Annotated in this window: 51 protein-coding genes, 1 rRNA gene and 1 pseudogene (1 of these 53 running past the window's edge); 37 read left to right on the top strand and 16 right to left on the bottom strand. The window is 54.2% G+C overall.

Annotation, left to right across the window (positions count from 1 at the left end; all coding sequences use genetic code 11):
- The 6 genes from hrpB to fhuB form a co-directional block, all read left to right on the top strand.
- Positions 1–55, top strand: partial view of an ATP-dependent helicase HrpB gene (gene hrpB / locus OGX80_RS01000; protein WP_181899090.1) — the 3' portion only. Its footprint begins 2,375 nt before the window's first position; the window shows 55 of its 2,430 coding nt (coding positions 2,376–2,430); the start codon falls outside the window, past its left edge; it ends in the stop codon at positions 53–55.
- 170 nt (positions 56–225) lie between these two features.
- Positions 226–2,766 (top strand): bifunctional glycosyl transferase/transpeptidase, encoded by a 2,541-nt coding sequence (gene mrcB, locus OGX80_RS00995; RefSeq protein ID WP_012134009.1) that lies wholly within the window; start codon positions 226–228, stop codon positions 2,764–2,766.
- A 288-nt stretch (positions 2,767–3,054) separates the two neighbouring features.
- Entirely contained in the window at positions 3,055–5,229 is a 2,175-nt protein-coding gene (gene fhuA / locus OGX80_RS00990) for a ferrichrome porin FhuA (RefSeq protein WP_286471076.1), read from the top strand.
- A 48-nt stretch (positions 5,230–5,277) separates the two neighbouring features.
- The gene (gene fhuC, locus OGX80_RS00985) at positions 5,278–6,075 is read left to right on the top strand and encodes a Fe3+-hydroxamate ABC transporter ATP-binding protein FhuC (RefSeq protein ID WP_115181977.1); all 798 of its coding nucleotides are present in this window, start codon (positions 5,278–5,280) and stop codon (positions 6,073–6,075) included.
- Positions 6,075–6,965, top strand: a complete 891-nt coding sequence (gene fhuD / locus OGX80_RS00980; protein ID WP_233644204.1) for a Fe(3+)-hydroxamate ABC transporter substrate-binding protein FhuD — start codon at positions 6,075–6,077, stop codon at positions 6,963–6,965. The genes fhuC and fhuD overlap by 1 nt, the downstream gene beginning before the upstream one ends.
- Positions 6,962–8,944: a Fe(3+)-hydroxamate ABC transporter permease FhuB gene (gene fhuB / locus OGX80_RS00975; protein ID WP_012134005.1), complete on the top strand. Its 1,983-nt coding sequence runs from the start codon at positions 6,962–6,964 to the stop codon at positions 8,942–8,944. Before fhuD ends, fhuB begins: the two co-directional genes overlap by 4 nt.
- A 70-nt stretch (positions 8,945–9,014) precedes the next feature.
- On the opposite strand, the gene hemL is transcribed toward fhuB, so the two are convergent.
- Positions 9,015–10,295, bottom strand: coding sequence for a glutamate-1-semialdehyde 2,1-aminomutase (hemL, locus tag OGX80_RS00970; RefSeq protein WP_049011622.1), 1,281 nt, complete (start codon positions 10,293–10,295; stop codon positions 9,015–9,017).
- Positions 10,296–10,465: 170 nt separating this feature from the next.
- Between hemL and clcA the strand changes: the two genes are divergently transcribed.
- The 3 genes and pseudogenes from clcA (at position 10,466) to erpA (ending at position 12,312) form a co-directional block, all read left to right on the top strand.
- Entirely contained in the window at positions 10,466–11,887 is a 1,422-nt protein-coding gene (gene clcA, locus OGX80_RS00965) for a H(+)/Cl(-) exchange transporter ClcA (protein ID WP_115181976.1), read from the top strand.
- A gap of 28 nt (positions 11,888–11,915) precedes the next feature.
- Positions 11,916–11,975 (top strand): annotated as a pseudogene (gene yadW, locus OGX80_RS00960) (small protein YadW).
- On the top strand, positions 11,968–12,312 hold the full coding sequence (gene erpA / locus OGX80_RS00955) for an iron-sulfur cluster insertion protein ErpA (RefSeq protein ID WP_012134001.1): 345 nt from the start codon (positions 11,968–11,970) through the stop codon (positions 12,310–12,312). Before yadW ends, erpA begins: the two are co-directional and overlap by 8 nt.
- Before the next feature lie 105 nt (positions 12,313–12,417).
- Here the strand turns inward: erpA and OGX80_RS00950 are convergent, their stop codons facing one another.
- The 3 genes from OGX80_RS00950 to mtnN are packed head-to-tail and all read right to left on the bottom strand — an operon-like array spanning position 12,418 to position 14,569.
- Positions 12,418–13,041 (bottom strand): TRIC cation channel family protein, encoded by a 624-nt coding sequence (locus tag OGX80_RS00950; protein ID WP_012134000.1) that lies wholly within the window; start codon positions 13,039–13,041, stop codon positions 12,418–12,420.
- Positions 13,042–13,077: 36 nt separating this feature from the next.
- Positions 13,078–13,878, bottom strand: coding sequence for a vitamin B12 ABC transporter substrate-binding protein BtuF (gene btuF / locus OGX80_RS00945; RefSeq protein WP_115181975.1), 801 nt, complete (start codon positions 13,876–13,878; stop codon positions 13,078–13,080).
- Positions 13,871–14,569: a 5'-methylthioadenosine/S-adenosylhomocysteine nucleosidase gene (gene mtnN, locus OGX80_RS00940; protein WP_012133998.1), complete on the bottom strand. Its 699-nt coding sequence runs from the start codon at positions 14,567–14,569 to the stop codon at positions 13,871–13,873. The genes btuF and mtnN overlap by 8 nt, the downstream gene beginning before the upstream one ends.
- Before the next feature lie 83 nt (positions 14,570–14,652).
- Here mtnN and dgt point away from each other — a divergent pair, with 83 nt between their 5' ends.
- The 3 genes from dgt (at position 14,653) to cdaR (ending at position 19,037) form a co-directional block, all read left to right on the top strand.
- On the top strand, positions 14,653–16,167 hold the full coding sequence (dgt, locus tag OGX80_RS00935) for a dGTPase (protein ID WP_012133997.1): 1,515 nt from the start codon (positions 14,653–14,655) through the stop codon (positions 16,165–16,167).
- 132 nt (positions 16,168–16,299) lie between these two features.
- On the top strand, positions 16,300–17,721 hold the full coding sequence (gene degP / locus OGX80_RS00930) for a serine endoprotease DegP (RefSeq protein ID WP_012133996.1): 1,422 nt from the start codon (positions 16,300–16,302) through the stop codon (positions 17,719–17,721).
- Positions 17,722–17,879: 158 nt separating this feature from the next.
- A complete protein-coding gene (cdaR, locus tag OGX80_RS00925; RefSeq protein ID WP_049011619.1) occupies positions 17,880–19,037 on the top strand; it encodes a DNA-binding transcriptional regulator CdaR in 1,158 nt (385 codons plus the stop codon).
- A gap of 90 nt (positions 19,038–19,127) precedes the next feature.
- Here cdaR and OGX80_RS00920 read toward each other — a convergent pair whose 3' ends face one another.
- The 4 genes from OGX80_RS00920 to map all read right to left on the bottom strand — a co-directional run bounded on the left by OGX80_RS00920 (position 19,128) and on the right by map (position 24,052).
- Complete coding sequence (locus tag OGX80_RS00920; RefSeq protein WP_024130689.1) at positions 19,128–19,514, bottom strand: DUF3461 family protein; 387 nt, start codon at positions 19,512–19,514, stop codon at positions 19,128–19,130.
- A gap of 109 nt (positions 19,515–19,623) precedes the next feature.
- On the bottom strand, positions 19,624–20,448 hold the full coding sequence (gene dapD, locus OGX80_RS00915; protein WP_012133993.1) for a 2,3,4,5-tetrahydropyridine-2,6-dicarboxylate N-succinyltransferase: 825 nt from the start codon (positions 20,446–20,448) through the stop codon (positions 19,624–19,626).
- 30 nt (positions 20,449–20,478) lie between these two features.
- Positions 20,479–23,151 carry a bifunctional uridylyltransferase/uridylyl-removing protein GlnD gene (gene glnD / locus OGX80_RS00910; RefSeq protein WP_047458818.1) on the bottom strand — a complete coding sequence of 891 codons (2,673 nt, stop codon included), beginning with the start codon at positions 23,149–23,151 and terminating at the stop codon, positions 20,479–20,481.
- A gap of 106 nt (positions 23,152–23,257) precedes the next feature.
- Positions 23,258–24,052, bottom strand: a complete 795-nt coding sequence (gene map, locus OGX80_RS00905; protein WP_012133991.1) for a type I methionyl aminopeptidase — start codon at positions 24,050–24,052, stop codon at positions 23,258–23,260.
- A gap of 324 nt (positions 24,053–24,376) precedes the next feature.
- Between map and rpsB the strand changes: the two genes are divergently transcribed.
- From rpsB to tilS, 20 genes are all read left to right on the top strand, one after another.
- Positions 24,377–25,102, top strand: coding sequence for a 30S ribosomal protein S2 (rpsB, locus tag OGX80_RS00900; protein ID WP_012133990.1), 726 nt, complete (start codon positions 24,377–24,379; stop codon positions 25,100–25,102).
- Between the two features lie 134 nt (positions 25,103–25,236).
- Complete coding sequence (gene tsf / locus OGX80_RS00895) at positions 25,237–26,088, top strand: translation elongation factor Ts (RefSeq protein WP_024130688.1); 852 nt, start codon at positions 25,237–25,239, stop codon at positions 26,086–26,088.
- A gap of 147 nt (positions 26,089–26,235) precedes the next feature.
- Positions 26,236–26,961 (top strand): UMP kinase, encoded by a 726-nt coding sequence (gene pyrH, locus OGX80_RS00890; RefSeq protein ID WP_012133987.1) that lies wholly within the window; start codon positions 26,236–26,238, stop codon positions 26,959–26,961.
- Positions 26,962–27,233: 272 nt separating this feature from the next.
- Positions 27,234–27,791, top strand: coding sequence for a ribosome recycling factor (gene frr, locus OGX80_RS00885; protein ID WP_024130687.1), 558 nt, complete (start codon positions 27,234–27,236; stop codon positions 27,789–27,791).
- A 95-nt stretch (positions 27,792–27,886) separates the two neighbouring features.
- On the top strand, positions 27,887–29,083 hold the full coding sequence (gene ispC / locus OGX80_RS00880; RefSeq protein WP_199976530.1) for a 1-deoxy-D-xylulose-5-phosphate reductoisomerase: 1,197 nt from the start codon (positions 27,887–27,889) through the stop codon (positions 29,081–29,083).
- Positions 29,084–29,338: 255 nt separating this feature from the next.
- On the top strand, positions 29,339–30,097 hold the full coding sequence (gene ispU / locus OGX80_RS00875) for a (2E,6E)-farnesyl-diphosphate-specific ditrans,polycis-undecaprenyl-diphosphate synthase (RefSeq protein WP_049007937.1): 759 nt from the start codon (positions 29,339–29,341) through the stop codon (positions 30,095–30,097).
- A 12-nt stretch (positions 30,098–30,109) separates the two neighbouring features.
- A complete protein-coding gene (gene cdsA, locus OGX80_RS00870; RefSeq protein ID WP_012133982.1) occupies positions 30,110–30,967 on the top strand; it encodes a phosphatidate cytidylyltransferase in 858 nt (285 codons plus the stop codon).
- Between the two features lie 11 nt (positions 30,968–30,978).
- A complete protein-coding gene (rseP, locus tag OGX80_RS00865) occupies positions 30,979–32,331 on the top strand; it encodes a sigma E protease regulator RseP (protein ID WP_012133981.1) in 1,353 nt (450 codons plus the stop codon).
- Positions 32,332–32,362: 31 nt separating this feature from the next.
- Positions 32,363–34,792 carry an outer membrane protein assembly factor BamA gene (gene bamA / locus OGX80_RS00860; RefSeq protein WP_071257613.1) on the top strand — a complete coding sequence of 810 codons (2,430 nt, stop codon included), beginning with the start codon at positions 32,363–32,365 and terminating at the stop codon, positions 34,790–34,792.
- Between the two features lie 122 nt (positions 34,793–34,914).
- Complete coding sequence (skp, locus tag OGX80_RS00855) at positions 34,915–35,400, top strand: molecular chaperone Skp (RefSeq protein ID WP_024130685.1); 486 nt, start codon at positions 34,915–34,917, stop codon at positions 35,398–35,400.
- Between the two features lie 3 nt (positions 35,401–35,403).
- On the top strand, positions 35,404–36,429 hold the full coding sequence (lpxD, locus tag OGX80_RS00850) for a UDP-3-O-(3-hydroxymyristoyl)glucosamine N-acyltransferase (protein WP_115181973.1): 1,026 nt from the start codon (positions 35,404–35,406) through the stop codon (positions 36,427–36,429).
- Positions 36,430–36,532: 103 nt separating this feature from the next.
- Complete coding sequence (gene fabZ / locus OGX80_RS00845; RefSeq protein WP_003018528.1) at positions 36,533–36,988, top strand: 3-hydroxyacyl-ACP dehydratase FabZ; 456 nt, start codon at positions 36,533–36,535, stop codon at positions 36,986–36,988.
- A gap of 3 nt (positions 36,989–36,991) precedes the next feature.
- The gene (gene lpxA, locus OGX80_RS00840; RefSeq protein WP_286471074.1) at positions 36,992–37,780 is read left to right on the top strand and encodes an acyl-ACP--UDP-N-acetylglucosamine O-acyltransferase; all 789 of its coding nucleotides are present in this window, start codon (positions 36,992–36,994) and stop codon (positions 37,778–37,780) included.
- The gene (lpxB, locus tag OGX80_RS00835) at positions 37,780–38,928 is read left to right on the top strand and encodes a lipid-A-disaccharide synthase (RefSeq protein ID WP_115181972.1); all 1,149 of its coding nucleotides are present in this window, start codon (positions 37,780–37,782) and stop codon (positions 38,926–38,928) included. Before lpxA ends, lpxB begins: the two co-directional genes overlap by 1 nt.
- Complete coding sequence (gene rnhB / locus OGX80_RS00830) at positions 38,925–39,521, top strand: ribonuclease HII (RefSeq protein ID WP_058668593.1); 597 nt, start codon at positions 38,925–38,927, stop codon at positions 39,519–39,521. The genes lpxB and rnhB overlap by 4 nt, the downstream gene beginning before the upstream one ends.
- A gap of 36 nt (positions 39,522–39,557) precedes the next feature.
- Positions 39,558–43,040: a DNA polymerase III subunit alpha gene (gene dnaE, locus OGX80_RS00825; RefSeq protein WP_024130683.1), complete on the top strand. Its 3,483-nt coding sequence runs from the start codon at positions 39,558–39,560 to the stop codon at positions 43,038–43,040.
- Positions 43,041–43,052: 12 nt separating this feature from the next.
- Positions 43,053–44,012, top strand: coding sequence for an acetyl-CoA carboxylase carboxyl transferase subunit alpha (gene accA / locus OGX80_RS00820; protein ID WP_012133972.1), 960 nt, complete (start codon positions 43,053–43,055; stop codon positions 44,010–44,012).
- 129 nt (positions 44,013–44,141) lie between these two features.
- On the top strand, positions 44,142–46,280 hold the full coding sequence (gene ldcC / locus OGX80_RS00815) for a lysine decarboxylase LdcC (RefSeq protein WP_012133971.1): 2,139 nt from the start codon (positions 44,142–44,144) through the stop codon (positions 46,278–46,280).
- A 59-nt stretch (positions 46,281–46,339) separates the two neighbouring features.
- On the top strand, positions 46,340–46,729 hold the full coding sequence (locus tag OGX80_RS00810) for a VOC family protein (RefSeq protein WP_115181971.1): 390 nt from the start codon (positions 46,340–46,342) through the stop codon (positions 46,727–46,729).
- 62 nt (positions 46,730–46,791) lie between these two features.
- Positions 46,792–48,108, top strand: coding sequence for a tRNA lysidine(34) synthetase TilS (tilS, locus tag OGX80_RS00805; protein ID WP_049007928.1), 1,317 nt, complete (start codon positions 46,792–46,794; stop codon positions 48,106–48,108).
- 83 nt (positions 48,109–48,191) lie between these two features.
- On the opposite strand, the gene rof is transcribed toward tilS, so the two are convergent.
- Positions 48,192–48,452, bottom strand: a complete 261-nt coding sequence (gene rof, locus OGX80_RS00800; RefSeq protein ID WP_024130681.1) for a Rho-binding antiterminator — start codon at positions 48,450–48,452, stop codon at positions 48,192–48,194.
- Complete coding sequence (locus tag OGX80_RS00795) at positions 48,439–48,639, bottom strand: YaeP family protein (RefSeq protein ID WP_012133967.1); 201 nt, start codon at positions 48,637–48,639, stop codon at positions 48,439–48,441. The genes rof and OGX80_RS00795 overlap by 14 nt, the downstream gene beginning before the upstream one ends.
- A gap of 199 nt (positions 48,640–48,838) precedes the next feature.
- Here OGX80_RS00795 and OGX80_RS00790 point away from each other — a divergent pair, with 199 nt between their 5' ends.
- From OGX80_RS00790 to nlpE, 3 genes are read left to right on the top strand one after another with little or no spacing between them, the layout of a single operon-like run.
- Positions 48,839–49,384 carry a YaeQ family protein gene (locus OGX80_RS00790; RefSeq protein ID WP_012133966.1) on the top strand — a complete coding sequence of 182 codons (546 nt, stop codon included), beginning with the start codon at positions 48,839–48,841 and terminating at the stop codon, positions 49,382–49,384.
- Positions 49,381–49,803, top strand: a complete 423-nt coding sequence (arfB, locus tag OGX80_RS00785; protein ID WP_012133965.1) for an alternative ribosome rescue aminoacyl-tRNA hydrolase ArfB — start codon at positions 49,381–49,383, stop codon at positions 49,801–49,803. Before OGX80_RS00790 ends, arfB begins: the two co-directional genes overlap by 4 nt.
- A gap of 30 nt (positions 49,804–49,833) precedes the next feature.
- Positions 49,834–50,538, top strand: a complete 705-nt coding sequence (nlpE, locus tag OGX80_RS00780; protein WP_115181970.1) for an envelope stress response activation lipoprotein NlpE — start codon at positions 49,834–49,836, stop codon at positions 50,536–50,538.
- Between the two features lie 59 nt (positions 50,539–50,597).
- Here the strand turns inward: nlpE and proS are convergent, their stop codons facing one another.
- From proS to metN, 6 genes are all read right to left on the bottom strand, one after another.
- Positions 50,598–52,316 carry a proline--tRNA ligase gene (gene proS / locus OGX80_RS00775; protein WP_012133963.1) on the bottom strand — a complete coding sequence of 573 codons (1,719 nt, stop codon included), beginning with the start codon at positions 52,314–52,316 and terminating at the stop codon, positions 50,598–50,600.
- Positions 52,317–52,426: 110 nt separating this feature from the next.
- Positions 52,427–53,134 (bottom strand): tRNA (N6-threonylcarbamoyladenosine(37)-N6)-methyltransferase TrmO, encoded by a 708-nt coding sequence (gene tsaA, locus OGX80_RS00770; RefSeq protein WP_024130680.1) that lies wholly within the window; start codon positions 53,132–53,134, stop codon positions 52,427–52,429.
- The gene (rcsF, locus tag OGX80_RS00765; protein WP_012133960.1) at positions 53,131–53,535 is read right to left on the bottom strand and encodes an envelope stress sensor lipoprotein RcsF; all 405 of its coding nucleotides are present in this window, start codon (positions 53,533–53,535) and stop codon (positions 53,131–53,133) included. Before rcsF ends, tsaA begins: the two co-directional genes overlap by 4 nt.
- A gap of 118 nt (positions 53,536–53,653) precedes the next feature.
- Positions 53,654–54,469: a methionine ABC transporter substrate-binding lipoprotein MetQ gene (gene metQ / locus OGX80_RS00760; protein WP_012133959.1), complete on the bottom strand. Its 816-nt coding sequence runs from the start codon at positions 54,467–54,469 to the stop codon at positions 53,654–53,656.
- A 39-nt stretch (positions 54,470–54,508) separates the two neighbouring features.
- Positions 54,509–55,162, bottom strand: coding sequence for a methionine ABC transporter permease MetI (locus OGX80_RS00755; RefSeq protein ID WP_012133958.1), 654 nt, complete (start codon positions 55,160–55,162; stop codon positions 54,509–54,511).
- The gene (gene metN, locus OGX80_RS00750) at positions 55,155–56,186 is read right to left on the bottom strand and encodes a methionine ABC transporter ATP-binding protein MetN (RefSeq protein ID WP_012133957.1); all 1,032 of its coding nucleotides are present in this window, start codon (positions 56,184–56,186) and stop codon (positions 55,155–55,157) included. The genes OGX80_RS00755 and metN overlap by 8 nt, the downstream gene beginning before the upstream one ends.
- Positions 56,187–56,375: 189 nt before the next feature.
- Between metN and gmhB the strand changes: the two genes are divergently transcribed.
- On the top strand, positions 56,376–56,942 hold the full coding sequence (gmhB, locus tag OGX80_RS00745) for a D-glycero-beta-D-manno-heptose 1,7-bisphosphate 7-phosphatase (RefSeq protein ID WP_047458784.1): 567 nt from the start codon (positions 56,376–56,378) through the stop codon (positions 56,940–56,942).
- A 366-nt stretch (positions 56,943–57,308) separates the two neighbouring features.
- Positions 57,309–57,671, top strand: a 16S ribosomal RNA gene (locus tag OGX80_RS00740); the annotation flags it as partial.

The raw sequence follows: 57,671 nt of genomic DNA, 5'->3' as shown, positions 1-57,671 counted from the left end.
GCCGGACGATCCGGCGAATACCGCGCCAACGCGGCGCACGAAGAAGTATTCATGACTGCCGGATGGCGCTGTGCTTATCAGGCCTGCTCGCTCAAATGTAGGCCGGATAAGGCGAAGCCGCCATCCGGCATAAACATGGCAGAAAATTGAGAGATTTCTTCTTCTGTCGACTGACGGAAGAACAGAGAATCGGGCCTTTGCGCCTGTATGTTGCGGAGAAAAAGCATGGCCGGGAATGACCGCGAGCCAATTGGACGCAAAGGGAAACCACCGCGTCCGGTGAAACAAAAGGTAAGCCGTCGTCGACTCAGAGATGAAGAGTACGACGACGATTATGATGATGACTATGAGGATGAAGAACCGATGCCGCGTAACGGTAAGGGCAAAGGGCGTAAGCCTCGTGGCAAGCGTGGCTGGCTCTGGCTACTGCTAAAACTGTCGATTGTTTTTGTCGTGCTGATTGCGATCTACGGCGTCTATCTGGATCAAAAAATCCGTAGCCGTATTGATGGCAAAGTCTGGCAGCTTCCTGCGGCGGTATATGGCCGGATGGTTAACCTTGAGCCGGAAATGCCCGTCAGCAAGAATGAAATGGTGAAATTGCTGGAGGCCACCCAGTACCGTCAGGTGACGAAAATGACGCGTCCCGGCGAGTTTACCGTGCAGGCGAACAGCATCGAGATGATCCGCCGTCCGTTTGACTTCCCGGACAGCAAAGAAGGGCAGGTGCGTGCGCGTCTGACCTTTGACGGCGGCCATCTGGATACGATCGTGAATATGGATAACAACCGCCAGTTTGGTTTCTTCCGTCTCGATCCGCGCTTGATTACCATGCTCTCTTCGCCGAACGGCGAACAGCGCCTGTTCGTGCCGCGCAGCGGTTTCCCGGATCTGCTGGTGGATACGCTGCTGGCGACGGAAGACCGTCATTTCTATGAGCACGATGGCGTTAGCCTGTATTCCATCGGTCGTGCGGTGCTGGCGAACCTTACCGCCGGGCGCACGGTTCAGGGGGCGAGTACGCTGACGCAACAGCTGGTGAAAAACCTGTTCCTCACCAGCGAACGCTCCTACTGGCGTAAAGCGAACGAAGCTTACATGGCGCTGCTGATGGATGCGCGCTACAGCAAGGACAGGATCCTTGAGCTGTACATGAACGAAGTCTATCTCGGCCAGAGCGGCGATAACGAGATTCGCGGCTTCCCGCTGGCGAGCCTGTACTACTTTGGCCGCCCGGTTGAAGAGTTGAGTCTCGATCAGCAAGCGCTGCTGGTGGGGATGGTGAAAGGGGCGTCAATCTACAACCCGTGGCGTAACCCGAAACTGGCGCTGGAGCGTCGTAATCTGGTACTGCGTCTGCTGCAACAACAGCAGGTGATCGACCAGGAGCTGTACGACATGCTGAGTGCGCGTCCGCTGGGCGTGCAGCCGCGCGGCGGGGTGATCTCGCCACAGCCAGCCTTTATGCAGATGGTGCGTCAGGAGTTGCAGGCGAAGCTCGGCGACAAAGTGAAAGACCTTTCTGGCGTGAAGATCTTCACCACTTTTGATTCCGTGGCGCAGGATGCGGCTGAAAAAGCGGCCGTTGAGGGCATTCCGGCGCTGAAGAAACAGCGCAATCTGAGCGATCTGGAAACCGCGATTGTGGTGGTAGACCGCTTCAGCGGCGAGGTGCGTGCGATGGTCGGCGGGGCGGAGCCGCAGTTCGCCGGGTACAACCGTGCGATGCAGGCGCGCCGTTCTATCGGCTCTCTGGCAAAACCGGCGACCTATCTGACGGCGTTAAGCCAGCCGAAGCTGTATCGCCTGAACACCTGGATTGCCGACGCGCCGATCGCGCTTCGTCAGCCGAACGGGCAGGTCTGGTCTCCGCAGAACGATGACCGTCGTTACAGCGAAAGTGGCAAAGTGATGCTGGTGGACGCGCTGACGCGCTCCATGAACGTGCCGACGGTGAATCTGGGGATGGCGCTGGGGCTTCCTGCCGTCACCGATACCTGGATGAAGCTGGGCGTGCCGAAAGATCAGCTGCATCCGGTTCCGGCCATGCTGCTGGGGGCGCTGAACCTGACGCCAATCGAAGTGGCGCAAGCGTTCCAGACCATCGCCAGCGGCGGCAACCGGGCGCCGTTGTCAGCATTGCGTTCGGTGATTGCGGAAGACGGTACGGTGCTGTATCAGAGCTTCCCGCAGGCTGAGCGCGCGGTTCCGGCGCAGGCGGCGTATATGACGTTGTGGACGATGCAGCAGGTTGTGCAGCGCGGCACCGGGCGTCAGCTGGGCGCGAAGTATCCGGGCCTGCATCTGGCGGGTAAAACCGGGACCACCAACAACAATGTCGATACCTGGTTTGCAGGGATTGATGGCAGCCAGGTGACGATTACCTGGGTGGGTCGCGATAATAACCAGCCGACGAAACTGTACGGCGCCAGCGGCGCGATGTCGATTTATCAGCGTTATCTGGCGAACCAAACGCCAACGCCGCTGACGCTGACGCCGCCGGAAGATGTGGTGGATATGGGCGTTGATTACGACGGTAATTTCGTCTGTAGCGGTGGAATGCGTGCGCTGCCGGTCTGGACGACCGACCCGGACGCGCTGTGCCAGCAGGGCGAAATGATGCAACAGCAGCAGCCGACCGGGAATCCGTTCGATCAGTCTTCTTCGCAGCAACAGCAGCCTCAACAGCAGCAACCGGCGCAGCAGGAGAAGAAAGACAGCGACGGCGTGGCGGGGTGGATCAAGGATATGTTTGGTAGTAACTAACCGTTGTGCCTGATGGCGCTGCGCTTATCAGGCCTACGGGACCAATAAACGCATTGGATCTTGTAGGCCGGATAAGGCGCGCCAGCGCCGCCATCCGGCAAATTTCCGCAGAATAACATTCCAGCCTAAATCATTAACCCTTCCTTTTCATCTGGTTATTTCTTAACCCCTTAGTTTTGATAGGGGCGCGTATTGCTTGCTATCGCGCCAACGTTTCGAATATTATGCTGCGGTCATAAGAATAATTCTCGTTTACGTTATCATTCACTTTTCATTAGAGATATACCAATGGCGCGTCTTAAAACTGCTCAGCCAAACTCTTCGCTGCGTAAAATCGCAGTCGTAGTAGCCACAGCGGTTAGCGGCATGTCTGTCTATGCACAGGCGGCGGTTGAACCGAAAGAAGAAACTATCACCGTAACCGCTGCACCTGCCCAGCAGGAAAGTGCCTGGGGGCCATCACCAACGATTGCGGCCAAACGATCCGCAACCACCACCAAGACCGATACCCCGATTGAGAAAACACCACAGTCTGTTTCGGTGGTGACTCGTGAAGAGATGGATATTCATCAGCCAGGCTCAGTAAAAGAGGCTTTGGCATATACTCCAGGGGCTGCCGCTTCAACACGCGGCGCTTCTACCACCTATGATTTTGTTATTATTCGTGGTTTTTACACGCCAGGCCCAACCCCGAACAATTACCTGGATGGCATCAAATTACAGGGTGACTACTACAGTTCTGCTGTTGTTGATCCCTATATGCTTGAACGTGTGGAATTGATGCGTGGACCGACGTCCGTTCTTTATGGAAAAAGTAATCCGGGCGGCTTGATCTCTATGGTAAGCAAAAGCCCGACGTCAGAGCCTTTAAAAGAAATTCAATTTAAAATGGGAACAGACAATCTGTTCCAGACTGGTTTTGATTTCAGCGATTCTCTGGATGATGATGGCGTCTATTCTTATCGCTTAACAGGGCTTGCTCGCTCAAACGATGAGCAACAGGATTTTGCGAAGCAGAAGCGTTATGCCATTGCTCCCGTGTTTAGCTGGAAACCGGATGAGAAAACAAACCTGACACTGCGTGCAAATATCCAGAATGAACCTTCAACGGGTTTTTATGGCTGGTTGCCGAAAGAGGGGACGGTAGAACCCTTACCTGACGGTTCTCGTATTCCAGTAAGTTTTACCGATGCTGCTCCTAACAATACCTATTCTCGCTACCAAAGAATGGTCGGGTATAGCTTTGAGCACAGTTTCGATGACACATTTACCGTGCGCCAAAATTTACGTTATAGCCAAATTAAGACATCTCAGCAAACAGTGTACGGTTTTGGTGCTGTTGGCAACCAACTGACCCGACAGAGTATTGTCGCGAATGAAAACTATAATGATTTTGGTGTAGATACACAGTTGGAAAGCAAGTTTGCTACAGGTGATGTGGCGCATACTCTGCTGACGGGTGTTGACTATTCTCGTCTGCGTAACGATATCGACAACGCTTATGGTACAGCGCCTCCGTTAGATATGAATAATCCTGTATATGAGGATGTCGTGTTCCCGGATGCGAAACCTTTCCAGTTAAATACTCAACATCAGACTGGCCTGTATGTTCAGGATCAACTGGAATGGGATAAATGGGTTGCAACTCTGGGAGGGCGTTATGATTGGTCTGAGCAGGCAACAACAATTCGTTCCAGCAACCAGAAAGTTGAACGTAACGATGAGCAATTTACCTGGCGTGCCGGGATAAATTATCTCTTCGATAATGGCATTACGCCATATTTCAGTTACAGCGAGTCTTTCGAACCGAACCCGTCTAAAGCCTGGGCTGCTACACCTGCGGACAACGTTGCTTATGCTCCCTCTAAAGGTAAGCAATATGAAGCTGGTGTGAAATATGTGCCGAAAGATCTGCCTGTTGTAGTCACTGCTGCTGTCTATGAACTGACCAAAACGAACAATCTGACTTCTGATCCAAGTAATCCGTTTGCTCAGGTTCCGGCAGGTGAAGTGCGTTCACGTGGCGTTGAGTTAGAAGCGAAAGCGGCAGTTAATGCGAACATTAATATGACAGCGTCTTATACGTATACGGATGCTGAATATACGGAAGACACAACGCTGAAAGGCAAAACCCCTGTTCAGGTGCCGAAACATATGGCTTCGCTTTGGGGCGACTATACCTTTTACGAAGGTTACCTTTCTGGCTTAACGCTGGGGACTGGTGGCCGTTTAGTTGGCTCCAGCTATGGCGATCCGGAGAACTCCTTTAAGGCCGGTAGTTCAACTGTGATGGATGCAGTTGTGAAATACGATCTGGCTCGTTTGGGGATGGCGGGTTCCAGTGTTGCAGTAAATGTAACAAACTTGCTTGATCGTGAATATGTCTCCAGCTGTTTTGCTACCTATGGCTGCTTCTGGGGCGCGGAGCGTCAGGTCGTTGCAACCGCAACCTTCCGTTTCTAATTTCTCTTTGGGCACGGTTCGCCGTGCCCGCTTTACAAGTTGGCCGCTATGCAGGAAAACATAACCCGTCCCGACACGACTTTCGCCCTACGTAATGTCTCCTTTCGTGTGCCTGGCCGCACGCTTCTGCATCCTCTTTCGCTGACCTTTCCGGTGGGTAAAGTTACCGGGCTTATTGGTCACAACGGCTCAGGTAAATCAACCTTACTGAAAATGCTGGGGCGGCATCAATCGCCGTCGGAAGGCGACGTGTTGCTCGACGATCAGCCATTGAACAGCTGGAACAGTAAAGCGTTTGCCCGCAAGGTCGCCTATCTGCCGCAGCAGCTTCCGCAGGCGGAAGGGATGACGGTGCGCGAGCTGGTGGCGATTGGGCGTTATCCGTGGCACGGCGCGCTGGGTCGTTTTGGCGTAACCGACAGAGAAAAAGTGGAAGAGGCGATTACGCTGGTGGGACTAAAACCACTGGCGCACCGTCTGGTGGACAGCCTCTCCGGCGGGGAACGTCAGCGGGCGTGGATCGCCATGCTGGTGGCCCAGGATAGCCGCTGTTTGCTACTCGACGAACCCACCTCCGCGCTGGATATCGCGCATCAGGTTGATGTGCTGGCGCTGGTGCACCGCTTAAGCCAGCAGCGTGGGCTGACGGTGATTGCCGTTTTGCACGATATCAACATGGCGGCCCGCTACTGTGATTATCTGGTGGCGCTGCGCGGTGGCGAAATGATTGCCCAGGGAACGCCAGCAGAGTTGATGCGTGGTGAAACGCTGGAGCTGATTTATGGCATCCCGATGGGAATTTTGCCGCATCCGGCTGGTGCCGCACCCGTGAGTTTTGTCTATTAATGAGCGGTTTACATTCTATTACCCGACGTCGATTGTTAACGGCGATGGCGCTTTCTCCTCTGCTCTGGCAAATGGGGCAAGCCCGGGCCGCAACCGTCGATCCTCATCGTATTGTCGCCCTGGAGTGGTTGCCGGTAGAGCTGCTGTTAGCGCTCGGCATCATGCCTTACGGCGTGGCGGATATTCCCAATTATCGCCTGTGGGTTAACGAGCCGGCATTGCCGGAGTCGGTCATTGACGTTGGGCTGCGTACCGAACCTAATCTGGAACTGCTGACCGAAATGAAGCCCTCATTTATGGTCTGGTCGGCAGGCTATGGCTCTTCGCCTGAAAAGCTGGCGCGTATCGCGCCGGGGCGCGGCTTTAGCTTCAGCGACGGCAAAAAGCCGTTAGCGGTAGCGCGTCAGTCGTTAATTGAAATGGCGCAACTGCTTAATCTTGAGTCTGCGGCCAGCCGCCATCTGGCGGAATACGATAGCTTTATCGACAGCCAGAAACCGCGCTTTGCCCGGCGTGGCGACCGGCCTCTGCTGCTGATGACGTTGCTCGATCCGCGCCATATGCTGGTTTTCGGCCCGAACTGCTTATTCCAGGAGACGCTGGACGCGTTCGGCATTCGCAATGCCTGGCAGGGGGAAACCAATTTCTGGGGCAGCACTGCGGTTGGTATCGACCGGCTGGCGGCCTATAAAGACGCTGACGTCCTCTGTTTTGATCACGGCAATAACCCGGATATGGCTGCGCTGATGGCGACGCCGCTGTGGCAGGCGATGCCGTTTGTGCGCGCCGGACGTTTTCAGCGCGTGCCTGCCGTCTGGTTTTATGGCGCGACGCTGTCGAGCATGCGTTTCGTGCGCATTCTGGATAATGCGCTGGGAGGTAAAGCGTGAGCCGACGTATTGCGCTATTTCCGGCGTTGCTGCTGGCGGTGTTATTTATCGCCGCTGCCTGGCTGACCTGGTTTAACTTCTCCATCGCATTGCCGCGCAGCCAGTGGCAGCAAGCGTTCTGGTCGCCGGATATCGACAGCATTGAGCAAATGATTTTCCACTATAGCCTGCTACCACGCCTGGCGATCGCCTTGCTGGTCGGGGCCGGACTTGGGCTGGTGGGCGTATTGTTCCAGCAGGTGCTGCGTAACCCGCTGGCGGAACCAACGACGCTCGGCGTGGCGACAGGGGCGCAGCTCGGGATTACTGTAACGACGCTATGGGCGATTCCCGGCGCGATGGCCACGCAATTTGCGGCGCTGGCAGGCGCGTGCGTGGTGGGGGCGCTGGTGTTTGGCGTCGCCTGGGGAAAACGCCTGTCACCGGTTACGCTGATTCTCGCCGGTCTGGTGGTGAGCCTGTATTGCGGGGCGATTAACCAGCTGATGGTGATTTTCCACCACGACCAGTTGCAAAGCATGTTCCTGTGGAGCACCGGAACGCTGACGCAAACCGACTGGAGCGGGGTGCAGAGGCTGTGGCCGCAGCTGCTGGGCGGTGTGATGCTCACTTTGCTATTGCTGCGTCCGATGACCCTGATGGGGCTGGATGACGGCGTGGCGCGCAATCTGGGGCTGGCCTTGTCGCTGGCGCGTCTGGCGGCTTTATCGCTGGCGATCGTGCTCAGCGCGATGCTGGTTAACGCCGTTGGGATTATCGGCTTTATCGGCCTGTTCGCCCCACTGCTGGCGAAAATGCTTGGCGCGCGTCGCTTACTGGCGCGCCTGATGCTGGCGCCGTTGATTGGCGCGCTGATCCTCTGGCTTTCCGATCAGACCATTTTGTGGCTGACCCGCGTCTGGATGGAGGTCTCCACGGGTTCCGTGACAGCGCTGATTGGCGCGCCGCTGTTGCTGTGGCTGCTGCCGCGTCTGCGCAGCATGAGCGCGCCGGCAATGAACGCCAATGACCGCGTAGCGGCGGAACGCCAGCATGTGCTGAGTTTTGCGCTGGCAGGCGGTGTCGTGCTGCTGTTAGCGGTGTTCGTGGCGCTCTCTTTTGGCCGTGACGCGCACGGCTGGAACTGGGCGAGCGGCGCGCTGCTGGATGAACTGATGCCCTGGCGCTGGCCGCGTATTCTGGCGGCATTGATTGCGGGCGTGATGCTGGCGGTGGCGGGGTGCATTATTCAACGCCTGACCGGAAACCCGATGGCCAGCCCGGAAGTGCTGGGGATCAGCTCCGGCGCGGCGTTCGGCGTGGTGCTGATGCTGTTCCTGGTGCCGGGTAACGCCTTTGGCTGGCTGCTGCCTGCCGGGAGCATCGGCGCGGCGGCGACGTTGCTGATCATCATGGTCGCGGCAGGACGCGGAGGCTTTTCTCCGCACCGTATGCTGCTGGCGGGGATGGCGCTCAGTACGGCGTTTACGATGCTGTTGATGATGTTACAGGCGAGCGGCGATCCGCGCATGGCGGGAGTGCTGACCTGGATTTCCGGTTCGACCTACAACGCGTCGGAAGAACAGGTGGTACGCACCGGCATTGTGATGGTGATTCTGTTGGCGATTACGCCGCTGTGTCGTCGCTGGTTAACCATTTTACCGCTGGGCGGTGAGACGGCGCGGGCGGTGGGTATCGCGTTGACGCCATCGCGTGTTGGGCTGTTGTTGCTGGCGGCCTGTCTGACGGCGACCGCGACGATGACCATTGGGCCGCTGAGCTTCGTTGGGCTGATGGCGCCGCATATCGCGCGGATGCTCGGTTTTCGCCGCACGATGCCGCATATGATTATGTCGGCGCTGGCGGGGGGAATACTGCTGGTTTTCGCCGACTGGTGCGGCAGAATGGTGTTGTTCCCGTATCAGATCCCGGCGGGATTGCTCTCGACGTTTATCGGCGCGCCGTATTTTATTTATCTGTTACGCAAGCAGAGCCGGTAATGGTGCTTTATCCGGCCTACGGCGCCATATGTAGGCCGGGTAAGCGTAAGCGCCACCCGGCAATGACGATTTACAGTTTCGCAAATACCCGACGTGCGGCATCGATGGTGTTGTTGATATCGTCCATGCTGTGCGCTACGGACATAAAGCCTGCCTCGAAGGCGGACGGCGCCAGGTAAACGCCTTCATCCAGCATCATGTGGAAGAAACGTTTGAAGCGCTCAACGTCGCATGCCATTACATCCTGATAGCAGTTTACGGATTCCGCGTCGGTAAAGAAGATGCCGAACATACCGCCGACGTGATTCACCACCAGTGGAATGTTGGCTTCCTGCGCGGCGTCCAGCAGGCCTTCTGCCAGTCGGGTCGTCAGTTCGTCCAGCGTCTCGTGAATCCCCGGCTGGGCGACTTCGGTCAGGCAGGCGAAACCCGCCGCCATGGCAATCGGGTTGCCGGAAAGCGTTCCCGCCTGGTAAACCGGGCCAGTCGGCGCCAGTGCGTCCATCACATCGCGGCGTCCGCCAAATGCGCCTACCGGCATACCGCCGCCGATGATTTTTCCCAGACAGGTCAGATCCGGCACTACGCCGTAATAATCCTGTGCGCCCGCCAGCGCCACGCGGAAACCGGTCATCACTTCGTCAATGATCAGCAGCGCGCCGAATTCGTCGCACAGAGCGCGCAGGCCCGGCAGGAATTCCGGCAGCGGAGGGATGCAGTTCATATTGCCCGCCACCGGCTCGACGATAATACAGGCAATCTCTTGCGGATATTGCTCGAACGCCGCGCGTACAGAGGCCAGATCGTTATAGGTGCAGGTCAGGGTATGTCTGGCGAAATCAGCCGGAACGCCCGGTGAGTTCGGCTGGCCCAGCGTCAGTGCGCCGGAACCCGCTTTCACCAGCAGGCAGTCGGCGTGGCCGTGGTAGCAGCCTTCAAATTTGATGATCTTGTCGCGACCGGTGAAGCCGCGCGCCAGGCGAATCGCACTCATTGTGGCTTCGGTGCCGGAGTTTACCATCCGCACCATGTCCATAGTCGGCACCAGTTCGGTGACCAGCTCCGCCATTTTAACTTCCATCTCGGTCGGCGCGCCGAAGCTCAGCCCGCGCGCAGCGGCTTCAATCACTGCATTACGGATGGCGGGGTGGTTATGGCCCAGTACCATCGGACCCCAGGAGCCGACGTAATCGATGTACGCTTTGCCATCGACATCATACAGATACGCGCCGTCTGCTTTTTCGATAAACAGCGGGGTGCCGCCCACGCCAGTGAAGGCGCGAACAGGGGAGTTGACGCCGCCGGGGATAAGCTCGCGCGCTGCGCTGTAGAGGTTTTCAGACTTGCTCATGGATGGGGTTCCTGGTTCGTAGAAAAAGTGAATGCCCTTTATTCTAAGTTATTCACAGAAGGTTATGAACATTTTGCGCATTTGAAACATGACGATTTACAGGGGATTTTCCCGAAACAGGCAGGTACAATGCCGCTTCTGTATTTGTATTACCAATTAATGATCATCTGATGAACACAGACACTCCCACTTTCGAAGCACAGCAAGTTGTGCGCTTACGGCGCGGGGATCTGATCCGCAGACTACTTCAGCGGGATAAAACGCCGCTGGCCATCTTATTCACGGCGGCGGTGGTCGGCACCGTCACGGGTCTTATTGGCGTTGCGTTTGAGAAAGCCGTGACCTGGGTGCAGAACTTACGTATCGGCGCGCTCGTTCAGACGGCCGATTACGCGATTCTGGTCTGGCCGCTGGCCTTTATCCTCTCTGCGCTGCTGGCGATGGTCGGTTATTTTCTGGTGCGTAAGTTTGCGCCGGAAGCCGGTGGGTCGGGCATCCCGGAAATAGAAGGCGCGCTGGAAGAGTTGCGTCCTGTTCGCTGGTGGCGCGTGCTGCCGGTGAAATTTGTGGGCGGTATGGGAACGCTGGGCGCTGGCATGGTGCTGGGGCGGGAAGGGCCGACGGTACAAATCGGGGGCAATATCGGGCGGATGGTGCTGGACCTCTTCCGTATGCGTAGCGCCGAGGCGCGTCACACCTTACTGGCAACCGGTGCGGCCGCAGGGTTATCGGCAGCCTTTAACGCGCCGCTGGCGGGGATCTTATTTATCATCGAAGAGATGCGCCCGCAGTTTCGCTACAATTTAATTTCGATCAAAGCCGTGTTTACGGGCGTGATCATGTCGAGCATTGTGTTTCGTATTTTTAACGGTGAAGCGCCGATTATTGAGGTCGGGAAGCTCTCAAACGCACCGGTTAATACGCTATGGTTATATTTAATCCTCGGCATGATTTTTGGCTGCGTCGGGCCGCTGTTCAATCACCTGGTATTACGCACTCAGGATATGTTCCAGCGTTTTCACGGCGGCGAAATCAAAAAGTGGGTTCTGATGGGCGGCGCGATCGGCGGCCTGTGCGGTATTCTCGGCTTAATTGAGCCGGAAGCGGCGGGCGGTGGATTTAATTTGATCCCCATTGCGGCGGCGGGGAATTACAGCGTAGGCCTGCTGCTGTTTATTTTTATCGCCCGCGTCCTTACCACGCTGCTTTGTTTCTCATCCGGCGCGCCGGGCGGAATTTTTGCGCCAATGCTGGCGCTGGGGACGTTGCTCGGCACCGCATTTGGTATGGCGGCTACGGCGTGTTTTCCGCAGTACCATCTGGAAGCCGGAACATTCGCGATTGCCGGAATGGGCGCGTTGCTGGCGGCGTCGGTGCGTGCGCCTTTAACGGGGATCGTGTTAGTGCTGGAGATGACCGATAACTATCAGCTCATTTTGCCAATGATTATTACCTGTCTTGGCGCAACACTATTAGCACAATTTATGGGCGGAAAACCGCTATACTCCACCATCCTTGCGCGCACGCTGGCGAAACAGGATGCGGAGCAGGCGGCAAAAAGCCAGCGGTCGGTCGCTGGTGAGAATACTTGAATGAAATACCAGGGTATTAGATAATGCCATAACGATTGGGTTATAATTTGCCCAATTGCCAATGTCGTTTGGAGCAAAAAATGAGTGATGACGTAGCGCTGCCACTGCAATTTACTGAAGCAGCAGCCAAGAAAGTAAAAAGCCTGATCGCTGACGAAGATAACCCGAATCTGAAACTGCGCGTGTATATCACCGGCGGTGGTTGCAGCGGTTTCCAGTACGGTTTTACCTTTGATGATCAGGTGAACGAAGGTGATATGACCATCGAGAAGCAGGGTGTTGGCCTGGTGGTTGACCCGATGAGCCTGCAATATCTGGTAGGCGGCGCTGTCGATTACACCGAAGGTCTGGAAGGTTCCCGCTTTGTGGTCACCAACCCGAATGCGAAAAGCACCTGCGGGTGTGGTTCGTCCTTTAGTATCTGATGTATTGCCGGATGGCGACGCAGGGCGTCTTATCCGGCCTACGGTGCGTGTTGCTGCGTTCCTGAATGTAGGCCCGATAAGCGTCAGCGCCATCGGGCAGTGAAATCAACGCCCGTTCTCATCCAGAGCAAACGTCGGTAATTTTAAATGCCAACGAATTGCGGCCAGACGAATCATCAACGTCACAACCATCCCCATCATACTGGCGCTTTCCAGCGGCACGGAAAAGGTATAAAACGCCGTCGCATGCACGATGCCGCCGATAATACAGGCCGTGGCATAAATCTCCGTGCGTAAGATCATCGGCACTTCACGCGCCAGCACGTCGCGGATAATCCCGCCGCCGACGCCGGTAATCACGCCCATACAGATGGCGACCAGCGGGCCTGTTTCGGCAAGGAACGCCTTATTGACGCCAATACCGACGAACACCGCGAGGCCGACGGCATCCAGCACGGGAAGCATCCATTTAGGCAATCGTCTCGGCTGGCGCACCAGCAAAATGGTGAGCATGCTGGTGACCATCGCCACCACCAGGTCGGTCGGATCTTTGACCCAAAAGACGGGCCCGTTATCCAGCGCCATATCGCGGATCGTCCCGCCGCCCACTGCGGTCACGACGCCCAATACCAGTACGCCAAACGGGTCCATACGCAACTTTCCGGCCAGCAATACGCCAGAGATAGCAAAGACAGCTGTGCCTACAATATCCAGCCAATAGACGAGCATTATCGAATCCCCACTGAGAACCTGACTGCGCAGGTTCTATTCTACTTGTGAAAGCGCATTACAGAGTTGTTTTGCGGCGAGGATGATACGCGGGCTCGCGCGTTCAAACCAGTCACCATTCAGCGGTATAACCGGGATTTTTAGCTGATTTTGCCAGTATTGTTCGATTTTAGGAATTTCGCCCGCATCGCCGGTAACGACAATCGCCTGCGGATGTCGGGCCAGCACCTGCTCGCGGCTGACCTGCGGCCAGGGGACGCGACTGCCCGCAAAAATATTTTCTCCGCCGCAGACCTCCAGAACCTGGTGCTGGATGGAACCTTTTCCGCTGGTGAATAACGGATTTGCGCCAAACTGGAGAAAAACGCGTTTTTTCGGTTTATCAGCGTACTGCGACTTTAGCGCGGCATACTCGTCCAGCAGCGTTTGCGCCGCGCGTCTGGCTTTTTCTGGCTCAGGACTCCATGCGGCAAGCTGGCGCAGTGCGTCGGCGACCTGCTCAATGGTTACGGCATCCACCCACATGATTTTAATGCCCAGGGACGCCAGCTGGTTAACCTGCCGTTCAGCATTGCCCCCTCGCCAGGCGATGACCAGATCGGGTTTGAGCGCCACAATACGTTCCAGATTCATCCCTTGCCAGGTGGAGACTTCTTCGATGTTTTTTGCTTGCGGGGGATAGTCGGAATAACTGCTGACGCCAACGGGCGTGATCCCTGCGGCAAAGGCAAGTTCGGTGTTGGAAGGGGAGAGGGAAACGACGCGCGGTGCGGCGCAAAGCCACAACGGAAGGGCTAAAAGCAGGGCGGCCAGCGCCCTGGGGAATAATTTAGCCATGCGCCAGTTTCTGCACCAGCGTTTCAACCATCAGGCTGGACTGCTTCGCGGCTACGGCCAGGAATTCGTCAAAGCTGAGGTGGGATTGCTGATCGGCCACATCAGAGATGGCGCGAACTACCACGAAAGGCACGTTGAAGTTATGGCAGACATGCGCGATCGCGGTTGCTTCCATTTCCACGGCAATCGCCTGCGGGAAATTGTGGCGGATTTTCGCCAGGCCCACGGAGCCGTTAATGAAAGCGTCGCCGCTGACGATCAGTCCGCGAACCGCATTCAGGTTGAGTTTTGCGATGCAGGATTCCGCCGCCGCGATCAGCGCGTCGTCGGCTTTAAAACCTGCCGGGCAGCCAGGGAGCTGACCAAATTCATAACCAAACGCGGTAACGTCGGCGTCGTGATAACGCGCTTCATCGGAAACGACGATATCGCCGACTGTCAGCGTCGGGGCCAGACCGCCAGCGGAACCGGTATTAATAATGACATCCGGCTTGCAACGTTCCAGCAGCAACGTTGCGCCCAGCGCCGCCGCGACTTTACCGATGCCGGATTTCAGCAGCGCAATCTCGGTCCCGTTCAGTTGGCCGGTGTAAATTTCACAACCGCCCAGGGTGATCGTCTGACGGTTTTCGATTTTGTCACGCAGCAGCGTAACTTCTTCTTCCATTGCACCAATGATGCCGATTTTCATAGATTTACTCGCGATAAGCCAGATTTGAAGGCATAGTCTATCATGCGCTTAAGGGGAAGCGCATTTCTCAGGCGGGAGAGGACATGGCACAGATCGATTTCCGAAATAAAATTAACTGGCATCGTCGTTATCGTTCACCGCAGGGTGTGAAGACCGAACATGAGATCCTGCGGATCTTTGAAAGCGATCGTGGACGCATCATCAATTCCCCGGCGATCCGTCGGCTTCAGCAAAAAACGCAGGTCTTTCCACTGGAGCGTAATGCCGCCGTTCGGACGCGGTTGACGCATTCTATGGAGGTGCAGCAGGTCGGGCGTTATATCGCGAAAGAGATCCTGAGCCGGTTAAAAGAGTTAAAGCTGCTGGAACAATACGGTCTGGATGAACTGACCGGCCCCTTTGAGAGCATTGTGGAAATGTCCTGCCTGATGCATGACATTGGCAATCCGCCGTTTGGTCATTTCGGCGAGGCGGCGATCAATGACTGGTTTCGCCAGCGCCTGCATCCGGCGGATGCGGAAAGCCAGCCGCTTAGCGACGATCGCTGCGCGGTGGCGGCGCTGCGTCTGCGTGAAGGCGAGGAGTCTTTGAATGACATTCGTCGCAAGGTGCGCCAGGATTTATGTCATTTCGAGGGCAACGCGCAGGGCATCCGCCTGGTGCATACATTAATGCGCATGAATCTGACCTGGGCGCAGGTGGGCGGCATTTTAAAATACACTCGCCCGGCATGGTGGCGAGGAGAAACGCCCGCGACGCACCGTTATTTAATGAAGAAGCCGGGGTATTATCTCTCTGAAGCGCCGTATATTGAGAGGTTACGTAAAGAACTTGCGTTAGCGCCTTACAGCCGCTTCCCATTAACATGGATTATGGAGGCCGCCGATGATATCTCTTATTGCGTGGCCGATCTGGAAGATGCCGTCGAGAAAAGAATCTTCAGCGTTGAGCAGTTATATCACCATCTTTACGAAGCATGGGGACACCATGAAAAAGGGTCGCTGTTTACTCAGGTTGTTGAGAATGCCTGGGAAAAATCTCGCTCAAATTCGCTAAGTCGCAGTACGGAAGATCAGTTCTTTATGTATTTGCGCGTGAATACGCTAAATAAACTGGTGCCCTACGCGGCTCAGCGTTTTATTGATAACCTGCCGCAAATCTTTGACGGCAGTTTCAATCATGCGCTGCTGGAAGACGCCAGCAGCTTCAGCCAGTTGCTTGAGTTATATAAAAATGTGGCGATAAAACATGTGTTTAGCCACCCGGATGTTGAACAACTGGAATTACAGGGCTATCGCGTCATCAGCGGGTTATTAGAAATTTACCAACCGTTATTACGTATGTCCCTGGTCGATTTCAGGGAACTGGTTGAAAAAGAGCGGGTGAAGCGTTTTCCAATAGAATCTCGTTTATTCCAGAAGCTCTCTACGCGCCATCGCCTGGCTTACGTGGAGGCCGTCAGTAAATTATCGCCGGAGGCGCCGGAGTACCCCACGCTGGAATATTATTATCGCTGCCGTTTGATCCAGGATTATATCAGCGGGATGACGGATCTGTACGCCTGGGATGAATACCGGCGTCTGATGGCGGTTGAATAATAAATACGCTTTTGTAAAGATGAACAATAAATTTTTACTTTTTCCAGAAACTTTATTCTGGAACTTCGCGCTATAAAACGAATCTGACGTACACAGCAATTTTGCGTTATCTGTTAATCGAGATTGAAACACATGAAAAAAACCACATTAGCAATGAGTGCACTGGCTCTGAGTTTAGGTTTGGCGCTGTCCCCCCTGTCTGCAACGGCGGCTGAGACGGCGTCTTCGGCAACGACTGCCCAGCAGATGCCAAGTCTGGCACCGATGCTCGAAAAAGTGATGCCATCGGTGGTGAGTATCAACGTGGAAGGTAGCACAACCGTCAACACGCCGCGTATGCCGCGTAATTTCCAGCAGTTCTTTGGCGATGATTCGCCATTCTGCCAGGACGGTTCGCCGTTCCAGAGTTCTCCGTTCTGCCAGGGCGGGGGTCAGGGCGGCGGTCAGCAACAGAAATTTATGGCGCTGGGCTCCGGCGTCATTATTGATGCCGCAAAAGGTTATGTCGTCACCAACAACCATGTGGTGGATAACGCGACGGTCATCAAAGTTCAACTGAGCGATGGCCGTAAATTTGACGCCAAGGTCGTCGGTAAAGATCCGCGCTCTGATATCGCGCTGGTTCAAATTCAGGACCCGAAAAATCTGACGGCCATTAAGCTGGCGGATTCCGACGCGCTGCGCGTGGGGGATTATACCGTCGCTATCGGCAACCCGTTTGGTCTGGGTGAAACGGTGACTTCCGGTATCGTCTCCGCACTGGGCCGTAGCGGTCTGAACGCGGAAAACTACGAAAACTTTATCCAGACGGATGCCGCCATCAACCGTGGTAACTCCGGTGGCGCGCTGGTGAACCTGAACGGCGAACTGATCGGGATTAACACCGCGATTCTTGCGCCGGACGGCGGCAACATCGGTATTGGTTTTGCTATTCCCAGCAACATGGTGAAAAACCTGACCTCCCAGATGGTGGAGTATGGCCAGGTTAAACGCGGTGAGTTGGGTATCATGGGGACGGAGCTAAACTCTGAACTGGCGAAGGCGATGAAAGTCGATGCCCAGCGCGGCGCGTTTGTCAGCCAGGTGATGGCGAACTCTTCTGCGGCGAAAGCCGGTATTAAAGCCGGGGACGTGATCACGTCCCTGAACGGTAAGCCGATCAGCAGCTTTGCCGCGCTGCGCGCCCAGGTGGGTACGATGCCGGTAGGCAGCAAAATCAGCCTTGGCTTGCTGCGTGATGGCAAGCCGGTGACCGTCAACCTGGAACTGCAACAGAGCAGCCAGAATCAGGTTGATTCCAGCTCCATCTTCAATGGTATTGAAGGCGCGGAAATGAGCAACAAAGGCCAGGATAAAGGCGTTGTCGTCAGCAACGTGAAGCCGAATACGCCGGCTGCGCAGATTGGCCTGAAGAAAGGGGACGTGATTGTGGGAGCCAACCAGCAGGCGATTAAGAACATCGCTGAGCTGCGTAAAATCCTCGACAGCAAACCTTCTGTTCTGGCGCTGAATATTCAGCGCGGCGATAGCACCATCTATCTGCTGATGCAGTAATTTCCTCTCTTGCCCTTTTCCTGTCCGGGAAAAGGGCATTTCTCACATTCTGTGAGGCCCCCCACAACTCCATACTTCTCTGCTTTAGTTTGTGCAGATGCACAATGATGCAGGTTAGCATCTTCCCTATGCTTGAGCTCTGCTCACAGGAGGGGATTATGGCTGGCTGGCATCTTGATACCAAAATGGCACAGGATATTGTGGCGCGCACAATGCGCATCATCGATACCAATATCAACGTAATGGATGCCCGTGGGCGTATTATCGGTAGCGGCGATCGGGAGCGTATTGGTGAATTGCACGAAGGCGCGCTGTTGGTGCTGTCGCAGGGGCGCGTGGTCGATATTGATGATGCGGTGGCACGGCATCTCCACGGCGTGCGCCAGGGGATCAACCTGCCGTTGCGCCTGGAAGGGGAGATCGTCGGCGTTATTGGTTTAACCGGTGAGCCACAACACCTGCGAAAATACGGTGAGCTGGTCTGTATGACTGCCGAAATGATGCTGGAGCAGTCGCGGCTGATGCATCTGCTGGCCCAGGACAGCCGTCTGCGTGAAGAACTGGTGATGAACCTGATTCAGGCTGAGGAAAATACGCCAGCGTTGACGGAGTGGGCGCAGCGGCTGGGTATCGACCTGAACCAACCGCGTGTGGCTGCCGTGGTTGAAGTGGACAGCGGGCAGCTTGGCGTTGACAGCGCGATGGAGGAGTTGCAGCAACTGCAAAATGCGTTAACGACGCCTGAACGCAACAATTTGATTGCTATCGTTTCTTTGACGGAAATGGTTGTGCTGAAACCGGCGCTGAATCAGTTTGGGCGCTGGGATGCGGACGACCATCGCAAGCGTATTGAGCAGTTGATTGCCCGGATGAAAGAGAACGGGCAATTGCGCTTTCGGGTCGCACTGGGGAACTATTTTACCGGCCCGGGCAGTATCGCCCGCTCCTGGCGCACTGCGCGTACCACCATGATGGTGGGCAAGCAGCGTATGCCGGAGCAACGCAGCTACTTTTACCAGGATTTGATGCTGCCAGTGCTGCTGGACAGCCTGCGTGGTGGCTGGCAGGCCAATGAGCTGGCGCGCCCGCTCTCAAAGCTGAAAGCGATGGATAATAACGGGCTGTTACGCCGGACGCTGGCCGCGTGGTTTCGCCATAACGTGCAGCCGCTGGCAACGTCGAAGGCGCTCTTTATTCACCGTAATACGCTGGAATACCGTCTGAACCGCATCTCTGAGTTGACGGGGCTGGATTTGGGCAATTTTGACGATCGGCTGTTGCTGTATGTCGCGTTGCAACTGGACGAGCAGCATTGATTGCCTGATGGCGCGACGCTTATCAGGCCTACCGGGAGTTACCTGTAGGCCGGATAAGGCGTAACACGCCGCCATCCGGCAACACACAGCTTACTTACGCGTTAGTTTTTCCAGATCCGCTTCGATTTCGTTGATCTTGTTGGCGACTACGCTTTCCAGATGACGTAAATCATCCAGGATCTTACGTTTGAGATCGACTTCCGTGCGATCGCGCTGGCAGATCTGATCCAGTTCATCGATCACATAGCGCAGGTTAGGACTGATCTCCTGCACCTCTTTGTAACCTTGTCCGATACCATCGGCGACGACGGTTTTACGCTGGCGGGGATATTTGAACTTTACGCTTTTGGCAAAGAACTCGCCTCTATCCTTCTGGAAATAGATTTTCAGGATATCGTTGTTGGCTTCTTGCCGCAGGCTGTAACGATCGATTTCTTCAGGATTGGTAATGCCCAGACTTTTCAGATTGTCATACATAGCGGTACCCTTCATCTCAACATAACCTATGAATAATTAACGAAAAGTTCTCTTTCCGCCAGCCACAGATGTAAAAAAAGCGGGCTCAGCCCGCTTTTTCAAATCATTGTTAGTCGATGGTACGTAACAGCTCGTTGATCCCGACTTTGCCGCGCGTCTTCGCGTCAACTTTTTTCACGATGACCGCACAGTACAGGCTGTATTTGCCGTCTTTCGACGGCAGGTTGCCGGAAACCACAACGGAGCCTGCCGGTACGCGGCCATAATGGATTTCGCCCGTTTCGCGATCGTAAATACGGGTGCTTTGACCGATGTACACGCCCATAGAGATCACGGAACCTTCCTCAACGATCACCCCTTCAACCACTTCAGAACGCGCGCCGATGAAGCAGTTATCTTCGATGATTGTCGGGTTTGCCTGTAGCGGTTCCAGTACGCCGCCGATGCCGACGCCGCCGGACAGGTGTACGTTTTTACCAATCTGCGCGCAGGAACCTACGGTCGCCCAGGTATCTACCATCGTGCCTTCATCAACGAATGCGCCGATGTTTACGTAGGATGGCATCAGCACAGTGTTGCGTGCGATAAACGCGCCCTGACGCACAGCGGCAGGCGGCACTACGCGGAAGCCTTCTTTCTGGAAGCGCGCTTCGTCATAGTCGGCGAATTTCATCGGTACTTTATCGAAGTAGCGGCTTTCCGCACCGTCGATAACCTGGTTATCGTTAATACGGAAAGAGAGCAGAACCGCTTTCTTCAGCCACTGGTGAGTCACCCACTGGCCATCAATCTTTTCTGCCACACGCAGCGCACCGGAATCCAGCAGAGAAATGACCTGGTTAACCGCTTCGCGGGTCACGGTATCTACATTCGCCGGAGTGATGTCGGCACGGCGCTCGAAAGCGGACTCAATAACGTTCTGTAACTGCTGCATTGTTAAACTCTTTCCATATGAATAAACACACTACCCTTTATCGTTTGGATTGAGGGCCGCTGTCAACCGTTGATGCACTTCCTGCTGTAGCTCATTATTAAGGGCACGCCGGTCGGCTGTCGCGATTATGAATAAATCTTCTACTCGCTCGCCAATGGTTGTAATTCGGGCGCCATGAAGCGAAATTCCCAGATCGGCAAAAATTTGCCCGACCCGCGCCAGCAGGCCCGGCTGATCGAGAGCGATAAGTTCAAGGAACGATTTTCTGTCGGTGTGAGTAGGCAGAAAAGTGACCTCGGTATCGACGGTAAAGTGGCGCAGTTTGGCCGGCTGGCGACGCGGCTGCGGAGGCTGCCAGCTGCTCTGGGTAATCGCCTGCTCCAGTCCAAAACGGATGGCTTCGTGACGGTCGGCGGAGAGAGGGCTGCCGTCCGGCTCCAGCACAATAAAGGTATCCATCGCCATGCCGTCGCGGGTGGTGAAGATTTGCGCGTCATGAACGCTCAGATTGCGCCTGTCCAGCTCTGCGCAAACGGCGGCAAACAGATAAGGGCGATCAGGACTCCAGATGAAGATCTCCGTTCCGCCGCGCGTGGCCTGTGGGCTGACCAGAATCAGCGGTCGGGTCAGATCGTGCTGTAACAGATGACGCGCATGCCAGGCCAGCTGATTCGGACTATGGCGCACGAAATAGTTAGCGCGGCAGCGTGTCCAGATTTGATGCAGCGCCTCTTCGTTTATATTGTCCATTCGCAGCAGCGCCAGCGCCTGAAGCTGATGATGGCGCACGCGTTCGCGCATATCCGGCGTGTTTTGCATGCCGCGACGTAGCTGTTTTTCGGTGGCGAAGTACAGTTCGCGCAACAGGCTTTGCTTCCAGCTGTTCCACAGCGTTTCGTTAGTGGCGCAAATGTCAGCGACCGTCAGGCATACCAGGAAACGCAGGCGGTGTTCCGTTTGCACCTCTTCGGCGAACTGTTTGATGACCTCAGGGTCCTGGATATCGCGCCGCTGGGCGGTAACCGACATCAGCAGGTGCTGGCGTACCAGCCAGGCGACCAGTTGCGTTTCGCGTGAGTTCAGGCCGTGCAGTTCGGCAAATTTGAGCACGTCCTGCGCGCCGAGTACCGAGTGGTCGCCGCCGCGCCCTTTGGCGATATCATGGAACAGCGCCGCGATCAGGATCAGTTCCGGTTGCCGCAGGCGCGGCCAGAGATCGACGCACAGCGGATGGCGCTGGCGGGTCTCTTCTTTGGCGAAACTTTCCAGCTTCAGCATCACGCGAATAGTGTGCTCATCCACCGTGTAGGCATGGAACAGGTCGAACTGCATTTGGCCGACGATATGCGACCATTGCGGCATGTAAGCCCAAAGCACGCTGTGGCGATGCATTGGCAGCAAACCGCGGCTGACGGCGCCCGGATGACGCAGCATACTGAGAAACAGAGAGCGCGCTTCCGGGATGTAGCACAGCGGCTGGGTCAGGTGGCGGCGGGCATGGCGCAGATGGCGCAGCGTGGTGGAATAGATGCCAGTGATGGTGCTATTGCGCACCATCGTATAAAACATCCGCAGGATCGCTTCCGGTGAACGGATAAACAGATCGTCATCGCGCAGGTCGATCAGCGTGCCGCGCAGTTGAAACTCGTCATCAATCGGGCGCGGTTTTTCATCGGCGGGCAGGGCGAGGATCGCTTCATCAAACAGTTGCAATAGCATCTGGTTCAGTTCGCTGACCCGACGCGTGACCCGGAAATAGTCTTTCATCATGTGCTCAACCGGCTCGTTGCCTTCGCCAGTGTAGTTGAGCCGCTGGGCAACGCTGAGCTGCCTGTCGAACAGCAGGCGGTTGTCGTAACGGCTGACCACCAGGTGCAGCGCGAAGCGAATGCGCCACAAAATATGCAGGCACTCGTTTAGCTCGGCGCGTTCTGCCTGGGTTAAGAAGCCGAAGCCGACCATCTCATTGAGAGACGTTGCGCCGAAGTGACGGCGGGCCACCCATTGCAGGGTGTGGATATCACGCAGGCCGCCGGGGCTGCTTTTAATATCGGGTTCAAGGTTATAGCTGGTGCCGTGATAGCGCTGGTGGCGCTGGTTTTGCTCTTCGACTTTGGCGGCGAAAAATTTCTCCGACGGCCAGAAACCTTCACTGAAAATATGCTTTTGCAGCTCCAGAAAAAGCGCCACATCGCCGATCAGCAGACGTGTTTCAATCAGATTGGTGGCGACGGTTAAGTCCGACAGCCCTTCCAGCAGACACTCTTCCAGTGTGCGCACGCTATGCCCGACTTCCAGCTTCACATCCCACAGTAAGGTCAGCAGTTCCCCGACCTTTTGCGCCTGAGCGTCGGGCAGCTTTTTACGGCTCAGGATGAGCAGGTCAATGTCGGAAAGCGGATGCAGCTCGCCCCGGCCATAGCCGCCGACGGCCACCAGGGCCAGATCGGCAATTTGCCCGAATCCGGCGTCGATCCACAGTCGTTGCAGCAGCTGGTCGATAAATTCGGTGCGGGCTTCAATCAATTGCTCTGCGGAAATCCCGCTGTCAAAAGCGTCTCCCAGCCACTGCTGGAAAATATCAATGTGGGCTTTAATTCCGCTGACGGTAAGCTCGTCACGCGACCAGGCTCCCGGATTTTGCGGTTGGCCGGGTAGGGTGGGGAGAGCCGTATTCGCGTGCTGTTCAGGAAGAGTATTCATTATGCGCCACCCATTAAAAAGCCGGATGCGGCGTTAACGCCTTATCCGGCCTACGGGTAAACGCTGATTGTAGGCCTGATAAGCGGTAGCGCCATCAGGCAAAAGTTTATGCGTCGTGCGTGATAATTGCCGGGATGGTGTCATCCTTGCGTAACGTCAGAATTTCACAGCCGTTTTCGGTTACCACAATAGTATGCTCGTACTGTGCAGACAAGCTTCTGTCTTTGGTTTTTACCGTCCAGCCGTCTTTCATGGTGCGGATGCGGTAATCACCGGCATTCAGCATCGGTTCAACGGTGAACGTCATTCCCGGTTGCAGAACCACGCCGCCGTCGTCCGCATCGTAGTGCAGAACCTGCGGTTCTTCATGGAAGCCGCGACCAATCCCGTGACCGCAATATTCGCGAACGACAGAGAAGCCTTCGCCTTCCGCGTATTTCTGAATGGCTGCACCCAGTGTGCGCAGACGGATGCCCGGTTTGACCATTCGCAGCGCCAGATACAGGCTTTCCTGGGTTACACGGCACAGGCGCTCGCCCAGAATCGTCGGTTTGCCGACGATAAACATTTTTGACGTATCGCCGTGGTATTCATCTTTAATTACGGTTACGTCGATATTGACGATATCGCCGTCTTTCAGCAATTTGCCGTCGTCCGGGATACCGTGGCACACCACTTCATTAATGGAGATGCAAACGGATTTCGGATAACCGTGGTAGCCGAGGCAAGCGGAGATCGCGTGTTGTTCATTGACGATGTAGTCGTTGCAGATGCGATCCAGTTCCCCGGTGCTGACGCCCGGTTTGATATACGGTTCGATCATCTCCAGCACTTCTGCGGCCAGGCGGCCAGCGACGCGCATTTTTTCGATTTCTTCAGGGGTCTTGATTGAGATAGCCATGAATTCTGTCCATCGATGTCGATTATTTCGACAATAATTGTGTAAGTGCTGTCAATGGTATCAGTCCAAAGCGTAGCCTGCCAAATTGAGAATCATTAACAGCACATCGAGCCAACAATTATTGGTGTCTGCGGCGTATTTGTGGTATAAAGCGCGCCGGACTTCCGTTCCATTCGAAGACTACACAAGATGGACTGAAGCGACAAATCTCACTTTGTGTAACAACACACACGTATCGGCACATATTCCGGGGTGCCCTTTGGGGTCGGTAATATGGGATACGTGGAGGCATAACCCCAACTTTTATATATAGAGGTTTTAATCATGGCAACTGTTTCCATGCGCGACATGCTCAAGGCTGGTGTTCACTTCGGTCACCAGACCCGTTACTGGAACCCGAAAATGAAGCCGTTCATCTTCGGTGCGCGTAACAAAGTTCACATCATCAACCTTGAGAAAACGGTACCGATGTTCAACGAAGCGCTGGCTGAACTGAACAAGATTGCTTCTCGCAAAGGTAAAATCCTTTTCGTTGGTACTAAACGTGCTGCAAGCGAAGCGGTGAAAGACGCTGCTAACAGCTGCGACCAGTTCTTCGTGAACCATCGCTGGCTGGGCGGTATGCTGACTAACTGGAAAACCGTTCGTCAGTCCATCAAACGTCTGAAAGACCTGGAAACTCAGTCTCAGGACGGTACTTTCGAAAAGCTGACCAAAAAAGAAGCGCTGATGCGCACTCGTGAGCTTGAGAAACTGGAAAACAGCCTGGGCGGTATCAAAGACATGGGCGGCCTGCCGGACGCACTGTTCGTTATCGATGCTGACCACGAGCACATTGCTATCAAAGAAGCAAACAACCTGGGTATCCCGGTATTTGCTATCGTTGATACCAACTCTGATCCGGACGGTGTTGACTTCGTTATCCCGGGTAACGACGACGCAATCCGTGCTGTTAGCCTGTACCTGGGCGCTGTAGCTGCAACCGTTCGTGAAGGCCGTTCTCAGGATCTGGCTTCTCAGGCGGAAGAAAGCTTCGTAGAAGCTGAATAATAAGGCACGCTCGTTCGAGCCCCCTTATAAACCAGGTAGTATCACGTTTGGTTAGGGGCCCTTTAGGCCCCTTTTTCACTTTTAAATCTGTGCGGTTTGATGCCGGGCAGATCAAATCTTCCGAGGATTTTAGAATGGCTGAAATTACCGCATCCCTGGTAAAAGAGCTGCGTGAGCGTACTGGCGCAGGCATGATGGATTGCAAAAAAGCACTGACTGAAGCGAATGGCGACATCGAGCTGGCAATCGAAAACATGCGTAAATCCGGTGCGATCAAAGCAGCGAAAAAAGCAGGCAACGTTGCTGCTGACGGCGTGATCAAAACCAAAATCGACGGCAACTACGGCATCATTCTGGAAGTTAACTGCCAGACTGACTTCGTTGCTAAAGATGCTGGTTTCCAGGCATTTGCTGACAAAGTGCTGGACGCCGCTGTTGCTGGCAAAATCACTGACGTTGACGTGCTGAAAGCACAGTTCGAAGAAGAGCGCGTTGCTCTGGTGGCAAAAATCGGTGAAAACATCAACATTCGCCGTGTTGCCTCCCTGGAAGGCGACGTTCTGGGTTCTTACCAGCACGGTGCGCGCATCGGTGTTCTGGTTGCGGCTAAAGGCGCTGACGAAGAGCTGGTTAAACAGCTGGCAATGCACGTTGCTGCAAGCAAGCCTGAGTTCGTTAAGCCGGAAGACGTGTCTGCTGAAGTGGTAGAGAAAGAATACCAGGTACAGCTGGACATCGCGATGCAGTCTGGTAAGCCGAAAGAAATCGCAGAGAAAATGGTTGAAGGCCGCATGAAGAAATTCACCGGCGAAGTTTCTCTGACCGGTCAGCCTTTCGTTATGGAACCGAGCAAATCTGTTGGTCAGCTGCTGAAAGAGCACAACGCCGACGTAACTGGCTTCATCCGCTTTGAAGTGGGCGAAGGCATCGAGAAAGTTGAGACTGACTTTGCAGCAGAAGTTGCTGCGATGTCCAAGCAGTCTTAATTGTCGAAAAGGAGCCGCCTGAGGGCGGCTTCTTTTTGCGTCCATCTTGTAAATTCAGCCAACCCCTATAGTGGCTGCGCTGAAAAGCGACATACAATGTCGCCGGAATTAACTCATCTCAATCGTTGACAGTCTCAGGAAAGAAACATGGCTACCAATGCAAAACCCGTCTATAAACGTATTCTGCTTAAATTGAGTGGCGAAGCTTTGCAGGGTTCGGAAGGCTTCGGTATTGATGCAAGCATACTGGATCGTATGGCTCAGGAAATCAAAGAACTGGTGGAACTGGGCATTCAGGTTGGTGTGGTGATTGGTGGCGGTAACCTGTTCCGTGGTGCTGGTCTGGCGAAAGCGGGTATGAACCGCGTTGTGGGCGACCACATGGGCATGCTGGCCACCGTGATGAACGGTCTGGCGATGCGCGATGCGCTCCACCGCGCCTATGTGAACGCCCGCCTGATGTCCGCTATTCCGCTGAATGGCGTGTGTGACAATTACAGCTGGGCAGAAGCCATTAGTCTGCTGCGTAATAACCGTGTGGTTATCCTGTCTGCGGGCACCGGCAACCCCTTCTTCACCACCGACTCTGCGGCTTGCCTGCGCGGTATCGAAATTGAAGCGGATGTGGTGCTGAAAGCCACGAAAGTCGATGGCGTATTTACTGCGGACCCGGCCAAAGATCCGTCCGCCACGATGTATGAGCAACTCACCTACGGCGAAGTGCTGGATAAAGAGCTGAAAGTGATGGATCTGGCCGCGTTCACGCTGGCTCGTGACCACAAATTGCCAATTCGTGTCTTCAATATGAACAAGCCGGGCGCGCTGCGTCGCGTCGTGATGGGCGAAAAAGAAGGGACTTTAATCACGGAATAATTCCCGTGATGGCCAATTCCGGGTAAGATTCGCCTTTACCCGGCAGGATTTATATATCCTGTGGCATGAATTAAACGAGACTATACTGAGCATACTCTGTATACACGAAATCATTCATGCTGCATCACGGCGGCAAGAGCGTGAATCCCGAGGCGCGTACACTGGTACGTGGCAGGGAAGAACGTTCGCAGCCAACGCAGAGGCAGCCTGAAGGATGAAGTGTATTGTGTGATTGTCTGGTCGACTGAGACTAGTTTTCAAGGATTCGTAACGTGATTAGCGATATCAGAAAAGATGCTGAAGTACGCATGGAGAAATGCGTTGAAGCGTTTAAAAACCAAATCAGCAAAATTCGCACGGGTCGTGCTTCTCCCAGCCTGCTGGATGGCATTGTCGTGGAATATTACGGCACGCCGACTCCGCTGCGTCAGCTGGCGAGCGTAACGGTAGAAGACTCCCGCACGCTGAAAATCAACGTGTTCGATCGCTCCATGAGCCCGGCGGTTGAGAAAGCGATTATGGCTTCTGACCTCGGCCTGAACCCGAGTTCTGCGGGTAGCGATATCCGTGTTCCGTTGCCGCCGCTGACTGAAGAACGTCGTAAAGACCTGACCAAAATCGTTCGTGGCGAAGCAGAGCAGGCGCGTGTTGCCGTGCGTAACGTACGCCGTGATGCGAACGACAAAGTAAAAGCGCTGCTGAAAGATAAAGAGATCAGCGAAGATGACGATCGCCGTTCTCAGGACGAAGTACAGAAACTGACTGACGCTGCCATCAAGAAAGTTGATGCGGCGCTGACGGAAAAAGAAGCGGAACTGATGCAGTTCTGATTTTCCTGTACGACTAAAACGCCGCTGGTTGACCCTGACGGGTCTTCCGGGCGGCGTTTTGCTTTCTATCCTGTCTCAATTCTTCTGGACGTTTCATGAAGCAACTAACCATTCTGGGCTCGACCGGCTCTATTGGTTGCAGCACGCTGGATGTGGTGCGCCATAATCCTGAAAGCTTCCGTGTTGTCGCGCTGGTTGCGGGTAAAAATGTCACCCGTATGGTAGAGCAGTGCCTGGAGTTTTCGCCGCGTTATGCGGTGATGGACGATGAACAGAGCGCTCAACGGCTGAAAACTGCGCTTCTGGAACATGGAAGCCGCACTGACGTCCTGAGCGGACAACAGGCCGCCTGCGATATGGCTGCGCTGGATGAGGTCGATCAGGTGATGGCTGCTATCGTGGGCGCGGCAGGTCTGCTGCCTACGCTTGCGGCGATTCGCGCCGGTAAAACCATCCTGCTTGCCAATAAAGAGTCGCTGATTACCTGCGGGCGCCTGTTTATGGACGAGGTGAAACGCAGTAAAGCCCGGCTTTTACCGGTAGATAGCGAACATAACGCGATTTTTCAGAGTATGCCCCAACCTATTCAAAACGATCTGGGATACGCTGAGCTGGAGCAAAATGGCGTGATGTCGATTTTGCTTACCGGGTCTGGTGGCCCTTTTCGTGAAACGCCATTGTGCGATCTGGCGGCCATGACGCCCGATCAGGCATGTCGTCATCCGAACTGGTCTATGGGACGAAAAATTTCCGTCGATTCCGCCACCATGATGAATAAAGGTCTGGAATACATTGAAGCGCGTTGGTTGTTTAACGCCAGCGCAAGCCAGATGGACGTGTTGATTCACCCGCAGTCGGTTATTCACTCAATGGTGCGTTATCAGGACGGCAGCGTTCTGGCGCAACTGGGGGAGCCGGATATGCGTACGCCAATCGCGCATACGATGGCGTGGCCGAATCGCGTGAACTCTGGCGTGAAGCCGCTCGATTTTTGCACGCTCAGTGCGTTGACGTTCTCTGCGCCGGATTATCAGCGCTATCCGTGCCTGAAACTGGCGATGGACGCGTTTGGGCAAGGTCAGGCCGCGACAACCGCGCTGAATGCGGCGAATGAAATCACCGTCGCCGCATTTCTGGCTGAAGAGATTCGCTTTACAGATATTGCTGAGCTCAATTTATCTGTGCTGGAGAAAATGGATTTGCAGGAACCGGGAAGCGTTGACGACGTTCTCAGGGTTGATGCCGTCGCGCGTGACGTCGCCAGAAAACAGGTGATGCGACTCGCAAGCTGATGATAATCCCTCTACACAGGATCGTGCTATTTGTTAGCGTTGGGCTTCAGTGATATAGTCTGCGCCACCCGATCGCAGATATTTGGCTTTATGCGGTCAGGTAAGCCGTGGTTTGACACGGCTTTTTTGTGGATGCACAAAATCATTCAGGTTGCATCATTCATAGCCAACGAAGAGGCAGCCTGAAGGATGAAGCGCAAAAGGCTTCAGTATTCCTGAGTACCGTTAAATCCTTTCAGGGACTAAAAACGCGTTATGTTGTCTGCAACTCAACCACTAAGCGAAAATTTGCCAGCACATGGCTGTCGCCATGTAGCAATCATTATGGATGGCAATGGCCGCTGGGCGAAAAAGCAAGGGAAGATTCGCGCCTTTGGGCATAAGGCCGGAGCAAAATCCGTCCGTCGGGCCGTATCTTTCGCTGCCAACAACGGTATTGATGCGTTAACGCTGTATGCCTTTAGCAGTGAGAACTGGAACCGACCAGCGCAGGAAGTGAGTGCGTTAATGGAGCTGTTCGTGTGGGCGCTGGATAGCGAAGTAAAAAGCCTGCATCGCCATAACGTTCGCCTGCGCATTATTGGCGACACCAGTCGATTTAACTCGCGTTTGCAAGAACGTATTCGCAAGTCTGAAGCGCTTACCGCCCAGAATACCGGGCTGACGCTGAATATCGCGGCGAATTATGGCGGACGTTGGGATATTGTCCAGGGAGTCAGGCAACTGGCAGAACAGGTGCAGGAAGGACTGCTGCGCCCTGATCAGATTGACGAAGAGATGCTAAACCAGAAAATCTGTATGCATGAACTGGCTCCTGTAGATTTAGTAATTAGGACTGGGGGAGAGCATCGCATTAGTAACTTTTTGCTTTGGCAAATTGCCTATGCCGAACTTTACTTTACTGATGTTCTTTGGCCCGATTTCGATGAACAAGACTTTGAAGGGGCGCTGCATGCCTTTGCCAATCGAGAGCGTCGTTTCGGCGGCACCGAGCCCGGTGATGAAAAAGCCTGATGGGGGTCGCTTTTGCTGAAGTATCGCCTGATTTCTGCTTTTGTTTTAATACCCGTTGTCATCGCGGCGCTTTTTTTACTCCCGCCGGTGGGGTTCGCCATTGTCACGCTGGTCGTTTGTATGCTGGCCGCCTGGGAATGGGGACAGTTAAGCGGTTTTACCACGCGTACTCAGCGGGTCTGGCTGGCGGTGCTGTGCGGGTTATTGCTGGCGCTGATGCTGTTTTTGCTGCCTGAATATCACCGCAACATTCATCAACCGCTTGTTGAGGTTTCGCTTTGGGCGTCGTTGGGCTGGTGGGTCGTTGCATTATTACTGGTGTTATTTTATCCCGGTTCGGCGGCGATCTGGCGTAATTCAAAGACATTACGCGTAATTTTCGGGGTGTTAACCATCATTCCTTTTTTTTGGGGAATGCTGGCGCTGCGCGCCTGGCACTATGATGAGAATCATTACAGTGGCGCCATATGGCTGCTCTATGTCATGATCCTCGTCTGGGGGGCAGACTCCGGGGCATATATGTTTGGCAAACTGTTCGGCAAACATAAACTTGCGCCAAAGGTTTCTCCTGGTAAAACCTGGCAGGGCTTTATTGGCGGACTCGCGACTGCCGCCGTGATTTCATGGGGTTACGGCATGTGGGCGAATCTGGATGTTGCGCCTTCAACCTTACTGATTTGTTCTGTCATCGCGGCCCTGGCGTCAGTGCTGGGCGATCTGACTGAGAGCATGTTTAAGCGTGAAGCAGGAATTAAGGACAGTGGTCACTTGATCCCAGGGCATGGTGGTATTCTGGATCGTATTGATAGCCTGACGGCGGCAGTACCGGTCTTTGCTTGCCTGTTGTTACTGGTATTCAGGACACTCTAACGGAAGGTTTTATGCTGAGTATTCTCTGGAATCTGGCTGCATTCATCGTCGCACTGGGTGTGCTTATCACCGTGCATGAATTTGGTCATTTCTGGGTTGCCCGGCGCTGCGGTGTTCGTGTCGAGCGCTTTTCTATCGGTTTTGGGAAAGCGCTTTGGCGGCGTACCGATCGATACGGTACGGAATATGTGATCGCCATGATTCCCCTCGGCGGTTACGTCAAAATGCTGGATGAGCGCGCTGAGCCGGTTGTGCCGGAACTGCGCCACCACGCTTTCAACAATAAAACCGTGGGACAGCGGGCGGCGATTATCGCCGCAGGTCCGATTGCAAATTTTCTTTTCGCTATTTTTGCCTACTGGCTGGTTTTTATCATCGGCGTCCCTGGCGTTCGTCCGGTGGTTGGTGAAATAACACCCAACTCGATTGCCGCCCAGGCGCAAATTCTTCCTGGTACGGAACTTAAAGCCATTGATGGCATCGAAACCCCTGATTGGGATGCGGTGCGCTTACAACTGGTGTCCAAAATCGGCGATGAGCGTACGACAATCAGCGTGGCGCCGTTCGGCAGTAATCAGCGCCAGGATAAAACGTTAGATTTGCGCCACTGGGCATTTGAGCCAGATAAAGAAGATCCTGTATCTTCTTTAGGGATTCGGCCGCGTGGTCCACAGATCGAACCGGTGCTGTCAGAAGTGCAGGCGAACTCCGCTGCAAGTAAGGCGGGTTTGCAAGCAGGCGACAGGATCGTTAAAGTCGATGGTCAGTCGTTAACGCAATGGATGACGTTTGTGACGCTTGTGCGCAACAATCCAGATAAGCCGTTAGCGCTGGAAATTGAAAGGCAGGGGAGTTCCTTGTCTTTGACGTTAATCCCGGATACAAAGCCGGTTAACGGAAAGGCAGAAGGTTTTGCGGGTGTTGTGCCTAAAATTATTCCTCTGCCGGATGAGTACAAGACTGTACGCCAGTATGGGCCATTCAGCGCCATCCTCGAAGCCACGGACAAGACGTGGCAGTTGATGAAGCTGACGGTCAGTATGCTGGGAAAATTGATAACCGGTGATGTGAAACTGAACAACCTCAGTGGGCCGATTTCTATCGCTCAGGGGGCTGGGATGTCAGCGGAATTTGGGGGCATTTATTACCTGATGTTTCTTGCGCTTATCAGCGTGAACTTAGGGATAATCAACCTGTTTCCGCTGCCCGTTCTTGACGGGGGGCATCTGCTGTTCCTGGCGATTGAAAAGCTGAAGGGCGGGCCGGTATCCGAGCGGGTTCAAGACTTTAGTTACCGCATTGGCGCGATTTTGCTGGTGTTGTTAATGGGGCTTGCACTTTTCAATGATTTCTCTCGGTTGTAAGAGAGTTAGTTAGGAAGAACGCATAATAACGATGGCGATGAAAAAGTTGCTCATAGCGTCGCTGCTGTTTAGCAGCGCCACCGTATACGGTGCTGAAGGGTTCGTGGTGAAGGACATTCATTTCGAAGGCCTACAGCGAGTCGCCGTTGGTGCGGCCCTCCTCAGTATGCCGGTGCGCACAGGCGACACGGTTAATGATGAAGATATCAGTAATACCATTCGTGCTCTGTTCGCCACTGGCAACTTCGAGGATGTCCGCGTCCTGCGCGATGGTGATACGCTTCTGGTTCAGGTAAAAGAACGTCCGACGATTGCCAGCATCACTTTCTCCGGTAACAAATCGGTGAAAGATGACATGCTGAAGCAGAACCTTGAGGCGTCTGGCGTGCGTGTTGGCGAATCACTGGATCGCACCACGCTCTCTGATATCGAAAAAGGACTGGAAGACTTCTACTACAGCGTTGGTAAATACAGCGCCAGCGTAAAAGCGGTCGTCACGCCGCTGCCGCGTAACCGTGTGGACCTCAAACTGGTGTTCCAGGAGGGTGTATCGGCGAAGATCCAACAGATCAATATCGTCGGCAACCATGCCTTCAGCACTGACGAACTCATTTCTCACTTCCAACTGCGCGACGAAGTGCCGTGGTGGAACGTCGTGGGCGATCGTAAATACCAGAAACAGAAACTGGCTGGCGACCTTGAGACGCTGCGCAGCTACTATCTGGATCGCGGTTATGCCCGTTTCAACATCGATTCGACGCAGGTCAGCCTGACGCCGGATAAGAAAGGCATCTACATCACCGTTAATATCACCGAAGGCGATCAGTACAAGCTTTCCGGTGTGCAGGTGAGCGGTAACCTGGCTGGACACTCCGCCGAGATTGAGAACCTGACGAAGATCGAACCAGGTGAACTCTATAACGGTACCAAAGTGACCAAAATGGAAGACGACATCAAGAAACTTCTTGGTCGTTATGGCTATGCCTACCCGCGCGTGCAGTCGCAGCCTGAAATCAACGATGCCGACAAAACCGTTAAATTACGTGTGAACGTTGATGCGGGTAACCGTTTCTACGTGCGTAAGATCCGTTTTGAAGGCAACGACACCTCGAAAGATTCCGTCCTGCGCCGCGAAATGCGCCAGATGGAAGGGGCATGGTTAGGCAGCGATCTGGTCGATCAGGGTAAAGAGCGTCTGAACCGTCTGGGTTACTTCGAAACCGTCGATACCGACACGCAGCGCGTTCCGGGCAGCCCGGACCAGGTTGACGTCGTCTATAAAGTGAAAGAGCGTAACACCGGTAGCTTTAACTTCGGTATTGGTTACGGCACAGAAAGCGGCGTGAGCTTCCAGGCGGGCGTTCAGCAGGACAACTGGTTAGGTACGGGTTATTCCGTGGGTATTAACGGAACCAAAAACGACTACCAGACCTATACTGAACTGTCTGTCACTAACCCATACTTCACTGTTGATGGCGTCAGCCTCGGCGGCCGTATCTTCTATAATGACTTCCAGGCAGATGATGCGGACCTGTCCGACTATACCAACAAAAGTTATGGTACGGACGTTACGCTGGGCTTCCCGATTAACGAGTACAACACGCTGCGTGCAGGTTTAGGTTATGTACATAACTCCCTGTCCAACATGCAGCCGCAGGTTGCCATGTGGCGTTACCTGAATTCGATGGGTGAATATCCGTCCGATACGAATGACCGCAACTCATTCAGCGCTAACGACTTCACCTTCAACTACGGTTGGACTTATAACAAGCTGGATCGTGGCTTCTTCCCGACGGAAGGTACGCGTGTCAACCTGAATGGTAAAGTGACCATCCCGGGCTCTGATAACGAATACTACAAAGCGACGCTGGATACCGCGACCTATGTGCCGATCGATGACGATCACAAATGGGTGGTTCTGGGTCGTACTCGTTGGGGTTATGGTGACGGTATTGGCGGCAAAGAGATGCCGTTCTATGAGAACTTCTATGCCGGTGGCTCAAGCACCGTGCGTGGCTTCCAGTCCAATACTATCGGTCCAAAAGCGGTGTACTACCCGGCGAGCAGCCGTCATGACGGTGATGACGACTACGATAACGATTGTAAGAGCACTGAAACTGCGCCATGTAAGTCTGATGACGCAGTAGGCGGTAACGCTATGGCTGTCGCCAGCCTCGAATTCATCACCCCGACGCCGTTTATTAGCGACAAGTACGCTAACTCGGTTCGTACCTCCTTCTTCTGGGACGTAGGTACTGTCTGGGATACGAACTGGGATTCGAACGCGTATGCCGGTTACCCGGACTACAGCGATCCGAGTAATATCCGTATGTCTGCTGGTATCGCATTACAATGGATGTCCCCATTGGGGCCGTTGGTCTTCTCCTACGCCCAGCCGTTCAAAAAGTACGATGGAGACAAATCGGAACAGTTCCAGTTTAACATTGGTAAGACCTGGTAATTGTTCTGTGCAAAGGAATGTAATGGTAGTGTAGCGATGACTTTTGGCGATCTCGTCTGAGATCGCCTGGCCACGCAAAGAACTGTGCCTGCGGGCACAAATGGGATGGTAAGGAGTTTATTGTGAAAAAGTGGTTATTAGCTGCAGGTCTCGGTTTAGCGATGGTAACGTCCGCACAGGCTGCTGACAAAATTGCGATCGTTAATATGGGTAGCCTGTTCCAACAGGTCGCACAGAAGACGGGTGTTTCTAACACGCTGGAAAACGAGTTCAAAGGCCGTGCCAGCGAATTGCAGCGTATGGAAACCGATCTGCAATCTAAAATGCAGCGTTTGCAGTCCATGAAAGCAGGTAGCGAACGTACTAAGCTGGAAAAAGACGTGATGGCTCAACGCCAGACTTTCTCTCAGAAAGCCCAGGCTTTTGAACAGGATCGCGCGCGTCGTTCCAACGAAGAACGTGGCAAACTGGTTACCCGTATCCAGACTGCTGTGAAATCCGTTGCTAACAGCCAGAGTATCGATCTGGTCGTTGATGCCAACACCGTTGCTTATAACAGCAGCGACGTGAAAGACATCACTGCTGACGTACTGAAACAGGTTAAATAAGTAATGCCTTCAATTCGACTGGCTGATTTAGCAGAGCAGTTGGATGCAGAATTACACGGTGATGGCGATATCGTCATCACCGGCGTTGCGTCCATGCAATCTGCGCAAACAGGCCACATCACGTTCATGGTGAATCCTAAATACCGTGAACACTTAGGCGTATGCCAGGCTTCTGCCGTTGTCATGACGCAGGACGATCTTCCTTTTGCTAAGAGTGCTGCGCTGGTAGTGAAGAACCCCTACCTGACGTATGCGCGAATGGCGCAAATTTTAGATACCACGCCGCAGCCTGCGCAGAATATTGCACCGAGTGCAGCGATCGATGTGACAGCGACGCTGGGTAACAATGTTTCAGTTGGCGCGAATGCGGTCATTGAGTCTGGCGTAGAACTGGGCGATAACGTGATTATCGGCGCAGGTTGCTTCGTCGGGAAAAACACAAAAATCGGTGCAGGTTCGCGTCTGTGGGCGAATGTAACGATTTACCACGACATTCAGATCGGTGAGAATTGCCTGATCCAGTCGAGCACTGTCGTCGGCGCAGACGGTTTTGGTTACGCTAACGATCGGGGTAACTGGGTGAAGATCCCGCAGCTTGGTCGCGTCATTATTGGCGATCGTGTTGAGATCGGCGCCTGTACGACGATTGACCGTGGCGCGCTGGATGACACTGTGATCGGCAACGGTGTTATCATTGATAACCAGTGCCAGATTGCACATAACGTTGTGATTGGCGACAATACGGCGGTTGCCGGTGGCGTCATTATGGCGGGCAGCCTGAAGATTGGCCGTTACTGCATGATTGGCGGGGCCAGCGTGATTAACGGGCATATGGAAATATGCGATAAAGTCACGGTGACGGGTATGGGGATGGTCATGCGTCCTATCACTGAGCCTGGCGTCTATTCTTCAGGCATTCCGTTGCAGCCTAACAAAGTATGGCGTAAAACCGCTGCACTGGTGATGAACATTGATGATATGAGCAAGCGTCTCAAAGCGATTGAGCGCAAGGTTAATCAACAAGACTAGCGTTCCACCTGTAGTGCCATCCTTTTACGGCCTGTCACATTCATATGATTGCGGCAGGCCGTGTTATTATTGCCTTTTAGTATATTTGGACAGGAAGAGTATTTTGACTACTAACACTCATACTCTGCATATTGAAGAGATTTTAGAACTTCTGCCGCACCGTTTTCCGTTTTTGCTGGTTGACCGTGTGCTGGACTTTGAAGAAGGTCGTTTTCTGCGCGCAGTGAAGAATGTCTCCGTAAATGAGCCTTTCTTCCAGGGCCATTTCCCGGGTAAACCGATTTTTCCGGGTGTGCTGATTCTGGAAGCGATGGCGCAGGCAACAGGGATTCTGGCGTTTAAAAGCGTTGGAAAACTGGAGCCGGGTGAACTGTATTACTTCGCGGGTATTGACGAAGCGCGCTTTAAGCGTCCTGTCGTGCCTGGCGATCAGATGATCATGGAAGTGACTTTCGAGAAAACGCGCCGTGGCCTGACCCGCTTTAAAGGGGTTGCTCTGGTCGATGGCAAAGTTGTGTGCGAAGCAACCATGATGTGTGCTCGTAGCCGGGAGGCCTGATACGTGATTGATAAATCCGCCTTTATTCATCCAACCGCCATTGTGGAAGACGGCGCCTGTATTGGCGCTAATGTTCATATTGGTCCTTTTTGTATTGTTGGATCCCATGTCGAAATTGGTGAGGGTACCGTACTGAAGTCTCACGTTGTCGTGAATGGCCATACAAAAATTGGTCGCGATAACGAGATTTATCAGTTCGCCTCCATCGGTGAAGTAAACCAGGATCTGAAATATGCTGGCGAACCGACCCGTGTGGAAATTGGCGATCGTAACCGCATTCGCGAAAGCGTCACCATTCATCGTGGCACAGTGCAGGGTGGTGGGTTGACGAAGGTGGGCAGCGATAACTTACTGATGATCAATGCCCATGTGGCGCACGATTGTACAGTAGGCAACCGCTGTATTCTGGCCAATAACGCTACGCTTGCGGGCCACGTTTCGCTGGATGATTTTGTCATCATCGGCGGCATGACCGCAGTGCACCAGTTCTGCACCATTGGCGCGCATGTGATGGTTGGCGGCTGTTCTGGCGTTGCCCAGGACGTTCCGCCGTACGTTATTGCTCAGGGCAATCACGCGACGCCGTTTGGCGTCAACATCGAAGGGCTGAAGCGTCGCGGTTTCACCCGCGAAGCGATCACCGCGATCCGCAACGCTTACAAAGCGTTGTACCGCAGCGGCAAAACGCTGGATGAAGCTAAACCGGAAATTGCCGAACTGGCGAAGCAGTACCCGGAAGTGCAACTCTTTAGCGATTTCTTTGCCCGCTCAACGCGCGGTCTGATTCGTTAATGGCGGAACAGCGTCCCTTAACGATAGCCCTGGTCGCCGGAGAAACCTCCGGCGATATTCTTGGTGCAGGCTTAATTCGCGCGCTGAAGACGCGTGTGCCCAACGCGCGTTTCGTCGGCGTGGCGGGGCCGCGTATGCAGGCTGAAGGCTGCGAAGCCTGGTATGAGATGGAAGAGCTGGCGGTAATGGGCATTGTTGAAGTGCTTGGTCGCCTGCGTCGCTTATTGCATATTCGTGCCGATTTGACCCGCCGCTTTACCGAGCTTCAGCCGGATGTTTTTGTCGGCATTGATGCGCCGGACTTCAATATTACCCTTGAAGGCAACCTGAAAAAGCAGGGTATAAAAACCATCCATTATGTCAGTCCGTCCGTCTGGGCGTGGCGACAGAAACGCGTTTTCAAAATAGGCAGATCCACCAATATGGTGCTGGCTTTTCTGCCTTTCGAAAAAGCGTTTTACGACAAGTTTAACGTGCCATGCCGTTTTATCGGGCATACGATGGCAGATGCTATGCCGCTGGACCCGGATAAAAACGCCGCGCGTGATGTGCTGGGAATCTCGCATGATGCACACTGCCTGGCGCTACTGCCCGGTAGCCGTGGCGCGGAAGTGGAGATGCTGAGCGCGGACTTCCTGAAAACCGCGCAGCTGCTGCGTCAGACCTATCCTGACCTTGAAGTTGTCGTACCGCTGGTGAACGCTAAACGCCGCGAGCAGTTCGAGCGCATTAAAGCTGAGGTTGCGCCGGAGCTTTCCGTGCATCTGCTCGACGGAATGGGACGTGAAGCGATGGTGGCCAGCGACGCCGCATTGCTGGCGTCTGGTACGGCTGCGCTGGAGTGTATGCTGGCGAAATGCCCGATGGTGGTGGGGTATCGGATGAAACCCTTTACCTTCTGGCTGGCGAAGCGCCTGGTAAAGACCGACTATGTTTCGCTGCCTAATCTGCTGGCGGGAAGAGAATTAGTCAAAGAGCTGTTGCAGGAAGAGTGTGAGCCGCATGCGCTTGCAGCGGCCTTGCTGCCGCTGCTGGCGAATGGCAAAACCAGCCATGCGATGCATGACACCTTCCGCGAGTTGCACCAGCAAATCCGTTGCAATGCCGATGAGCAAGCGGCGGACGCTGTCCTGGAGTTAGCACAATGATCGAATTTGTTTATCCGCATACGCAGTTGGTCGCGGGTGTGGATGAAGTTGGACGCGGCCCGCTGGTCGGCGCGGTGGTGACGGCCGCTGTGATCCTCGATCCGGCTCGCCCAATCGTGGGTCTCAATGATTCCAAGAAGCTCTCAGAAAAGCGCCGTCTGGCGCTGTATGATGAAATCAAAGAAAAAGCGTTAAGCTGGAGTCTGGGACGCGCGGAACCTCATGAAATTGATGAGCTAAATATTTTGCACGCCACGATGTTGGCGATGCAGCGCGCCGTTGCCGGTTTGCATATTGTGCCGGAATATGTGCTGATTGACGGCAACCGCTGTCCGGCACTGCCCGTGCCCTCTATGGCGGTGGTGAAAGGCGACAGCCGTGTGGCCGAGATCAGCGCGGCATCTATTATTGCGAAAGTGACGCGCGATGCCGAAATGGCGGCGCTGGACGGTATTTTCCCACAGTATGGTTTTGCCCAGCACAAAGGGTATCCGACTGCTTTTCATCTGGCGGCGCTTGCTGAACATGGTGCGACGGAGCATCATCGACGTAGTTTTGCTCCTGTCAAACGCGCCCTGGGACTTGCGTCCTGATTCTTGTGTCGAGATTAAGTAAACGGGAATCTGAAGATGTCTGAACCACGTTTCGTCCACCTGCGGGTGCACAGCGACTACTCCATGATCGATGGGCTGGCGAAAACCGGGCCGCTGGTAAAAAAGGCGGCTGCGTTAGGCATGCCTGCGCTGGCGATCACCGATTTTACCAACCTTTGCGGTCTGGTGAAGTTCTACGGAACGGGCCACGGCGCAGGGATTAAGCCCATTGTCGGCGCTGATTTCCATGTTCGCGGCACTCCGCTGGGAGATGAACTCTGCCAGTTGACCGTGCTGGCGGCAAATAATACGGGCTATCAGAATCTTACTCTGTTGATCTCAAAAGCCTATCAGCGTGGCTACGGCGCAGAAGGGCCGGTGATCGACAGGGAATGGCTGACTGAATTAAAAGACGGTCTGATTTTGCTTTCCGGTGGCCGGATGGGCGATGTGGGCCGCAGTTTGTTGCGCGGCAACAGTGCGCTGGTGGACGAATGCGTCGCCTTCTATGAAGAACATTTCTCCGACCGCTACTATCTGGAGCTGATCCGCACGGGTCGGCAGGATGAGGAAACGTATCTGCATGCGGCGGTTGAGCTGGCGGAAACGCGTGGCTTGCCGGTTGTCGCAACGAATGATGTCCGCTTTATTAACAGCGAGGACTTTGACGCGCACGAAATCCGCGTGGCTATTCACGATGGTTTTACGCTCGACGATCCTAAACGCCCGCGTAACTACTCGCCGCAGCAATATATGCGTAGCGAAGACGAGATGTGCGAGCTGTTCTCCGACATCCCGGAAGCGCTGGAAAACAGCGTTGAGATAGCCAAACGCTGTAACGTGACCGTCCGTCTGGGCGAATACTTCCTGCCGCAGTTTCCGACGGGCGACATGACCACCGAAGACTTCCTGGTCAAGAAATCGAAAGAGGGTCTGGAAGAACGTCTCGAATTCCTGTTCCCTGACGAAGCGGTGCGTAAAGAGAAGCGTCCCCCCTATGACGAACGTCTGGACATTGAACTTCAGGTTATTAACCAGATGGGGTTCCCTGGCTACTTCCTCATCGTGATGGAGTTTATCCAGTGGTCGAAAGATAACGGCGTACCGGTAGGGCCGGGGCGCGGTTCCGGTGCGGGGTCGCTGGTGGCCTATGCGCTGAAAATTACCGACCTTGATCCACTGGAATTCGACCTGCTGTTCGAACGTTTCCTTAACCCGGAACGTGTCTCCATGCCTGACTTCGACGTTGACTTCTGTATGGAGAAACGCGACCAGGTTATCGAACACGTAGCGGATATGTACGGCCGCGATGCGGTATCTCAGATTATTACCTTCGGTACGATGGCGGCGAAAGCGGTTATCCGCGACGTGGGGCGCGTGCTGGGGCACCCGTACGGTTTCGTGGATCGTATCTCGAAGCTGGTGCCGCCTGACCCAGGCATGACGCTGGCGAAAGCGTTTGAGGCGGAACCGCAACTGCCGGAAATTTACGAGGCGGATGAGGAAGTTAAAGCGCTGATCGATATGGCGCGCAAGCTGGAAGGCGTCACGCGTAACGCCGGTAAGCACGCCGGTGGCGTGGTTATCGCGCCGACCAAAATCACCGATTTTGCGCCGCTGTACTGTGATGAGGCCGGTCAGCACCCGGTAACGCAGTTTGATAAAAACGACGTGGAATACGCCGGGCTGGTCAAATTCGACTTCCTGGGGCTGCGCACGCTCACCATCATTAACTGGGCGCTGGAGATGATCAACGCCCGCCGCGAGAAGAATGGCGAACCGCCGTTGGATATCGCGGCGATCCCGCTGGATGACAAGAAAAGTTTCGACATGCTGCAACGCTCGGAAACCACGGCGGTCTTCCAGCTTGAATCCCGTGGCATGAAAGATCTGATTAAGCGTCTGCAACCTGACTGCTTCGAAGATATGATCGCGCTGGTGGCGTTGTTCCGCCCCGGCCCGTTGCAGTCGGGCATGGTGGATAACTTCATCGACCGTAAGCATGGCCGTGAAGAGATTTCCTATCCAGACGTGCAATGGCAGCATGAAAGCCTGAAACCCGTACTGGAGCCGACCTACGGCATCATCCTGTACCAGGAACAGGTTATGCAGATTGCCCAGGTGCTTTCCGGTTACACCCTTGGCGGCGCGGATATGCTGCGTCGTGCGATGGGTAAGAAAAAGCCGGAAGAGATGGCGAAACAACGTTCCGTCTTTGAAGAGGGCGCCAGAAAGAACGGCATCGACGGCGAGCTGGCGATAAAAATCTTCGACCTGGTGGAAAAGTTCGCCGGGTACGGGTTTAACAAATCGCACTCCGCCGCCTATGCGCTGGTGTCTTACCAGACGCTGTGGCTGAAAGCGCACTACCCGGCAGAGTTTATGGCGGCGGTAATGACCGCCGATATGGACAACACCGAAAAAGTGGTCGGTCTGGTGGATGAATGCTGGCGCATGGGGCTTAAAATCCTGCCGCCGGATATCAACTCAGGGCTGTATCACTTCCACGTTAACGACGACGGCGAAATTGTTTACGGCATCGGCGCGATCAAAGGCGTGGGTGAAGGCCCGATTGAAGCTATCATCGAGGCGCGCAATAAAGACGGTTACTTCCGCGAGCTGTTTGATTTATGTGCCCGCACGGACACGAAAAAGCTCAACCGCCGGGTACTGGAAAAACTGATCATGTCCGGGGCGTTTGACCGCCTGGGGCCGCACCGCGCCGCGCTGATGAACTCGCTGGGCGACGCGTTGAAAGCCGCCGATCAGCATGCCAAAGCGGAAGCGATCGGGCAGGCGGATATGTTTGGCGTACTGGCGGAAGAGCCGGAACAAATTGAACAATCCTATGCCAGCTGCCAGCCGTGGCCGGAACAGGTGGTGCTGGACGGGGAACGTGAAACGTTGGGGCTTTACCTGACGGGACACCCTATCAATCAGTATTTAAAAGAAATTGAGCGCTATGTCGGAGGCTACCGGCTGAAAGACATGCATCCGACAGAACGTGGTAAAGTCACCACGGCTGCGGGGCTCGTGATTGCTGCAAGGGTTATGGTCACCAAGCGCGGCAATCGTATCGGCATCTGTACGCTGGATGACCGCTCTGGACGTCTGGAAGTTATGCTGTTTACCGACGCTCTGGATAAATATCAGCAATTGCTGGAAAAAGACCGCATACTTATCGTCAGCGGACAGGTCAGCTTTGATGACTTCAGCGGCGGGCTTAAAATGATGGCCCGTGAAGTCATGGATATTGACGAAGCCCGGGAAAAATATGCTCGCGGGCTTGCTATCTCGCTGACGGACAGGCAAATTGATGACCAGCTTTTAAACCGACTCCGTCAGTCTCTGGAACCCCACCGCTCGGGGACAATTCCAGTACATCTCTACTATCAGAGGGCGGATGCACGCGCGCGGTTGCGTTTTGGCGCGACGTGGCGTGTCTCTCCGAGCGATCGTTTGCTAAACGATCTCCGTGGCCTCATTGGTTCGGAGCAGGTGGAACTGGAGTTTGACTAATACAGGAATACTATGAGTCTGAATTTCCTTGATTTTGAACAGCCGATTGCAGAGCTGGAAGCGAAAATCGATTCTCTGACAGCGGTAAGCCGCCAGGACGAGAAACTGGATATTAATATCGATGAAGAAGTGCATCGTCTGCGTGAAAAAAGCGTAGAACTGACGCGCAAAATCTTTGCCGATCTTGGCGCATGGCAGGTTGCTCAACTGGCGCGCCATCCGCAACGTCCATACACCCTGGATTATGTTCGCCTGGCGTTTGATGAATTTGACGAACTGGCGGGCGATCGCGCCTATGCGGATGATAAAGCTATCGTCGGCGGCATCGCGCGTCTGGATGGTCGTCCAGTGATGATTATTGGTCATCAGAAAGGCCGTGAAACAAAAGAGAAAATCCGTCGTAACTTCGGCATGCCGGCACCTGAAGGGTACCGCAAAGCGCTGCGTCTGATGGAAATGGCTGAGCGTTTCAACATGCCGATCATTACCTTTATCGACACCCCTGGCGCTTACCCTGGCGTGGGGGCGGAAGAACGCGGTCAGTCTGAAGCGATCGCACGTAACCTGCGTGAAATGTCACGCCTGAGCGTACCGGTGATTTGTACCGTTATCGGCGAAGGGGGTTCCGGCGGCGCGCTGGCGATTGGCGTGGGCGATAAAGTGAATATGTTGCAGTACAGCACCTATTCCGTTATCTCCCCGGAAGGCTGTGCGTCCATTCTGTGGAAAAGCGCGGACAAAGCGCCGCTGGCTGCCGAAGCGATGGGTATTATCGCGCCGCGCCTGAAAGAGCTGAAGCTGATTGATTCCATCATTCAGGAACCGCTGGGTGGCGCGCACCGTAACCCGGAAGCGATGGCGGCTTCTCTGAAAGCGCAACTGCTGGCTGATCTCGCCGATCTCGACGTGTTGAGCAAAGACGATTTGAAAAACCGTCGTTATCAGCGCCTGATGAGCTACGGCTACGCGTAAACATCATCAATGCCTGATGGCGCTTGCGCTTATCGGACATGGAGTAAAAAGGGTCACATTTTGTGGCCCTTTTTTTTATCTGCGGTTTGACCAGGCTATGATTAGCTAAGGTTTTTCCAGGAGGAACGCATGAATATCATTGCCATCATGGGGCCGCATGGCGTTTTTTATAAAGACGAACCCATCAAGGAACTTGAGCTTGCCCTACAGTCGCAGGGGTTTCAGATTATCTGGCCGCAAAATAGCGTCGACCTGCTGAAATTCATTGAACACAATCCGCGAATCTGTGGCGTCATTTTTGACTGGGATGAGTACAGCCTCGATTTGTGTAGCGATATCAACCAGCTAAATGAATACCTGCCGTTGTATGCGTTTATCAATACGCATTCGACGATGGATGTCAGCGTGCATGATATGCGTATGGCACTGTGGTTTTTTGAATACGCGCTCGGCCAGTCAGAAGATATTGCGACGCGCATCCGCCAGTATACGAATGAATACCTTGATAACATCACGCCGCCGTTCACCCGGGCGCTGTTTACCTATGTGAAAGAGGGAAAATACACCTTTTGCACGCCGGGGCATATGGCGGGAACCGCTTACCAGAAAAGCCCGATTGGCTGTCTGTTTTATGACTTCTTCGGGGGGAATACGCTAAAAGCGGATGTGTCTATTTCCGTGACCGAACTGGGGTCGCTGCTGGACCATACCGGGCCGCACCTGGAGGCGGAAGAGTATATTGCCCGCACCTTCGGCGCCGAGCAGAGTTATATGGTGACCAACGGCACCTCCACATCGAACAAAATTGTCGGCATGTACGCGGCGCCGTCGGGCAGCACGCTGCTGATTGACCGCAACTGCCATAAATCTCTCGCGCACCTGTTGATGATGAGCGATGTGGTGCCCCTCTGGCTGAAACCCACGCGCAACGCACTCGGTATTCTGGGGGGCATTCCTAAGCGTGAATTTACGCGTGAGAGTATTGAACATAAGGTTTCGGAGACGGCGCAGGCGCAGTGGCCGGTACATGCGGTTATCACCAACTCGACCTATGACGGCCTGCTGTACAACACCAACTGGATTAAACAAACGCTGGATGTCCCTTCGATCCATTTCGACTCGGCCTGGGTGCCCTATACCCATTTTCACCCGATTTATCAGGGGAAAAGCGGGATGAGCGGCGAGCGGGTGCCGGGAAAAGTCATCTTCGAAACGCAGTCGACGCATAAAATGCTGGCGGCGCTGTCTCAGGCATCGCTTATTCACATTAAAGGGGATTACGATGAAGATACCTTTAATGAAGCGTTTATGATGCACACCTCAACATCGCCAAGCTACCCCATCGTGGCGTCGATTGAGACGGCTGCGGCAATGCTGCGTGGCAATCCGGGTAAACGATTGATCAATCGCTCCGTGGAGCGGGCGCTTCATTTTCGCAAAGAGGTACAGCGGCTGCGCGAAGAGTCAGAAGGCTGGTTCTTTGATATCTGGCAACCGGAAGAGGTGGATGAAGCGGAATGCTGGCCCGTTGCGCCCGGCGAGGAGTGGCACGGTTTTACCGATGCGGATGCCGACCATATGTTTCTCGATCCGGTGAAAGTCACCATTTTGACGCCCGGTATGGATGAGCAGGGCAACATGAGCGAGGAGGGGATTCCCGCCGCGCTGGTGGCGAAGTTCCTTGATGAGCGCGGCGTGGTGGTAGAAAAAACCGGGCCTTATAACCTGCTGTTCCTGTTCAGTATTGGTATTGATAAAACCCGGGCGATGGGGTTGCTGCGCGGCCTGACGGAGTTTAAACGCGCTTACGATCTTAATCTGCGCGTTAAAAATATGCTGCCGGATCTGTACGCCGAAGATCCCGATTTTTATCGTAATATGCGGATTCAGGATCTGGCGCAGGGTATCCATAAACTGATCCGCCAGCACGATCTTTCCGGGTTGATGTTACGGGCGTTCGACACATTGCCCGAAATGAAAATGACGCCACATCAGGCCTGGCAGAGGCAGATAAAAGGCGAAGTGGAGACCATCGCGATTGATCAACTGGTGGGGCGTATTTCCGCCAGTATGGTGCTGCCGTATCCGCCTGGCGTGCCGTTGCTGATGCCGGGGGAGATGATCACCGAAGCGAGCCGTGCGGTACTCGATTTTCTGCTGATGCTGTGTTCCATCGGCCACCATTACCCTGGCTTTGAGACCGATATTCATGGCGCAAAACAGGATGAGGATGGCGTTTACCGAGTGAGAGTCTTAAAAACGGCATGATGGCTTGCCCTCGCGACGGCAAGGCGGGTAACGTGCTGATAACACATTAAGGAGACGCTATGCTGGGATTAAAACAGGTTCACCATATTGCGATTATCGCGACGGATTATGCGGCGAGCAAAACGTTTTATTGTGACGTACTGGGCTTCACGCTGTTGAGTGAAGCGTACCGGGAAGAACGTGATTCCTGGAAAGGCGACCTGGCGTTAAACGGGCAATATGTGATTGAGCTTTTTTCTTTTCCCTTCCCGCCTGCGCGACCGAACCGACCGGAGGCCTGCGGTCTGCGGCATCTGGCATTCAGCGTGGAAGACGTAGACAAAGCGGTAGCGCATCTGGAGGCGAACAACGTTAAATGCGAGCCGGTTCGCGTTGACCCGTTTACGAATAAACGTTTTACCTTTTTCAACGATCCAGACGGACTGCCGCTCGAACTGTATGAGCAGTAAAACTTGTCATCACGGTTTCTGCCCGGTAACGTGCCGGGCAGTGCCACAGTTAAGCAATGATCATGACAACACTCACCCTGAACGCCTCACTCCTGCCATACCGCCAGATTCTGGTGGCCTTTAGCGGCGGGCTGGATTCTACCGTACTGCTGCATCAACTGGTGCAATGGCGAGAACAGCAGCCTGATGTCACGCTGCGCGCCATCCATATTCATCATGGGTTAAGCTCTCATGCCGATAGCTGGGTGACGCATTGCGAGGCTGTGTGCCAGCAGTGGCAGGTGCCGCTGGTTGTCCGACGAGTGCAGCTTCAGGATGAGGGGTTGGGGATTGAGGCTCAGGCGCGCCAGGCGCGATACGCGGCCTTTGCGCAGGCGCTGCATCCCGGTGAAGTCCTGGTCACGGCCCAGCATCTTGACGATCAATGTGAAACGTTTTTGCTGGCGTTGAAGCGCGGCAGCGGCCCGGCGGGATTGTCCGCTATGGGGGAACGCTCGTCGTTTGCCGGAACGCAGCTGATCCGCCCGCTACTTGGGGAAACCCGTGCGGCGCTGGAGCAGTGGGCAAAACGCTATGCGCTGCGCTGGATTGAGGATGAAAGCAATCAGGATGATGCCTACGATCGTAATTTCCTGCGCCTTAGGGTGCTGCCGCTGCTGCAACAACGCTGGCCGCATTTTGCTGAAGCGACTGCCCGTAGCGCCGCGCTTTGCGCAGAACAGGAGCGCCTGCTGGATGAGCTTCTGGCAGAGGATTTAGCGGGCTGTATCACCGCTGATGGAGCATTGCAGTTAGCGCCGTTAATGGCGATGAGCGGCCCGCGACGTGCTGCGCTATTGCGCCGCTGGCTGGCTGCGAAGCATGCGCCGATGCCTTCCCGAGACGGGCTGGAACGTATCTGGCAGGAGGTGGCGCTGGCGCGTGAGGACGCCGCTCCCTGCTTGCGCTTTGGCGAGTACGACATTCGCCGTTATCAGTCACAGCTATGGTGGATAAAATCCGTTACCGGCCAAAGCGCGACGGTGATCCCGTGGCCATCGTGGCAAACACCGTTATCGCTGCCCGTTGGACTTGGGACGGTGCGGCTCGTTCCAGGAGGCGACCTGCGCATGCCGCGTGCCGACGAGCCAGTTAGCATACGCTTTAAGGCATCTGGGTTACTGCATATTATCGGGCGCAATGGCGGGCGTAAGCTAAAGAAAATCTGGCAGGAGCTGGGCGTACCGCCCTGGCGGCGGGATACCACGCCGCTGCTGTTTTATGGCGAGACGTTGATTGCTGCCGCAGGTATTTTTGTTACCTGTGATGGTCTGGCGGAGGAGGGAGCGGGCGTCAGGCTGGAATGGAAGGAAGAGACGTCGTCATCGCGTAATGCCTGATGGCGCTGCGCTTATCAGGCCTACGTATCGCATGGAAAGTAGGCCGGATAAGGTGCTTGCACCGCCATCCGGCAACAAAAGAATCAGGATTCGCTGACGATTACAGTACCGATTTGTGGATGACTGAAGCTGGTAATTTTGTCCAGACGCAGCTCGCGTGTTTCACCGGCGACATCCGCGATCAGATATTCCACGTTTTTGCGCGACACCAGATCGTTGGCTTTCGCCTGTAAAACTTCTCCATCCTTAAGTTCCAGCGTCAGTAACAGATGATGCTGGCAGGCGAGCTCAAGATTGTCGTAATCATCGCAGTTGATGGGTTGATACGTTTCATTCATTGACATAATCGCTCACCAGTAAGTTCGCGGCAGCATATGCCGCCTTTTCCCTGACCGACTCTGAAAGGGCATCGTCTGCTGCCACTTCATTAAGCACTTTCAATACACAACCCAGCGCATCCGGGACATACCCTAAGTCTCCGCTGGCGATTTCCGCATACCGCTTGCGTATTAACTCACAATATTTTTCCACATGCCCTCCTGTCAGCACTCTGACTTAACCGTGGATGCAAGTCTAAGCCTACGAAGATAAACTCTGTTTAGCAAGGTGACTATAACATACCCATCCAGGCAATATCAGCAGGTTGACGGTGCAGGTATACGACATCCGTTAACAGCCTTTTGACGCAGATTTCGCTACAATGTGTCCCTGATTCGAAAGGAGTTCTCTCATGGCGCTTAAAGCGACGATTTATAAAGCCGTAGTCAATGTGGCGGATCTTGACCGCAACCAGTTTCTTGACGCGGCATTGACGCTGGCGCGTCACCCTTCTGAAACGCAGGAGCGCATGATGCTGCGCCTGCTGGCCTGGATTAAATATGCCGATGAGCGCCTACAGTTCACGCGTGGTCTGAGCGCAGAAGATGAGCCTGAGGCATGGCTGCGTAACGACCATCTGGGGATTGATTTATGGGTTGAGCTGGGGCTGCCGGATGAGCGCCGCATTAAGAAAGCCTGTACCCAGGCTGCGGAGGTTGCGCTGTTTGCCTATAATAGTCGTGCCGCGCAAATCTGGTGGCAGCAGAACCAGAGTAAATGCGCGCAGTACGCTAACCTGTCCGTGTGGTATCTGGATGATGAGCAACTGGCGAAACTGAGTGATTTTGCCGGCCGAACCATGACGTTGCAGGCAACGATTCAGGATGGCGCCATCTGGCTGTCGGATTCTCAGAATAATCTGGAAATTCATCTGGCTGCATGGCAACAGCCTTCATGATTGTCATCTCCCGAAATGTCTCGATTCCCGACAATGAGCTGGAAATCACAGCCATTCGTGCGCAGGGAGCGGGTGGACAGCACGTTAATAAGACCTCAACGGCTATCCATTTGCGCTTTGACATTCGGGCCTCTGGCCTGCCAGAGTATTATAAGGAACGTTTGTTGGCTGCCAGCCATCATCTTATTAGCAGCGATGGCGTCATTATTATCAAGGCGCAGGAGTATCGCAGCCAGGAGCTCAACCGGGAGGCGGCTATCGCCCGGCTGGTGGCAGTCATCAAAGAATTAACCGCAGTGCAAAAAAGCCGACGGGCAACCCGCCCTACGCGCGCGTCGAAAGAACGCAGGTTGTCATCGAAGGCACAAAAATCCACAGTGAAGGCGCTTCGCGGTAGAGTTCGTCGTCCTCAGGAGTGACGAGCGGGGATAACATTTCATAAGGAATTTATGGTGAAAACAGCGATATTGTCAGTAGCGGCAGCATGTACGCTCTTTGCCTTGATCGGATGTAATAATCGTACTGAAGTGGAGGCGCTACAGCCGACGCAGACGGCAGAATTAAAACCGATGCAGCAAAGCTGGCGTGGCGTATTGCCTTGCGCAGACTGTGAAGGGATCGAAACCTCTTTGTTCCTGGAAAAAGATGGAACATGGGTGATGAATGAACGTTATCAGGGCGTTCGTGAAGAACCCTCTTCGTTTGCCTCGTATGGCACCTGGGCGCGTACAGCCGATAAACTGGTATTGACCGACAGCAAAGGCGAGAAGTCTTACTATCGTGCGAAAGGCGACGCTCTGGAAATGCTTGATCGTGAAGGTAATCCGATTGAATCGCAGTTTAATTACACGCTTGAGTCGGTGTCTGCCAGTTTGCCCGTAACGCCAATGCCGGTGCGCGGCATGTATTTCTATATGGCGGATGCGGCGACCTTTATCGATTGCGCTACCGGGAAACGCATGCCGGTGGCGAACAATGCTCAGTTGGAACGTGATTATCTGGCGGCACGAGGCGCTGCGGAAAAACCGGTATTATTAACGGTGGAAGGCCACTTTACGCAGGAAGCCAACCCGGATACGGGCGCGCAGGTAAAAACGCTGGTGGCCGATAAAGAGATTAAATTCGTTCCTGGACAGGATTGTTCCAGCAAGTAATTGCGGTATCGACCCCGTCTGGACATTAAAAAACCCCGCTAATGCGGGGTTTTTTGTGTTTAGCCTTTGATGGCTTTCACCAGGAAATCGACGATCTCGCCAGTTTTAATCAACTGCTTCTCGCCGTTACGACGGTATTTGTATTCAATATCGTCGTTGTCCAGGTTACGGTCGCCCAGCACGATAGTGTGCGGGATGCCGATCAGTTCCATATCCGCGAACATGACGCCCGGACGCTCTTTACGGTCATCCATCAGCACTTCGATGCCTTGTGCGCGCAGTTCACCGTACAGTTTTTCCGCCAGTTCCTGCACCCGGAAGGACTTGTGCATATTCATCGGCAGAATGGCAACCTGGAATGGCGCGATGGCGTCAGGCCATACAATACCGCGTTCGTCGTAGTTCTGCTCAATCGCCGCCGCCACCACGCGCGTTACCCCGATACCGTAGCAACCCATCGTCAGGATCTGGTTACGACCATCTTCACCCTGTACGGAGGCTTTCAGCGCTTCGGAATACTTGGTGCCCAGTTGGAAGATATGACCCACTTCGATGCCGCGTTTAATCAGCAGCGTGCCTTGGCCGTCCGGGCTTGGATCGCCTGCCACGACGTTACGGATATCGGCGACTTCTGGTGTCGCGACATCGCGATCCCAGTTGATGCCGAAGTAGTGCTTACCGTCGATGTTGGCGCCTGCCGCGAAATCGCTCATTACTGCAACGGTACGGTCGATCACCACCGGAACCGGCATATTTACCGGGCCGAGAGAACCCGGGCCGGCTTTCACCAGCGCACGAATCTCTTCTTCTGTGGCGAAGGTTAGCGGGCTGGCAACCTGCGGCAGTTTTTCCGCTTTCACTTCGTTCAGTTCGTGATCGCCACGTACCAGCAGAGCAACCAGCGGGTAGCTGCTTCCTTCAACCGCTTTCACCAGCAGCGTTTTGACGGTTTTCTCAATCGGCAGATTGAACTGCTCAACCAGCTCCGCGATGGTTTTCGCGTTTGGCGTATCAACCAGCGTCATCTCCTGGCTGGCAGCCGCGCGCGGCGCTTTCGGCGCAACGGCTTCGGCGAACTCAATGTTAGCCGCGTAGTCAGAAGAATCAGAGAAGATCACATCATCTTCACCGCTTTGCGCTAGTACCTGGAACTCGTGGGATGCGTTACCGCCGATAGACCCCGTGTCTGCCTGTACCGCGCGGAAATCCAGGCCCATACGGCTGAAGATTTTGCTGTAAGCGGCATACATTGCGTCGTAAGTTTCCTGTAGCGATTCCTGAGAGGTATGGAAAGAGTAGGCGTCTTTCATCAGGAATTCGCGGGAACGCATTACGCCGAAACGCGGACGTACTTCGTCACGGAATTTGGTCTGGATCTGGAAGAAGTTCAGCGGCAGCTGTTTGTAAGAACTGAGTTCGTTACGAATCAGGTCGGTGATAACTTCTTCGTGAGTCGGGCCGAGTACGAACGGACGCTCGCCACGGTCAACAAAACGCAGCAGTTCCGGGCCGTACTGTTCCCAACGACCACTCTCTTGCCACAGGTCAGCAGGCTGAACCACTGGCATTGACACCTCGATGGCACCGGCGTTATTCATCTCTTCACGCACGATGTTTTCGACTTTTTTCAGGACGCGCAGGCCAGTCGGCAGCCAGGTATATAACCCGGAGGCGAGCTTGCGGATCATCCCGGCGCGCAGCATCAGTTGATGGCTGATAACCTCGGCGTCGGCAGGTGTCTCCTTCAGAGTGGAGAGCAGATATTGGCTAGTACGCATGTTGTTACGGTTCCAGTTGGACGATCGAACAGGCTCAACGCGAGCCTGACACAAAAAAAGTGATTTAGTTTACCAGCGAGAAAGGGATGTCAAAAGAGAAGGGCGTGAAATTAGCGGGGTTCCAGCGCAAAGACTTCAAAACCCTCTTCGGTGACGCGCCAGCGCACGTTGAAATCGTGCAGCCAGACGGCGTACGTTTTACCGGTCTCTTCACCTTTACGATAGGCGGGACGCGGATCTTGCGCCAGCACTTCGCCGATAAATGTTTTCAGTTGCGGGTAACGCTGTTCAAGCCGTGAAAGCTGTTGGTCAATGTCGGCCGTGAAGCTGACGTGCATCTCTGCAACAGGCGCCTGTTGCGCATAGCTGGCCGTTGCGCCCGGTAATGACTCGGCAAACGGCAGGTAGGGTTTGATATCAATAACCGGCGTGCCATCAACCAGATCCAGACTGCCCAGCTTCAGGATGACTTTCTCTTTCTGACAGACAATCTCTTTCAATTCAACCAGCGACATACCGACAGGGTTAGGGCGAAAGGTGGAGCGGGTCGCGAAGACGCCCATCCGGGCATTGCCGCCGAGACGGGGAGGGCGAACCGTCGGGCGCCATCCGCCAGCCATCGTCTGATGAAAGACGAAGATCACCCACAAATGGCTGAACGCTTCCAGACCGCGAACGGCATCGGCCTGATTATAGGGCGCAACAAGATGCAGTTCGCCGTCGGCGCTTTTTACCAGACCAGGCTGGCGCGGGACGGCGAACTTTTCTTTATAGGGGGAGCGAATAACGCCTATTTGCTCGAACTGAAAACTGCTCATTTAGCCGAGATGTTAAGGGCGGAACCGATGCAAACAGCCTGACGGTAGCAGCCTGGCGTTCCACTGGTGACTTCGCAGCTGTGTAGCAGTACAGCATTCGCCTTCATTTTAGAGGCGTTAATCTGCATGCGTTTACGTGCCGTCGGGATGCTCGGCGGGGAATCCTGATTAGATGCCTGGCAGGAGTCACCGCTGACTTCGCCAAGATCGCGGAACGGTTTACCCACTAACTCTTCGGCGTTGGTGTAAATTCGGACCGGTGCGGCACGCGGCGCTTTCGGTTTTTCCGACTCCGCTTTTGGCGGGGTTGCGGTGCTTTGAACGGGTTCAACAGGGGATCTGCTTAGCATGGAACAACCGCCCAGCATGAGTGCCAATAAACAGATCGGTAAAGCACGCATAATATTTCCTCAATGAATGATCTAATCGTCAGATATTGAATCAGGAGCTTGCATAAATGACAAGACGGGCAAGCGCCCGTCCTGAATGATATTACAGATTGTGGAAACCGCCTAAAAATTACCAGCCTTTAACAGCACCTCCGTTGAAGACTTTATTCGCGGCTTCGTAGACTTCGTCAGACTGATAAGCCTGAACGAATTTCTTCACGTTCTCTGCGTCTTTATTGTCTTCACGCGTTACGATCAGGTTAACGTACGGGGAATCTTTATCTTCCACGAAGATACCGTCTTTTGCCGGCGTCAGGTCAATCTGGCTGGCGTAAGTGGTGTTAATCACGGCCAGGGCAATTTGCGCATCGTCCAGAGAGCGCGGCAGTTGCGGTGCTTCCAGCTCAACAATTTTCAGGTTCTTCGGGTTTTCGGTCACGTCCAGAACGGTCGGCAGCAGGCCAACGCCATCTTTCAGTTTGATTAATCCTACTTTCTGCAACAGCAGCAGTGAACGACCAAGGTTAGTCGGATCGTTTGGTACGGCTACCTGAGAACCATCCTGTAGCTCATCAAGTGATTTGATTTTTTTGGAATAACCGGCAATCGGATAAACAAAGGTATTGCCAACGGCAACCAGCTTATAACCGCGATCTTTGATCTGCTGATCCAGGTACGGCTTGTGCTGGAAAGCGTTCGCGTCGATATCGCCTTTGCTTAACGCTTCGTTCGGTAATACGTAGTCGTTGAACGTCACCAGCTCAACATCCAGACCGTATTTTTCTTTCGCTACTTTTTGCGCGACTTCCGCAACCTGCTGTTCAGCGCCGACAATCACGCCCACTTTGATGTGGTTCGGATCTTTTTCATCCTGGCCGCAACCCACAAGTGCCAGAGAACCAATCAGGGCTCCCACTGCCGCAAAGGTTTTAAATTTGAACGCCATGCTTATTTCCTTAATGAGTCATTTGTGTTGTGTTTAATGTTACTTGTGCGTCACTGCCCGAACGATGCGATCGCCGGATAACTGAATTAAATAAACCAGAACGACCAGTAATACCAGCACCGTATTCATCACGGTAGCATTGTAGCCAATGTAACCATACTGATAGCCAATCTGACCGAGTCCGCCAGCGCCAACGGCGCCGCCCATAGCAGAGTAGCCCACCAGAGTGATCAGGGTAATGGTTGCGGCATTGACCAGACCCGGTAATGCTTCCGGCAGCAGCACCTTACGCACGATTTGCAGCGGCGTGGCCCCCATCGCACGGGAGGCTTCGATCAATCCGGTTGGGATTTCCAGCAATGCGTTTTCCACCATGCGGGCGATAAACGGCGCGGCGCCGACGGTTAACGGCACAATCGCCGCCTGCAAACCGATGGAGGTGCCGACAATCACACGGGTAAACGGAATCATCCATACCAGTAAGATAATGAACGGGATTGAACGGAAGATATTGACGACCGCAGAGAGTGTGCGGTAGAGCTTCGCGTTTTCAATAATTTGCCCTGGACGCGTAACGTACAGCAGTACGCCAACCGGCAGACCAATAACAAAACCAAAAAAGCCGGATACAAAAGTCATCGCCAGCGTTTCCCAGACGCCGCGCGCCAGTAACCACATCATCGCCTCAGACATAACCCAGTACCTCTACTTTCACATGGTGTTCCTGCAACCAGGCAATTGCGGCTTGCGTCTCTTCTTGCGTGCCGTGCATTTCCGTCAGCATGATGCCGAACTTCACGCCGCCAGCGTAATCCATCTGCGCGCTAATAATGTTGTTGTTCACATTGAAGCGGCGGGCCGTCTCAGACAGCAGCGGGGCGTCTACGGATTGTCCGGTAAATTCCATACGCAGCATGGGGACGCTGTCCGCATACGGCTCCGCTTTTAAACGTTCCAGATAATCTTCCGGGATATCCAGATGCAATGTGGACTGGATAAACTTCTGCGCCAGCGGCGTCTTTGGATGGGAGAACACTTCGCTGACCGTATCCTGCTCAATCAGCTCTCCGTTACTGATAACTGCGACACAATCGCAAATGCGCTTAACCACATCCATCTCATGAGTAATAAGAAGAATGGTCAGGCCAAGGCGACGGTTAATATCTTTCAGCAGTTCCAGAATCGAACGGGTCGTTGCCGGATCGAGGGCGCTGGTGGCCTCGTCGCACAGCAGGACTTTGGGATTGCTGGCTAATGCGCGAGCAATCGCCACACGCTGTTTCTGGCCGCCGGAAAGGTTGGCCGGGTAGCTGTCGTGCTTATCGCCGAGCCCTACCAGATCCAACAGCTCTGTGACGCGGCGTTTAATCTCGTCTTTCGGCGTATTGTCCAGTTCCAGCGGCAACGCCACGTTGCCAAAAACGGTACGTGAAGCTAACAGGTTAAAATGCTGGAAAATCATGCCAATCTGGCGACGGGCTTTCGTCAACTCAGATTCAGAAAGGGTGGTCAGCTCCTGGCCGCCAACCAATACGCTCCCTTCCGTGGGACGTTCCAGCAGATTCACACAGCGAATGAGTGTGCTTTTACCGGCGCCGGAGGCGCCAATAACGCCATAAATTTGTCCGGCAGGGACATGCAGGCTGACGTTGTTCAGCGCCTGAATGGTGCGAGTCCCCTGTTGGAACACTTTGGTGATATTCGAAAGTTTAATCATTGATTATTTATTATCGTAATTAAGTTAGCCGTGGCATTTTCTTCTGCCTGATACGGTCGAAGCCGTCAACAAAATGGATGTTAAGGCATCCAGACGTCTAAATCAATCAGGCTTTCGATGATGAGCACTTTCTTGCTCGCTGAAACATGCGATACTAACGGCACATGCCTTATTCAGGAGCTATAAAAGGTGGCAAAGTCCGTACCCGCAATTTTCCTCGACCGTGATGGCACTATTAATGTGGATCATGGTTACGTACATGAAATCGATGAGTTCGAGTTTATTGAAGGCGTCATTGACGCGATGCGTGAACTGAAAAAGATGGGCTTTGCGCTTGTCGTTGTTACCAACCAGTCTGGTATTGCGCGCGGTAAATTTACGGAAGCGCAGTTCGAGACGTTGACCGAATGGATGGACTGGTCGCTGGCGGACCGCGATGTCGATCTGGATGGCATCTATTATTGTCCGCATCATCCGCAGGGCAGCGTAGAAGAGTTCCGTCAGGCGTGTGATTGTCGTAAACCGCATCCCGGGATGCTTATCTCTGCGCGTGATTTTCTGCACATTGATATGGCCGCGTCTTATATGGTGGGTGACAAAATAGAAGATATGCAGGCGGCGGCAGCTGCAAATGTTGGTACGAAAGTATTGGTACGCACCGGTAAGCCCGTTACGCCCGAAGCAGAAAATGCGGCAGATTGGGTGTTAAATAGCCTTGCTGACCTGCCATCGGCGATAAGAAAGCAGCAAAAATAAGCGTTATGATTAAAAGATGAGCGGTTGAGATAAAAATGCATTTTTCCGCTTGTCTTCCTGAGACGACCCCCTATAATGCGCCTCCATCGACACGGCGGATGTGAATCACTTCACACAAACAGCCGGTTGATTAAAGAGAAAAATCCTGAAATTCAGGGTTGACTCTGAAAGAGGAAAGCGTAATATACGCCACCTCGCGACAGAGCGCTAAAGCGCGTCGCAACTGCTCTTTAACAATTTATCAGACAATCTGTGTGGGCACTCAAAGTGACATGGATTCTTAATGTCTTCGGACAATAAATGAATACCAAGTCTCTGAGTGAACACGTAATTCATTACGAAGTTTAATTCACGAGCATCAAACTTAAATTGAAGAGTTTGATCATGGCTCAGATTGAACGCTGGCGGCAGGCCTAACACATGCAAGTCGAACGGTAACAGGAAGCAGCTTGCTGCTTCGCTGACGAGTGGCGGACGGGTGAGTAATGTCTGGGAAACTGCCTGATGGAGGGGGATAACTACTGGAAACGGTAGCTAATACCGCATAACGTCGCAAGACCAAAGAGGGGGACCTTCGGGCCTCTTGCCATCAGATGTGCCCAGATGGGATTAGCTTGTTGGTGGGGTAACGGCTCACCAAGGCGACGATCCCTAGCTGGTCTGAGAGGATGACCAGCCACACTGGAACTGAGACACGGTCCAGACTCCTACGGGAGGCAGCAGTGGGGA

Origin of the sequence: Citrobacter sp. CK194 (assembly GCF_030333395.1) — a bacterium.
Lineage (GTDB): Bacteria > Pseudomonadota > Gammaproteobacteria > Enterobacterales > Enterobacteriaceae > Citrobacter_B > Citrobacter_B koseri.
Note: the sequence above shows the minus strand (reverse complement) of the source record. Positions and strands in the feature narration are given on the sequence as shown.

Coding starts and splice junctions, on each gene's coding strand:
- mrcB (WP_012134009.1), top strand. CDS start 226: ATGGCCGGGAATGACCGCGAGCCAATTGGACGCAAAGGGAAACCACCG.
- fhuA (WP_286471076.1), top strand. CDS start 3,055: ATGGCGCGTCTTAAAACTGCTCAGCCAAACTCTTCGCTGCGTAAAATC.
- fhuC (WP_115181977.1), top strand. CDS start 5,278: ATGCAGGAAAACATAACCCGTCCCGACACGACTTTCGCCCTACGTAAT.
- fhuD (WP_233644204.1), top strand. CDS start 6,075: ATGAGCGGTTTACATTCTATTACCCGACGTCGATTGTTAACGGCGATG.
- hemL (WP_049011622.1), bottom strand. CDS start 10,295: ATGAGCAAGTCTGAAAACCTCTACAGCGCAGCGCGCGAGCTTATCCCC.
- clcA (WP_115181976.1), top strand. CDS start 10,466: ATGAACACAGACACTCCCACTTTCGAAGCACAGCAAGTTGTGCGCTTA.
- erpA (WP_012134001.1), top strand. CDS start 11,968: ATGAGTGATGACGTAGCGCTGCCACTGCAATTTACTGAAGCAGCAGCC.
- OGX80_RS00950 (WP_012134000.1), bottom strand. CDS start 13,041: ATGCTCGTCTATTGGCTGGATATTGTAGGCACAGCTGTCTTTGCTATC.
- btuF (WP_115181975.1), bottom strand. CDS start 13,878: ATGGCTAAATTATTCCCCAGGGCGCTGGCCGCCCTGCTTTTAGCCCTT.
- mtnN (WP_012133998.1), bottom strand. CDS start 14,569: ATGAAAATCGGCATCATTGGTGCAATGGAAGAAGAAGTTACGCTGCTG.
- dgt (WP_012133997.1), top strand. CDS start 14,653: ATGGCACAGATCGATTTCCGAAATAAAATTAACTGGCATCGTCGTTAT.
- degP (WP_012133996.1), top strand. CDS start 16,300: ATGAAAAAAACCACATTAGCAATGAGTGCACTGGCTCTGAGTTTAGGT.
- cdaR (WP_049011619.1), top strand. CDS start 17,880: ATGGCTGGCTGGCATCTTGATACCAAAATGGCACAGGATATTGTGGCG.
- OGX80_RS00920 (WP_024130689.1), bottom strand. CDS start 19,514: ATGTATGACAATCTGAAAAGTCTGGGCATTACCAATCCTGAAGAAATC.
- dapD (WP_012133993.1), bottom strand. CDS start 20,448: ATGCAGCAGTTACAGAACGTTATTGAGTCCGCTTTCGAGCGCCGTGCC.
- glnD (WP_047458818.1), bottom strand. CDS start 23,151: ATGAATACTCTTCCTGAACAGCACGCGAATACGGCTCTCCCCACCCTA.
- map (WP_012133991.1), bottom strand. CDS start 24,052: ATGGCTATCTCAATCAAGACCCCTGAAGAAATCGAAAAAATGCGCGTC.
- rpsB (WP_012133990.1), top strand. CDS start 24,377: ATGGCAACTGTTTCCATGCGCGACATGCTCAAGGCTGGTGTTCACTTC.
- tsf (WP_024130688.1), top strand. CDS start 25,237: ATGGCTGAAATTACCGCATCCCTGGTAAAAGAGCTGCGTGAGCGTACT.
- pyrH (WP_012133987.1), top strand. CDS start 26,236: ATGGCTACCAATGCAAAACCCGTCTATAAACGTATTCTGCTTAAATTG.
- ispC (WP_199976530.1), top strand. CDS start 27,887: ATGAAGCAACTAACCATTCTGGGCTCGACCGGCTCTATTGGTTGCAGC.
- ispU (WP_049007937.1), top strand. CDS start 29,339: ATGTTGTCTGCAACTCAACCACTAAGCGAAAATTTGCCAGCACATGGC.
- rseP (WP_012133981.1), top strand. CDS start 30,979: ATGCTGAGTATTCTCTGGAATCTGGCTGCATTCATCGTCGCACTGGGT.
- bamA (WP_071257613.1), top strand. CDS start 32,363: ATGGCGATGAAAAAGTTGCTCATAGCGTCGCTGCTGTTTAGCAGCGCC.
- lpxD (WP_115181973.1), top strand. CDS start 35,404: ATGCCTTCAATTCGACTGGCTGATTTAGCAGAGCAGTTGGATGCAGAA.
- lpxB (WP_115181972.1), top strand. CDS start 37,780: ATGGCGGAACAGCGTCCCTTAACGATAGCCCTGGTCGCCGGAGAAACC.
- rnhB (WP_058668593.1), top strand. CDS start 38,925: ATGATCGAATTTGTTTATCCGCATACGCAGTTGGTCGCGGGTGTGGAT.
- dnaE (WP_024130683.1), top strand. CDS start 39,558: ATGTCTGAACCACGTTTCGTCCACCTGCGGGTGCACAGCGACTACTCC.
- accA (WP_012133972.1), top strand. CDS start 43,053: ATGAGTCTGAATTTCCTTGATTTTGAACAGCCGATTGCAGAGCTGGAA.
- ldcC (WP_012133971.1), top strand. CDS start 44,142: ATGAATATCATTGCCATCATGGGGCCGCATGGCGTTTTTTATAAAGAC.
- OGX80_RS00810 (WP_115181971.1), top strand. CDS start 46,340: ATGCTGGGATTAAAACAGGTTCACCATATTGCGATTATCGCGACGGAT.
- tilS (WP_049007928.1), top strand. CDS start 46,792: ATGACAACACTCACCCTGAACGCCTCACTCCTGCCATACCGCCAGATT.
- rof (WP_024130681.1), bottom strand. CDS start 48,452: ATGTCAATGAATGAAACGTATCAACCCATCAACTGCGATGATTACGAC.
- OGX80_RS00790 (WP_012133966.1), top strand. CDS start 48,839: ATGGCGCTTAAAGCGACGATTTATAAAGCCGTAGTCAATGTGGCGGAT.
- arfB (WP_012133965.1), top strand. CDS start 49,381: ATGATTGTCATCTCCCGAAATGTCTCGATTCCCGACAATGAGCTGGAA.
- nlpE (WP_115181970.1), top strand. CDS start 49,834: ATGGTGAAAACAGCGATATTGTCAGTAGCGGCAGCATGTACGCTCTTT.
- proS (WP_012133963.1), bottom strand. CDS start 52,316: ATGCGTACTAGCCAATATCTGCTCTCCACTCTGAAGGAGACACCTGCC.
- tsaA (WP_024130680.1), bottom strand. CDS start 53,134: ATGAGCAGTTTTCAGTTCGAGCAAATAGGCGTTATTCGCTCCCCCTAT.
- rcsF (WP_012133960.1), bottom strand. CDS start 53,535: ATGCGTGCTTTACCGATCTGTTTATTGGCACTCATGCTGGGCGGTTGT.
- metQ (WP_012133959.1), bottom strand. CDS start 54,469: ATGGCGTTCAAATTTAAAACCTTTGCGGCAGTGGGAGCCCTGATTGGT.
- OGX80_RS00755 (WP_012133958.1), bottom strand. CDS start 55,162: ATGTCTGAGGCGATGATGTGGTTACTGGCGCGCGGCGTCTGGGAAACG.
- metN (WP_012133957.1), bottom strand. CDS start 56,186: ATGATTAAACTTTCGAATATCACCAAAGTGTTCCAACAGGGGACTCGC.